Origin of the sequence: Moorena bouillonii PNG, from assembly GCF_001942495.1 — a bacterium.
Classification (GTDB): Bacteria; Cyanobacteriota; Cyanobacteriia; order Cyanobacteriales; family Coleofasciculaceae; genus Moorena; species Moorena bouillonii.
In genome coordinates, this window is the sequence record NZ_MKZS01000001.1 from 6,788,380 (window position 1) to 6,842,923 (window position 54,544).

The following is a 54,544-nucleotide window of genomic DNA, read 5'->3' on the forward strand; positions in this document are numbered from 1 at the left end:
ATCCATCTGACAAACAGTTTGACAAAACAGTGACCGCCTTTTGTCAGTCAGTCAGCAGTTAATGCTTACGGGGTGTATCAAAATATAACATTTCCATTGGTAGGCAAAATCTTCAAACCAAGAGGAACATTAAAAGGGCAAGATAAGTACAAAACTAAAATAGAGTTAGCCTCAGAAATCCTAGAATAATTAGTAGAGGAAGGATTAAATATAGAACGAGTATTAGCGGATAGTCTCTATGGTGAAAGTAGCCAGTTTATTAGAACATTAGAGAAAAATAAATTGTCTTATGTAGTAGCAATTAGGAGTAATCATGGAGTCTGGATGCCAAGCTCACAGAGGGTTAGAGCGAATAAGTGGTGTAAATTTACCAGAACATTTAGTAATCAAAAATCAGAAACTAGATACATTAGAGAAATAGTCTATGGAAAAAAGAGAGCCATAACTTACTGGGAAATAACCACAGACCCAAAAACTATGCCAGAGAAGGGAACATCTTTTGTGATGACTAATTTGAAAGGTAATCTCAAGAAAATCTTGGGAGATTTGTATGGATTAAGAACATGGGTAGAGTATGCTTTTCGTCAGTGTAAACAAGAATTAGGATGGACAGATTCCCGTTTTACTAAGTTTAAGGATATCGAAAAATGGTGGGAAATACTTTTTTGTGTGTACACCATGATTAGTTTAAATTCTCCAGCTTTTTTATCTTTAAAGAAATCGACAGAAGTGGCCAATAAGGTGAGAGATGCTGATGATATCCAGGTGAGTAATCATCAACAATGGAATCATAAGGGTGGATGGAAGAATGTGTTAAACAATTTTCGTTTACTGATTCAACCCATTATGATGTTATGGATTATTTTTCCCTGGTTAGATATTTTGCCGAATAGTAACTTATTGCTGGGATTGAATCAGCTAATTAGTGAGATTAATCAATATCAATTCTTTTTTAATTCTGGATAATCTGACTTATTTGTTAATCATTGAATTCGGAGAGTGACAGAAGAGGGATATACTTGATCAGGCCATAGACTTAGCTTTTTTCAAAGGTTATACTGAACACAACCGTTGAATCCGTTGTGAAGCACTTGATTAACTTAACCTTTACCCCCAGCGATATTGAAGCCCTACACTATGAACGCTTCCATCACCCCCATCCACGAGTGCAACGGAAAATGGAAGCGGTATATCTCAAAAGTCAGGGCCTGGGCCATGGGCAAATCGCTCAATTGCTTCGGATCAGTGAACCGACTTTGGTGAAGTATTTGCGTGAATATCAAGCGGGTGGGATTGAGCAACTCAAACACTTGAAGTTCTACCGCCCCCAAAGTGAATTGAAGCAGCATCAGAAGACCCTCGAAGCGCACTTTTGGGAACATCCGCCCCTTACCCTGGCCCAAGCAGCCGCTCAAATTAAGGAATTGACTGGGATTGAACGCAGTCGCGAGCAAGTGCGTAAGTTTCTTTTGTCTATGGGTATGAGTTGTTGCCGAGTTGGAGTTGTGCCAGCCAAAGCTGACCCCCCTAGGACAAGAGGCATTTAAAAAAAAGAACTTGAGCCTCGTAATGAGGAAGCCAAAGCAGGGAAACGAGCCGTTTTCAAAGTGGATGCAGCCCACTTTGTTTTGGGAGCCGATCTGGGATGGGTCTGGTGCAAAGAGCGAAAGTTTGTCAAATCAGCGGTCTTTCGGCAACGGTTCAACGTGCTCGGTGCCCTCAACGCCATCACCCATGAATTAATTACCGTGACCAATGAGGCATACATCAATGCTCATAGCGAAAGTGAACTGCTCTGACAATTAGCTGCTCTCAACTTAACGGTCCCGATTACCTTAGTACTCGACAATGCCCGATATCAGAAATGTGCCCTTGTTTTTGAACGAGCCCAATCCCTGACTGCCTGACACATCTGTGTGAAAACTAGGCTGATCAGGTTCTACACGCTCCATGACCGGATGCGCGAAAACCAGATCTGGTCGTAGTAATCAGACTTGGCTTGATGGCTAGCAAAGCATGGTTGTGGATCTATTGGCAACAATGGTACTGGCGTTAAAAGTAGCCGACCTTTATTGACTACGCCCTTGAGCCAACGCAGACCAATTTTGAGATAGCTGAGGCCTCGAAACCAATGGGGATCTACCTGTCGCCTATCGCCAACAAGATTGAACAGCCATGCCTTGGGTTGTGGCGTAAAGCAGGGCCACAGCAGCCACGGGCATAAGCCGCTAAGCGTGCAACAGCTGAGCGAATGCGAGAGTCTTCGAGCTTCATTGGCTCCTGATTTGCTATCTAAAAATAGTTCCTCTACCCTAAACCGCAAACCGTATTGCCACAAAGAAAGTAAGGTGGGAGGCTCATCGGTAATAACGGCCCAGGGCTCGAAGACCCCTTTGACGTTGGCTAATACAAGATTACAACGATGTACCCCATCAAGCCATAGACCAACATTACGATAAAAGACAGCAACTCCATATGGTGGCCACAGATAGCTGACTTCAACGGGATAGCGATGGGGGCCATGAAGCAGTACATCACAGGGCAATCGTAGGCAGTAGTGCCAATTGCTAGCTTGTAACCAACTGATCAGATCGTGGTTTGCTTTGCCCCGATGGGCTTTCAACATCACATCAGGATGTTGACTTCATAGCCACTGGCTTCGACGTAACTTGGGTCGATATGTATCGAAGGCTACGGCCGCGCTGTTGTGTTCCAGTACCCGCCTAAGAAATGGTACGGCGCGACCACAACAGACCACCGATAGATGAATCATACAGAGCGCGATTCCATAAGACTGTGGTATCGAGGGCAAGATATAGACGGTGGGACTGCCAATCAAATAAGGCGAGTAAAAAAGCGCGGAAAATAAGCGCGAGTTCACACAAATGGCGAGTATTGCTCAAAAAGCGCTGCCAAGGCGCGTTCAAAACTTTGGGCAAGTTTGGCACGACTCGGCACATAAGGCTCCCAGGCCGGTTGGCAAAACTGGCCACTACAGATTAAGGCACTGGCCAAAAGGCCACGCTACGCGAACACCATCCAAGCTAGAGCTTTGATATGACGCAGATCGCGGAGCGCGGCTGTATTGACGCAAAAAGCTCATTAGTTGATCATGAAATTGGGTAGAGTAAGACATGCTCAAATTGCTAGTTGTGTAATGGCTCTAGCGTCAGCATAACACTCTGCCCTTTTTCTCATAAACCATGTAATTGCGTGCTTTGAGCCACTTGTGTCAGGCAGCCAGGCCCAATCCCTCTTGATTTAATTACTCTATCTTCGACCCTATTCACCCAATCTAAATCTAATCGAGGGATTGTGGTTCTTTGTGAAGAAGCAATGTTTATACTCAATTTACTACCCTGATTTTGGAGCCTTCAAAGCCGCCATATCTGTGTGTTTGGAGCAATGTCATACAACTGATCACGAAACTCTTAATTCTCTGTTGACTTTACGATTCCAGTCCTTTGAAAAAGTAAAAGCTATGACCTGACGAAGTATAGCATTTTTCAACCTATGCAACACAGTTCCTGTGCGCGATTCATCTCACACTCATGGGGTAGCATTGAGATGTGAGGCTAAAGAGCGGATGACGCTAAATATCAACTAAGTATTCTAGCCTACAAATAAGGTGTCTCTAAACTTATAGCCAGTGGTGGCGATATGCCCTAGGCATCTGCCCTGTAAGCAATCACTCTCTTGGTGTGCGTTCCCTACCGCTTTGAATAAGCGCGGGGTTCCACCCCATCTTTAATTTGGCTGCCTGATTGGGTGACAACCCAGCGGGATAGAGAAGTACTAGATACAGAAGTACTAAATGCACCCTGACTAATTCCCTCAGCCACTGACAGAGGACATTCTCTGTCAGTGGCTGGTTTTTTTTGTGTTGATATCAGTTTTTAAAGAAGATTTGTGATATAAATATTTATAATATTTAACATAAAGTAACAAGAGACTACCTAGAGGCAGGAAAAATTAACTATGGGACTCTTTGGCAATTTGTTCAACTCTCAGACCAAGTACGTTGATGAGGACCGCCAGGATATGGCACAGTCTATAGAAGCTAACCAGTCCAAAGAGTATTTCTTGGACACAGATCAAGCCAAAACAATGGGAAACATTGACTACATGCGCAGCAGTGTTAAGGTCAAGAAATCCTATCCCAAGACCAAAACTGCTATTTTAAGCGGTGAAGTGGTAGAGCAGATCTCTGCTACGGATAAAGCAACCCTTTCCCAAAATCAGACACCTATGGCCACCTCTGAGCCTGGTTCCCAGTCTGGAGCTAAATTAGAACAAAACGGTCAGGTAAGCTCTCAACGCCGTCGTCCTGACTCAAGCATGGATCAGTTCCGCAAAATGGCTCAGGATCTAGGAAAGGGTTAATTTACTGCTGTGTAGATTGACTCCAATTCTACAAGGCATGATCAAATCTTAACTGCACCAGTGGCAAATTTGATTTTGAGATAATCCTCTTCCATCTTGGCTCCTGAAGGTTTTAGGGCTGCTAAAGCTTGGGGGAGGACTAAATTGCGCCGATGGTTACCAATGCGAACATTCAATTCATCTCCTGTTTGAGTAAGCTGTATTTTGTCTTTGGGTATACCAGGTAGATAGAGTTCTAGGCTGTACTCATTTTTATGCTGTATTACTCTAATGGTGTTTTCTTGGTAATACACTTGAGTGGGATCTTCTGAACCATAGAGGGTTTCTTTGAGACGCTCCAACGCCTCAATACCGCACATTTCTTGGGAATAGAGGGGAACTTCTTTAATGGGTAAAGGGCGGAAATTGTCGTGAATTTCTTGGCGGTACTGTTGCTGATTTTCTTTCCAGCGTTGGAAAAATGGGTCAGTTACTTGGTCAGGAATAATCCGATTCGCAACAACTAGATCAGTGGCAACGTTGTATAGGCTTAAGTAAGCATGAGCTCGTAAGGACTCCTTAATCACCATTCTCTCAGGATTAGTGACCAGACGCACTGATGTTTGTTGGTTGTCAGTGAGTACCTTCTCTAGGGCTTCAATTTGTTCATAAAACTCATAGGGAGCATCCATGACCTCTTTATCTGGTAAAGAAAAGCCAGCAATGGGTTTGAATAAAGGTTCAACCAAAGGTCTCAGAGCAACTGACATACTTTGTAGTGGCTTATAAAAACGGCGCATATACCAGCCACTGACTTCTGGTAAGCTCAGTAACCGTAGCGCAGTACCAGTAGGAGCTGAATCAATAACCAGAACATCGTACTCGTCTTCATCGTAGTGACGTTTCATGCGGACGAGACCGAAAATTTCATCCATACCAGGAAGAACGGCTAATTCTTCTGCCTGTACCCCATCTAAGCCCCTAGCTTGCAGCACTTGGGTAATGTAACGCTTAACCGCTCCCCAGTTTCCTTCCAATTCCATCAGAGCGTCAAGTTCTGCTCCCCAAAGGTTGGGACGGACTAATCGGGGTTCGTGACTGAGTTCAATATCGAAACTATCTGCTAGGGAGTGAGCTGGGTCAGTACTCAGAACTAGAGTTTTGTAGCCTAACTCGGCACAACGCAAGCCAGTAGCAGCGGCTACAGAGGTTTTTCCTACTCCTCCTTTACCGGTCATCAAAATTACGCGCATGGTATGCTCCAGCTGTTCTGAGAAAAGTTTACATTTATTTACTTTACATTACTCTACAAAAGCTGCTTAATTACGTCCAGGCGTGAACAGTCCCAATAATCTATATGAGAAACAATTAACCCCTCAGCATTCAGCTTTAACTCGCTCCAGCCAGGAATAGTCATGCGCGGTTTCCAGGGTAATGGGGTAGTCCAGCTGAGAATCCAGCGGGTTTTAATTGTATCTCCTGACTGGGAAATGTGTTGCAAATCTAGATTGGGCTCGAGGAACCAGCGATTGATAAAGGCAATCATTTGTTTGTAACGCTCAAGCCCGCGAAACTGGTTGAGGGGGTCTTTAAAATAGACGTCTGAGGCGTAGATGCTATAAGTTTGGTCAGCTGGGAACCTTTGATAGTCTTGTTGGATAATTTGGGCTATAGGACTGAGAATCTCTTGGTAGTAAGGGTCTTGAGTGTTATTATACCGATTTGTATTCATACGTTGTATTCATACAGGTAATAATAACCTATTATATTTCGTTATTTAGTTGTTAGTCCTACTGGCTTGTTCAAACAAGGGTTTTTTGGCAATTGGATCTAACCCGACCGAAGTCAGCAGTTTGTGCCAAGCTTCTGCCAAGTTCTCGTCATTGGGGTGCTGCCTTCGCAACTCTACCAGAGTCGTTAATGTTTCGTACCAAAGCCGATGATTTGCGTAGATCGCAACACGCTGTTGGGGGGTTGCTTGCTTTAGACCCTGCACAAGGTTTGGATCTTCTTTAACTCGCTTGATCCCACCATCAATATAGATATTTTTTGACGAGTCGCCGGGATCAATCAATCTTACCTGCCAGTCATAGTTCTGATTAACTTCTAAGGGAGGTAGGTTAACAAAGGTAGGAAGCGTTATACTCCTAATTCCAGCATTTACCCTATGGGGTAAGGGATACTTGACTGAGTAAAGCTCCTTTCCATAGGCATCTTTCAGCACAAACTTTAAATATAGCCCTGATGCTGATTCCATACAGGGCATATACCAAGAGAAAGTGGGGTATTTAGCAAGCGTTGTTCCGATCCCAGAACTGGGAACCAACGCTACAGGATTTTTGAGGTTTGATTTCTGGCATTTGGAATCCTTAGTTCCTCCAGGACCCCTAGTTCCTCCAGGACGTCCGAGATCCGAGGGTTCGCCTGTAGGAGGTGGATCAAATTCAGATAAATATATACTTTCCCAGTGGTTCGGTATCTTCTCAATCAGTTCCCTCCCTAGGGAAGAACTCGCCTGAGCTTGTACCTGGGCTGGAAGATTGACTGCCAGACTGAAAGCCAAAGCAACCGTTAAGACCGTAAATTTTGATGAACGTGTTAACCAAGCCATGATAAAACTATTCCCTGGTAGAGCCAAGTTTCTCTTAAGTAAGCAGGATAAGTAACAAGTATGGCAGAACAACAGCCCTTCGAGGCACCCGTAACCCCTCTAAGAGGATCAGGTTTTCAGACCTTACCTGCATCATTTTAACAATAACTTCAGGTATTTGAGACATCGCCACTATAAGCTTATAATCTTGTCGAAATCTTTATCTGTTCTTCATCTGATTTACTCATGATTCTGAATTCAGCTTCATTTTTTAAAGAACGACAAAAATTCGACAAAACTATCCGACCAATTGGAGCATCTTCCTTGCAAGGGATAGCATTTTGGAAAGAAAAAATAATTGCTATCGACTCGATTAAGGGCTATCTCTTAGAAATTGAACCCTTCACAGATAACACAACAATTTTGAATCCAGAACGGGACTCGGATTTGGTCGGTGTGACTGGTTTAGCCCTGGCAGGAGAAACCCTATGGTTAACACTACAATCTAGTGTATATTTTTGCCAGATAAATGATAATTTAACCCTACAACACTTTGTTGATTTGCCTTACACCGCTAACGGAATCGCTGTTAAAGATTCAACTGTTTATGTTACCTGTCAAAAAGTTGGATATATTATTATTTATAGCAGCAATACAGGTCATGAAATTACCCGGTTGCGTTCTCCCGGAGTTGGCATTGAACATATAACAATCCGTGATGAAGAACTGTGGGTATCGGATGACCAAGAACAGACAGTTTACTGTCTTGATCGAGCAACTGGCGAAATTCAGTTCAGTGTACTCACCCCCTTTGAAAATCCTACTGGTTTAGCGTTTTGTACTGACCCCCAGACGGGAGACGATACCCTCTATGTTGCTTATGCAACTGAGGAGGCTTACATCCGGGATAACCCTAACGCTGATCCTAATTATGAATTGCAGTATCGCGATCGCACTTTTATTCATCCGTTACACTTTACCTACAATCCGGAAGGTCGCTATGCACTCTCCAATGGCTATTTAATCGAAATGTCCTACGTGGAGGAACTTGATCCCCTCAAGGATATCGAGTTGAATGATTTGGAATGGCGAATTGCCTTGCCATCGGAAACTGACCGACAAAAGGTCTCAAAAGTCGAACCCGTGGGTATACCCTTTACTATAGACGTTCAAGATGGTCAGCAAGTTGCCGTCTTTAAGTTTGACAACCTCAAGCCAGGGGAACGCCATATCTTTGGTTGGAAGGCACTCCTAGAAGTTTGGAGTATCAAGTACCGCCTGACACCACGGGATATGGAGGGGTTGCCTGAGTTACCGCCAGAATTTCAGAACCGTTATTTGGTGGATGATGACAAGTTAGCCATGGATACAGAAATCATCCGCCGTTCGGCTAAAGAAGCAATTGGTAGCGAAACGAATCTGTTGCGGCAAGTCTACAGTATTCGCAATTATGTCTACGACAAACTTTCCGACCACGTGACCCCTAAAATAGATACTCCAGACATTGTGCTACGACGGGGTGTGGGGTCTTGCGGGGAGTATTTGGGAGTATTGCTAGCTTTGGGACGCCTTAATGGTATCGCGTGCCGCACTGTTGGTCGTTACAAATGCCCTCCCCATCCTGACCAAATCGGTATTCCTTTGGTACCAGATTTTAATCATGTTTGGATGGAATTTTATATCCCAGGAATTGGCTGGCTACCGATGGAATCGAGTGCTGATGATACGGTTGAAGGGGGTCCTTATTCCACTCGGTTTTTGATGGGTCTTGCCTGGTACCATATAGAGATCGGTAAAGGAATTAAGTTTGAAATCCTGAAGAGTCAAGGGGTGCCTGTGAAAAAGGAAGATATTTCCATTGGTGAGTTAGCCATTAATCATGTGCGGTTTAAGATTGTGGCAGAATTGCCCAGTGGTAGTGCTTCAATCGAACAATAAGCACTACTGCTAGCAAGGGTAGCCGGAAAGAAGTGGCTTGGAGGGGATCTAAGAGCAAATCGAGGACGTAACTCCTAGACTTGGGCTACCCCTGTGATGTCAGAAGCCTACACCATACCTGCTGGGATTGGTGTGGGGTAGTTCACTATAGGTTAGGGGGAAATTGAGTCATGGATGTTATTCCAGCTATAGACTTACTTGAAGAAAAATGTGTGCGGTTAGTCCAGGGAGACTACCAACGTGCGCAAATATTTAACGATAACCCAGTCGAGGTAGCGAAACAATGGGTTGAACAAGGTGCATCAAGGCTGCATGTCGTTGATTTGGATGGTGCAAAACTGGGTAAGCCAGTTAATACTAAGGCCATCGAAGCAATTGTGCAGGCGGTACCTGTGCCAGTGCAAGTCGGTGGTGGATTACGCTCCCGCTCCGGAGTCACTCAACTGTTGACTCTAGGCGTCGATAGAGTCATTATAGGAACGGCAGCGGTGGAAGACCCTTCCCTAGTGGAACAGCTTTGCACTGAATTCCCAGGGAAGATTGTAGTTGGTATTGATGCTCGTCAGGGATGGGTGGCCACTCACGGTTGGTTAGAAACCTCAGAAATTGCAGCAATTGACCTAGCTGAACAAATGACTCAGCTGGGCGTAACTACGATTATTTACACCGACATTCACCGGGATGGAACTCTGTCTGGACCAAACCTAGACGCTCTAAGGGAACTAGCAAGTCATATATCGATCCCCGTGATTGCCTCTGGGGGTGTCAGTTCAATCACTGATCTGTTGAGTCTACTTACTCTCGAATCTCTAGGCGTTAGCGGTGTAATTGTTGGTCGTGCGCTTTACACCGGAGATATGTCTCTCAAAGAAGCTATTCAAGCAGTCGGTCCTGGAAGGTTACAAGATATCCCTCTAGATATGGGCTTTTCTAGCTTTGCTTGATCACTCGTCAATGGAAAAAGGGAAAATTGATCTGATTCGAGCCAAATACCCCATGATCAGTTTTTCATTGTCAGGGGCAATATTTTAAGAGAATAATTTGTATAACTGCTTCCTGATTACACTGTAAAAGTTTAGTAAAGGGGGAAAGGGCAAGGAATTATAACCATTGACCTTTTCCTTTTTATATTTATAACTTAAATTCAAGACCATACTACTCAACTCAATTCCATTCTTCAAGTGTTATTTAGCTACACAGGAGGATAAGGGAATGGGGAGATAGGTAGATAGTGCTACCTATGAATGTCACTTGGTACCAGCAAACACTATTGCCCTAACTTAACCATTCCTTCATTTTATCCGGATATTTGATAAGTTTTGCGTAAAATTTTCCAGTTCTAGTGTCAAAAACTAGTTTGTTAACACAAACTAACTACAGAGCTGATGGTTAGTGGCAACTACCGAAGGTATGATAGGGGAGCGATTAGCCATAGCTTCAGTTACTCTTGAACATAACTTAAACCAATAAATCAAAAGGCACATATAGAGATGGGCAATAAATCAGAGCTTTTCCCACAGGGGAATGGTAAATATATCCACTCACAGCCCGTCATCTACCACACTAGAAACTCAAAATACTATCAGGATGGGCGTAAGCTAGAGGAGATTTGGACGATCATACGGCGTCGCTTTTTAGTGGCTGCTGGTGTAGCAATTACGATAACAGCTAGTATTTTTTTATGGACCTCTAATCAGAAACCTCTGTACGAAGGCAAGTTCCGACTCAGTCTGGAGCCTCTGACAGCACAGGATGATGATGAAAATCAATCGACACCAGCTTTTGAAACCTTGGCTTATAAAACCCAAATGCTGGTACTGCGTAGTGAGAAACTCATCACTCCCGTGATTGAGGAAATAAACAAGCGCTATGGCAAAACTAGCTACAAGTCTTTAGTCAAGAATAATCACCTGAGGATCAAACATATTGAAGGAACTAGTGTCTTAGAAGTTCGTTACCGGGATAGTGATCCTCAAAAAGTTCACTTTGTTTTAAAGCAGCTTGCCGATAATTATATCAATTACTCCCGCCAACAAGAAGCAAGTTACCATCACAAAGACCTTGAGCTAGCAAATAGAGAGTTGCCTCAAGTACGCCAAGAGGTAGACAGACTGGAGGAAGAACTGCTGAAGTTGGAGCTAGGGTACAAGTTAATCGACTATGATCATCAAAAACAGCAGCTTTCAACTCAGATTAGCCAGATTAAGCAACAGCAATTAGATACTGACATCCAGCTTAAGGAAGCTCAGTCCTTCTACCAGATCATTTCTCAAAAGCTAGGATTGTCATCAAATCAGGTCAAGGACTCTCGCGCCTCGGAGTTAGCTCTGGCTCAAGTGACTTTGGCTGAAAACCCTTACTACCAAAAGATGCTCAACCACCTAGAAGAGGTTGAGGCTGAGATTGCTATCGAGTCAAGCCGCTATACTCCAAACAGTCCCACCATCAAGACCCTACAGCAGCAAAAGTATAATTTCTTATCCCTGTTACGCTCTGAAGCTGAACAGGTACTGGGGATCAAACTTACAGATACAGATGTTCCTAAGGTATCACCCAATTCAATTCACCAGCAGCTCACTCAACAACTGGTAGATCAAAGCATCCAAATATCAGTTTTGCAAGCACGACAAGAAGCTCTTGCTGAGGAAGAAGAAAGTCTTGAGCAAGACATGAAACAGATGTTGGTGATAGATCCAAAGTACACCAGTTTACGGCAGAAACTTACAGAGACAACCCAACGATTAGACACTCTGTTGGCGCTTAAGGAAAGCTTCCAGCCTTATTCTTGGGAACTTATTCTCAAACCCAAACAGCCTCAATATCCGATTCCGCAACATCAGGAACTTCAGATTATTTTGGGAGCGATCGCAGGTATATTACTGGGTGCAGGAACAGGGTGGTTGATGGAGCGCTTAGACCATGTATTCCACTCTCCCGACGAACTTAAACATCACACCCAATTGCCTCTTATTGGTGTTATTCCTTACCATCAAGCACTTAAGCCCACCAAGTCATCAACAAGCCGCAAAGGTATACCTTTTGTTCCAAGCTTCCCTAAGGTACAGAAAAATAACTCAACGCCAAAACTGCAACAAGCTTCTCCCTTTTTAGAGGCGTTCCGGTTCCTCCATCGCAATATCGGCTTACTGGGCTGCGATAAGCCAATCCAATCTATTGTGATTAGTTCAGCTAGACCAGAAGACGGGAAATCTACCGTTGCTGTCCACCTAGCTATAGTGGCTGCTGCTATGGGTCGGCGAGTGCTACTGGTGGATACAAATCTGCGCCGTCCCCGGGTACATAAAATTTTTGGTTTGAACAATCAATTTGGTTTGAGTAATGTCCTTAGTAAGCGGATCAAAGCTAACCGAGCCATCCAGCAAGTGCCCATGTGGGATCATCTTCATGTGCTAACTGCTGGTTCCCCAGCACAGGATCCGATTCGGTTACTATGTGCACCAAAGATGGGAACTTTGATGGAGCATTTTAATGCTGTTTTTGATTTAGTTATTTATGATACGCCTCCCGTGATCGGACTTGCCGATAGCCGCCTCCTAGCAGCTAACACGGATGGTATGGTCTTGGTAGGCAGATTAAACAAGACTGACCGCTCAGTTCTAATGCAAGCCTTGGATGAACTCAAAACCTCTAGGACTAATCTTTTAGGTATTGTTGCTAATGATGTTGAAAACTACGCAACTAGCTCCTATTATCATCATCAGGACTACTATACAACCGATTCAGCAACCATGAAGGTGAAAAAGCTTCTAGATCAGAACATGAGATGATATGAAGTCCGGTTAATAACTTCTAATATGGTTGATTGCTTTTTTTTAATGGTTAATGGTTAATCGTCAATTAACCATTAACCATTATAGTTAGTGAGCAGTAGCTGGGGATGAAAATACGTATGTTAACAAAACTAGCATCACCCTTGACACCATCAAGGTTAGTGTTAAAACGACTAGGGAAACCTGGACAGTTAAGCCTAACCGTTTACCCTTACGATACAAACGTTTATCCGGTACAGGGTGAGCAGTTTTAGAAAAGAGTGTTAATGGTTGATTAGGCTGATAAGGATTCCAAAATACATGGGCACATAAATTATGCTCGGCATAGGGTTTCATAGTTCAAAATTAGAGGTAGTGTGTTGAGAGTGAACCAGCGTTTACTCCCTGTGGTGTAAACGTTAGTAGTCAAACTGAGATAGTTCCTGTCTCAGTCTTGATAGTGATGTTTAACCCTGTCCAAATTGCTTTGGAGTGGCTTGTGGTGTTCAACCAGGGATTAGGTATTTGTTTTAGTTTGTTTTAGAGTAAGGGGACAGACAGAGGAAGGATAGAGGGGAATGATTTTGTTTGGTTATTTTGTCTTTCTTCCAAGTCCACCTTGTATTCCTTGTCTTCCTTTTTCTGTATTAGATACAGAGCAAGGTTTTAGCCCTGAGATAGGTAGGGTGCTGATGGCTTAATTTGGTAATTCCTGCTACAATGGAACAATGGACTTTAACAACAATTTAGGGCATCTAACTAAAATCTTGAACCCAGTTGTTTGAGAACACTTGAGGGGTTTAACCCCCTAATTTATTGAGTTTTGTTTTTTTGGGTTAGATTGATTCGGTGAAGAATGGGATGCGATCGCTTTTTAAAGTAATGATGAAAACCAAGAGTTAGTGTCATACCCAGTAGCGTTCAGGGCTGGGATCACCTAAATTGCTAGGGTTTGCCAAATTATTCATTACCCATTAAATAGGTAGGCATGATTAAACTGACTAATGGAAGGGAATGATGTCAAGTTTTGTAAAATATCTAGAAATTCAATCTATTCCCTTAAGCCAGCATGTTTAGATAGATTTGTTTACATATATTTACATAGCTGCCAGCTTGATTTGGGCTTACCTATTTAACTGTTACTAGTTATCGCAAGACATTCGGTATCCAAAACCACAACCTCCTCTGTCTCGAAAACAGAACAGGAATCGATTACGTTAACAATTGCCGGAAAAATGGCTTGTTTGAGTCGAGCTTGAGCTTCTGCTGCTACTGGTTGATACTGCATAATCCAGCGATTGTCAGCTATATATTCTGGATTAAATGCTTCCTTATCTAACAACCAAAAATCAATGTTGTACTGCCTAATAAACTGTTTAACTTCAGCTAAGTTTGGACTGTACTGGGCTTGAATTAAGTCAATCGCTCTGTTGCGAAATTGGTTGTAATAGTTAGTATGATAGGGAATACCGTATTCTCTACTCACTAAGACTGACCTTCCAGAAAAGGTTGGCAAGAAATCGGCTTCCTTTGATAGTGAAGCAATCAGGATATCGTTTGGTTGTTTAGCAAAGAATTCATAGAGGGCATGTTCCCTCCCAACCTCATAGTTGGTTTTGGGAAAATTATGGAAACCAAGAGGAGACAAGATTAGAGCCATTCCTACGAGTGTAACGATCGCTCTTCCCAACACTGGTTTCCCTGGAATTGGAGGAAAGGCTAGCCTCTGGCAAGCTTGAATAATAGCATCGAGTAATAGAGTTATAGCGATCGCAGCAGCTAAGACTAGCACAATTCGCAGACTATGCTTACTGTAACGGCTGGGTAGATGCAGTCGGAACAGGACAGCATGAGCCATAACGAACATGCCAAGGGATACTAGAGCCAGTTGAGTCAGGAGTACCGTTTCCCCTTTGACTTTCTTCACTAACGGTAGCCATGAGGGAAATCTTAGCAAGATCGGCAATAGTAAACCAGCACAGACAGCTATAGGTAAACGCTTTCTTCGGGGAAATATACCACTGCGAGCATCTTCCAACCAGAAATGCCATGGGTTGTGATCGAAAAAAGCAACTCGCCCTCCTGGTTGGAATTCTGGCATGGTTTTGGCTTGCTGTGCGCTGATAATTGGACCATAGTCAGAAGTGGTCAAAGCATAGGGCAACAGGACAATGAATGCCATACCTAACCCAGCTGCACAAAACCAATAGTCATTCTTCTGGGAGGATAGTCTGATTTTACCCTCTCGCCAACGCAACAGTTTCAGCACCAGGACGCCACAACAGAGGAAAACGCACTGAGGATAAAATAAACCCTGGAGGGTGATCACTACGAGACAGGGGATCAATGAGCGCCGTGATAGGTAGTACAAAAATGCTAGCAGCAGGGGATAAATGAACGCCCTAGGGGTTGCTGATACTAAATCATCCAGCATCCATAGGGTTTGATTTAGGAGCAAAGACGCGATAAACCCTGCAGCTGGGATGGGCAGCATTTGTAGACAAAGCCGGAAACAGTAACTAGTGGTAATCAACCCTAGCACCATCGGTAGTAGCTTATTCAATAAGAGGGGATGAATTCCTACAAATCCTATCAGCCGATAGAGGGTAGTATAGCCAGCGGGTGCTACAGATTGGAAGTAATTGGCAATCAGATCATCGGGAAATAAGCTGGGATCAAAAAACCGTTGCATCCAAAATACATGCTGTCTGGCATCATCTTGTACAATGTATTGATTACTAAAGGCTTCTTCGAGGGCGATCAGGCTGTAAACCATAGCAAATGCTAGGCTCAAGCTAAACCAAAATATTACTTGGTTTTTAGGGGGATTCGGGGCTGGGGGATTCATACTTTTTTGTGTTTGGGTAGAGACACTTAAAATAGAATAATGGGGTGACGGTTATCGGTAAGTTTCTAGATTAAGTATTATTAGCAGTGAAATATTATCCTTAACATTAATCATGAAACGGTCAATAAAAAGCGATCAATTACAATATCAAAATTAAACGAACACTAATAAATTTCCTTTGTACTTTTCGGTGTACTTTTTTGTGTGATGGAAACCAAAAGATTAAAGCTAGGGAAATTACCTCAACCTCCCTTGCGACTATTATGCATTACCCTACTGCTCTTAGGAATAGTCTTTCGCTTAGCCAATCTCGACAGCAAAGTCTACTGGGGGGATGAAACTTTCAGCTCCTCTAGAATTGCTGGCTATTCAGCGGAAGAAATTATCGGGGATATCTACACTGGTCAAGTGATTAGCGCTACAGAATTACAAAAATACCAGACCCCTAATTCTGACCGTAGCCTCGCCAATACCTTACGAATTATAGGGGAAGAAGCGCCACAACACCCGCCAGTTTACTATATTTTAGCCCGATTCTGGGAACAATGGCTTGGTAGTTCCCTAGCACTCAAGCGCACTTTACCTGCTCTAATTAGCTTGCTGGGATTACCCTGCCTGTACTGGTTGTGCTTAGAACTATTTGGAGCATCATTGACCCCATGGCTTGCCCTGTCCCTATTCGCTGTTTCACCGATCCATATTTTGTATGCCCAGGAAGTTCGGGAATATAGTCTGTGGAATGTGAGTATCTTGCTATCGAGTGCTTCCCTGTTACGAGCGATGCGAGTCAACACTAGGATGAGTTGGTGCATTTATGCCCTTTTTGTAGCGCTAGCCTTCTACTCTCATTTATTTTCAGCACCCATTATCCTAGGTCACGGCATTTATGTCCTGATCATCGCAGGTTGGCAAGGGCGTCAACGGGTAATTGCTTACATCTCAGCGGTCACAGCAGCACTGTTGATATTTTCACCTTGGTTAGCTGTTTTCTTGGAAAACGAACCCAGAGCTAGCAAGGAATGGGGATGGGTGATTAAAGAATTACCCCCCCTGGATCTGGGTCGATATTGGCTGAAGAATCTACTTTACGGCTTTTTTGATGTACCCCTAGGCAAGGAGTACCCGTTTGACCTAACCTTTAGCTACACCCAGCCGAGAACTTACCTAGTGGTACCAATTGTGGTGCTAGTGATTTATGGGCTATATTCTCTCTGTCGCTATACTCCAAAACAGGTTTGGCTATTTGTTTTGCTCCTGATGGGATTTACTAGTCTACCCTTAGTGCTACCAGATGTGATTTCAGGAGGCATGCGCTCAACGATTGCTCGATATCAACTGCCAACCTACATCGGGATTCAACTCACTATTTCCTATTTACTGTCCAGGAAACTCAGTAAGTTTTCGATTGGTATTTGGCAAAAACGTTTATGGCGATTGACTACAGTTATATTGCTCTGTTGTGGTGTGATATCTGGTGTGCTGATTGTCCAAGCTGAAACTTGGTGGACGAAGTACAGCGACTACTATAATGCAGACGTTGCTAATATTATTAATCAGTCTCCTGCTCCCCTTGTACTCAGCGATAGTACTCACAATCGAATTCTATCCCTGAGCCATAAGCTTGAGCCCAAGGTTCAATTACAACTCATCAAAAAAATCAAAAATATTTCAGAAATACCTGAAGAAAAATTACCAAAAATATCGGGTAAATTTAGTGATGTTTTTGTTTTGGAAAATATTCCATCACCATCCTTGCTACGCCCTAGTATTGAAAAACATCATAACTATAAATTTAACCTGATATACGAAGGAAATATTGGCTTTAAAAAACGAAAAGTTCTGTTGTGGAAAAAAAATGATTAGATGGATTAGTCATTAGTCATGAGTGATTGGTCATTGGTCAAGTTTCTTTTGCCTTTTCACTTTTGGTTTCACTGCACTAGCTTCCAGAGATGCTTGCGTTTATGAGCTGGTTTAACGTCATAAGGTGACTCCTCTTCAAATTTTTGTCGCAGTTTTGGAGAAGGTCTATATAAGAAGACGTCACTGAAACTGGAAAAAACTGTAGGAGAATCCTTAGTTTTGATTAACTGTAAGGTCACGTTGGGCTCAAGTAAATAACTCAGAGACACTAATCGCATGATATCACTACTAATCACCAAGGGACGATTGGCTTCATTAATAATATGAGCTTCCTCAGGCGTGTAATAGTTACTGTATTTATGCCACCACGTTTCTGCTTGAGAACTAATGGCACAAGAGAGCACACCTCCTGAAATAACTGTAATAGCAACTAATCGCCATAGTTGTTGTTGTTTTATTGTCTTACCATTCAGAGGATTAATTTTTTTAGCAAGGAGGTAAGCAACAGCAAGTTGTATACCCAAGTAACAAGGAATGAAATAGCGCGCCATGCTGGAACGCTGTCCTCCTAAAATTAAATCCTGACCAATGGGAAACATTCCGACAACTGTGATCATGATCAAGATAAATAACCAAACCCGTTGCTGACTATTACGACACAGAAAATAAATAGAATAGCCGACGATAATTAAAATTAGGATATCGAAATAAATCAGGAAATGGTCGTAGTTAAATTTTAGGTCTCGACCTGACCGCACATCAAATAAGGGATTGTTATAGCCAATCTGGATATCGAAAAACACAGAACTCAGATTAATAAGCCAGCGGGTGATCAGTTGACCGAGTGGAGTCTCTTTATCCGCCCAATCCCCCAATTCAATACCGTTTTCAATTACCAATCTTAACCAAGGAATAAAGGCGATAATCCCGAAAAGCGAAGCTAATCCATACCTAATGACTTGTTTACTCAAACGAAATTTTTCTGTAAAAATAACATAGATGCTATGTCCAATAAAAACTAATCCAGAAAGCAAATAGCTGTAGAGATTTAGAGAAACTGTTATGGCATAGATTACCCAACTCATCATTGTGCTAAGACGCATCGCCCTCAGCAAGGCTATGCTGGAAAGCAATGTGGTCACTGTCCACAAGCTATATTGTCGAGCTTCCTGGGCATACAACACATGGAATGGAGAGACACAGAGCAATGCGATCGCAATCCATCCCGTTAGGGGAGACTCGAACAACTCCAAACACAGCCAATAAATGCACGGCAAAGTCAAGAGACTAATCAAGGCTGGTAAACTTCTCATCACCGTTACGGAATAACCGAACAATTTTGCCCAAAAGTGAGCCATCACAAAATATAACGGTGAATGTTGTGGTTCATATAACGCTAACCCTTGGATCGTGTCACCTACATCTTTGTTATCATTAGGACGCTGATACTGCTGTAAATCTTTAACATTAATTTGACGACCATCAATTTCTTGGATAATTTCTGCTTTGGTATAGCCAGAAATTCGCAACGATGTATAGGCTTCATCAATCCAATAGACTTTTTTGTCAATATTGACTAATCGAAAACCTATCCCCAGGAGTAAGATAATAAGAATTAAATACTTAGACCATTGACCAAATGTGGGTCGATAAAATTTTAGATTATTTCCCATGACTTATCGGGGTAGGGGTTATTAATTGGTGGCCTTTGAGCAGAGGTTAAGGATTGGATAAGCGTTGGGAAAATTAAGTTAGCCGTTTCAGGGAACACCAAATAGTAAAGCTTACCCCTCAGGAGCAGTATGGCAAGACTAAATTCATGGCCAGCACTTTCAAACCGTAGCCGAATCGTGATTTAAGACTGAAACTCGGAATTTAGGGAAGGGACCAGTGAAGGCAATACCAAAGGCGGGATATGACGACTGGTAGTTCTGCCTTAGTTAGAAAGATTATCAGCCAACGACACCGGCTTAGCCATCCTATTGATCAGTCCCTTACATATCTTTACATAAATTCGTTCCGTTCAATCAACTCTACCAACTTACCTGTATTATGGAAGAGAAAATCCATAAAGGTAACCCTGGGGAAGCATGGGAGGATTTATTGGATGAATGACATGGATCAACGAAAGCTTTTATCACTGTTATGTCATGGCTCAATATTTTTTAGCTCTTTGGTGGTCTCTATTGCCATCCCGATAGTTATTTTTTTGATCACCGAAGACTCAGCTTTCTAGCAAAAGGAGCCCCACATCTCAATACGTAGTATGAGTGTGGTCAGAAGTTACCGCAAGAAGAGTGGAGCCTTTATAGTTGGCAGGCTATGCATAAAAGGGTTAAAACTCGTGGAATAAGGCTCCACTCTTCTAAGGTTTCATCTCCGGGAGGAATTTTGCACAGAGTCTTTTGGGAGAGGAAGACGAGCTATGAAGCTTCTGAGTAACTCGGAGTAGGTCATCCCCCTCCTGTCGGCTTCTTCTTGTAACTGCTTTTTCTCAAATTCGGTAACTCTAACTACAAGCTTTTGATTTTTCATATTAGGTTGACACCTGTCGCCACAACTGCTAACCTAATACTAGGTCGAAAAAAAGGAGGAGTCAATGCGGACAGCGTACCAATATCGGTTGAGATTGACTAAGATGCAAGAAGCAGAAATAGAGAGGTGGCTAGATATGTTGCGCCACCAGTACAACTATTTTCTTGCTGATAGATTCAATTGGTATGAACAGAATCGTTGTTCCATTAACTCATGTCCTTTGGTTTGTTATTTGCCTGAATTGCGAGACAATCCCGACTACTACTCTCAGAAAAGGACTCTACCTCAATTAAAAAAAGACAGGCAGTGGTATAAGGCCATCCATGCTAATGTTTTACAGGATTGCGTCAAACGAGTTGATCTTGCTTTTAAAAGGTTTTTAAAAGGTGATTCTAATGGAAAAAGAAGTGGCAGACCTAGATTCAAAAGTAAAAGCAGGTATAAATCTTTAGTTTTTTCCGCTTTCTCTAAAAACCCTATCCGGGGCAACAAATTTAACCTTCCCAAGTTTGGATGGGTCAAGATGATCTACCATAGGCCGATTCCAAAAGGGTTCAAAATTAAAACTGCAACAGTTACACGCAAGGCTGATGGATACTATGTAACATTATCGTTACAGGATGATTCGGTTCCTGAACTAATTCAGATAGAACAAGTGTCAAATCCCATTGGGATAGATATGGGTCTTAAGTCATTCCTAGTCAAATCTGATGGCACAGAAGTCCCGATTCCTAAATATTATATAAAAGCTCAAAAACGACTAAAGAAAATCCAGAAAGCTGTTAGTAGATCAAAAAAAGGCAGTAATAATAGGAAAAGGGCTGTCAAGAAACTGGGTAAGGCTCATAAAAAGGTAGCTGATACCCGAAAAAACTTTCATTTTAAAACAGCAAAAAACTTACTAGATGATCACGATCTAGTTGCTCATGAAAGACTAAATATCAAGGGACTGGCTAAATCTAACTTAGCTAAATCTATTCATGATGCTGGCTGGGGACAATTTCTGTCGATACTATCAAACAAAGCCGAGAATGCTGGTTTGGTTACAGTCGCAGTAAATCCCAGAAATACCAGCCAGAACTGTTCCAACTGTGGAAAAAAGGTACCCAAAAAACTAAAAGACCGCATCCACTCTTGTTCTCATTGCGGTTATACCGAGGATCGTGATGTAAATGCGGCAATTAATATATTAAAGTTGGCGGTAGGGCATTCCGTCGGGAGTAAAGCTTTCCGAGTATCCGAACCGGTAGGTGGAGTTGGAAAGAAGCCCACACTGAACTTGTAAAAGTCAGTGTGGGAGTATGTCACTGGTCAAAGAAAATGCCAAAGAAGCTCTGAATTTTCACATTTGCCTTTATATATATGGGGTGATTTGTTTGATACTGACTGTGGTGATTATTGGGATTCCGCTGCTAATTATATTAGGGCTTGTCAGTCTAATTATGTCCATAATTGCCTTAGTCAAGGTGCTGGAAAATCCTAATCAGCCCTATCGCTATCCGTATATTTTTCGGGTGCTTTGACATGCCATGGCATAATTGCTCCAACGTTTGGGAGATGACAGTATTGATAAGTTAGGGTAATTTATCGTCAAAGATTTTACTCAATATCTTGAATCATGAAGCGATCGCTTGTCCGTATTTCCCTATTCATATCATTACTAGGGTTTACTCCATCTCCTGGTATAGCAGCTCCCCCTAGAACTCCAGACCAAACCGAAACCTGTGAAATCTTAGTGATTGGAGGTGGATTGGCTGGTGCAGCGGCTGCCTATGAAGGCTTATTGGCAGGGCAAACAGTGTGCTTAACTGAGATTACCGACTGGGTAGGGGGACAAATTTCTGCCCAGGGAACCTCTGCTCTGGATGAACGACCAACTCAGCGATCGCGTTTATTCTATCCTAAGGGCTATCTAGAATTACGCGATCGCATCAAACGCTACTACCGTCAACTCAATCCTGGGGACTGCTGGGTAAGTGAATCCTGTTTTCTACCCCGTGATGCTCACCAAATCCTGTTTAATATTTTACGAAAGGCGGCCAAACGGGGAAAAGGGAGATTAAAATGGTTTCCCTCTACTGTAGTTAAGGAACTAGAGATTAGCGCTGATGGCAAAACCATTGACAGTGTGATTGCTATTCAACACAAAAGTACTGCTGATGCTCCTGCCCTGAACACCTTTGCCCTATCTCAAACTATTGAAGATTGGTATAGCTACGAGAATTCCTCCCGGTTTGAGAAAAGCATTTTGCGCATTGTTCCCCAACAGACCCAAGACAATAGTTCTAATTGGTATATTATCGACGCAACAGAAACTGGTGAAATTATTGCCCTAGCTGACGTTCCCTACCAGTTGGGGATTGACTCCCGCTCCTACCTAAACCCTTCCGCATCTAGTGCTACTGACGACCCCTATTGCACCCAAGGCTTTACCTACACCTTTGCCATGGAGCAAACCAAGGAGCCTCAAACCCAAGAAATGCCTTCGTTTTACCCGCAATACCAACCCTACTACAGCTATGAATTACAGCGCCTAGCGGACTTTGAAGGAGTATTCACCTATCGGCGAATTTGGAGTTCTAAGCGGGGTAAACGGATCCGATGGGGGGTTACTGCTCCCACTCCAGGGGACATTTCCATGCAAAACTGGACATGGGGTAATGATTATCGTCCTGGCACTTCAGAAGATAATCTAGTTTACACCCGTCGCCAATTACGAACTACTGGTCAACTGGCTCCCGGTGGCTGGATGGGAGGCTTGCGTACGGAAAGTCTACGGAAAGGAGAAGAAAACGCTCTCGGTTATTACTATTGGCTAGTGGCAGGGACTACCGACTCCCAGCTTGGGGATGGGGTAAAAGAGCCTCATCCCAATCACCGCTATCTAACTGGGTTAGATTCTCCGATGGGGACAATGCATGGGTTGTCTAAGTATCCCTATATACGGGAAGGGAGGCGGATTATTGGACGCCCTTCCTTTGGCTATCCTCAAGGCTTTACTATATCAGAAGTGGATATTTCCCGCCGTGACTACCAGGATGAGTATTATCGGCAGACCCTCTCACCAGACGAATATCGCCGCTTATGGGCAGTACTGGCTGGATTAGAAGCCCCCTCTGTGATTCAAGGTAAAATCCAGCCAGATCAAGTCAGTCAACGCAGTCGCTCTACTATCTATCCTGATTCTGTGGGTATTGGTCACTATGCCATCGACTTTCATCCCTGTATGACCTTAAGTCCAGCAGAAACCCCAGGAAACACCGAGCGTCAAGGGGAACGGCGGGGAGCAGGTCAAGCCTATCCGTTCCAAATTCCCCTGCGAGCAATAATTCCTCAGAAAATTGACAACCTCTTAGTAGGAGGTAAAAGTATTGCTACCAGTCACATTGCCGCTGCTGCTTATCGGGTGCATTCCTTTGAATGGTCATCCGGTGCTGCTGCTGGTACAACCGCTGCTTTTTCCTTAGAAACTGGGATAGCACCTTACCAGCTTCTAGAAGAACCCCTCCTGCAACAAACCCAACTCCAAGCTCTACGCCAGCAGTTAGAAAAAAACGGTAATCCCACCGCTTTCCCAGACACGTCCATCTTTAATCAGAATTGGGAGGATTGGCGTTAAATTAACACAGTTTACTAATAGTAACTATCGATAGTAATTATCTTTAGTATGCTACGTCTTACCATACATTTATAATGGCTCTTCCCTAGATATTATGCTAAATAACCACCCAAATCTATTATCGCTTACTGGGTAATAATTTGACTTGATAAACACATTTTTAACTGTCAAAGTAATCCCCAGTAAAGCTTTCAGCATAAGTGAACTAAAAATTAGCATCAACTTTTTACGAAGAGCCTTTAGTATCTGTTTCTAAATAGTCATAAGTCATGGTTGTGGCATAACTTATGACTATTTAGAAGAATTAGCGATAATAATACTAAAGATAGTTAGTTAGTAATTGATAATTGGTAATTAGATTACTATTCCCTATTCCCTATTCCCTATTCCTAGTAGGTATTCGTAGCCAACATTATTAAATTACCTTCAGGTTTAGATATTGATTCTAATCATAATTTTTAACTCTTATAGCATGCTGATTCAGCTGAGCTGTGGTAGTCATAAAATCAGGCAATTAGTTGGTAATTAAAGTTCGCTGACAATTGACGGGGATGCAGCAAATGCTAACCGTGGTATTAGAAAGATTCGATTCAGAAGCCCGATGGTAGTTTTGATAGCGGGTTGATTAACCAGACTTAATATTATTTCCCCACCAACTTCACCATTCCAATCCCACCAAAATACAGACCAAGTACAGCACCCCCCAGTAAACTTTGAGTGAGAGGATCTGTCGAAGGAGTCAGCACTGCTCCCAAGATAGCTGCTCCTAGGACAACCGTGCGCCAACCAGAAAGCATTTGCTTGGAAGAAACAATTCCCAAAAACCCCAGTAACATTTGAATAACTGGGATTTGAAATGCCAAGCCAGTACTAAACATCAACAGTAAGACAAATTCAAAATACTTATCAATTGACCACAACTGCTCTACTACATCTGCTCCGTAACTGATAAAGAAATTCAGAGCGGCAGGAATTAGAGCAATGTAGGCAAATACCAAGCCTAGAAAAAACAGAACCGTTGAGCCTAAAACCACAGGTCCGATGAAGCGTCGCTCCCGGCGAGTCAACCCTGGTAAAACAAATAGAAGGATTTGGTAAAGAATAAAAGGACTAGCCACCAGTAAGCCACTATAGCCAGCCACTTTCAAGGACACAAAAAAGTATTCCCCTGGAGCCAGTTGCAGAAACTTGACCCCCCTAGCTGGAATTTCCAGCAACTGAACAATCGGCTTAACTGCCACAAAGCAGCCAGCCATGGACAAGAATACAGCAATCAGCGAGTAAAAAATCCGCTTTCGCAACTCCTCTAAATGGTCGAACAGAGACATCTCGACATCATTAGGTACCTCGTCGAGATAGGTCTCAGGGTCTTTGAGAGTATCCAAACTTTCCTGGGGAGCAGTATCTAACTCAGAAGGCGTCATGGATTTTGATTGGCTTAGGGAACGTTCTCTATTGTATCTTCTTGTATCTTCCCAGGATTGTGTGGGGAGATTTCAAACAGGACGATAGACGCGATAGTTAATCTTGGGAAAGATATTGTCAATTTTCTCGACTTTCTCCAGCCAGCCTGCATCAATCTTGCCCAGCTTGATATCATCGTAAAGCTTATTAAAGCGCATCAAATGCGATCGCGTTCGTCTAACTGCATAAGGTACCATTGTCTCGGTGCGCATAATAAATGCCCAGTCTGACGATTGCGCTAGTAGTAACTCTCGCGCTGCTTGATTTAATGCCTTCCACTCCAACTCGTCGGTAGCTTCCAACGTTGACAGCTCAATCATCCGTTCTGTGGCTTTGTGCAGATGAGGGTAAATCCAGGTATTGGTTTCATTGAGCCAGTATTCATGAAACCCCTGATACCCCCAGCTAGATTGAGAAGGTTTACAGACTTGTTGGATCGGATGATTCCGCAAATAATCTGCCAAATGAGTCATTTCATAGGTGTTCTGGTCATACCACGACTTACGGAGCAAGACATCCAGAAACCAAGGACCCTCGTACCACCAGTGACCAAATAACTCTGCGTCATAGGGAGACACCACAATTGGAGAACGCTCTATCATTGCTGCTAGATGTTTAACCTGCTGCTGGCGATTAAACATGAAATTTCCAGCATGTTCCGCAGCTTTGTCTTTTGCCCAATACGGATCATACAGTTGTTTTTCCCCTAATCCTGTACCACGGTCTGTAATTTTGTGATACTTGATACCCGTATTCTTCCGCTGTCCATGGGGCATAATATATGGTTTAATGTAATCATAATCTGCTTCCCACCCTAAATCCTTGTAAAATTCCCGATATACTGGATCCCCTGGATACCCGACTTCCGAAGACCACACCTGCTGGGATGACTCATGGTCACGACCAAAGGCAGCAACTCCTGTCTCAGTATAAATGGGAGCATAGGTACCAAACCGTGGTCGGGGACGAGCGTAGAGAATACCATGACTATCCATCAGAAAATAGCGCAAACCAGCATCTGCTAGCATCTCCTCAATCCCTTCGTAGTAAGCGCATTCCGGTAACCATATGCCCTTGGGTGGACAGCCAAAGTTTTGCTCATAATGTTCACAAGCCACCCGAATTTGAGCCCAAACTGCTTGGGGATACATTTTCATCAAAGGAAAATAGCCATGGGTGGCACCGCAGGTGATAATTTCCAGGTTATTACTGTCTAAAAATTGTTTAAATGCCTTGACTAAATCCCTTTCATAGTGTAACCATGTTTGGCGAATAGTGCTGAACTCTTGAACATAATGTTGCGCTAGGTAACGGATATGACCATTATGCTGATTATGCTCAACCTCCTTCTTGGCTAGTTCTTCAAGCAGTGACAGATGGCGCTCATAACGTTCTTGTAGTAGTGGATCCCGTAGCATCGACACCAAAGGTGGTGTCATACTAATGGTTATTTTGAAGTCAATCCCATCCCGCTTTAATCCCTCAAAAACATGTAGTAGGGGAATATAGGTTTCAGTAATGGCTTCAAATAGCCACTCTTCTTCTAGAACATAATCACTTTCTGGATGCCTAACAAACGGTAAATGGGCGTGAAGGACAAGAGCAAGGTAGCCAATAGCCATGATCAAGTAGCAGCCGTGGGTAGATTATTAAAGGAGAATTGACGCAATCCGCGATAATGTTACATTATTTTAAGATTTTAGTCTCAAATAGACTGGGAAAGTGCCAGAAAAGGGCTGGTTAGTAACGAGACTATAAAATAATAAAATAGACATTAAATTGTAAGGAAGCACACATCACCAACAAAAAATAACAAATCTTAGTCTTATTCCAGCCTTATTGGTTAAGAGTGCTAACACCAAATTGCATGCAGGCAGCTACACAAACACACACTAACTCCCCAACCTTTCTACAACTGCTGCTGTTTGTCGATGAACGTCCCGGTTCCCGTAAACAGCTCCAGTCTATCCACCATTATCTGGAAACTCTTAAGACAGAGTATCCCTTTGAACTAAAGGTTGTGGATGTTGGGGAACAACCCTATCTAGCTGAACACTTTAAGCTAGTAGCAACCCCAGCACTGATTAAGATTAATCCGAAACCCAAACAAACCCTTGCAGGTAGTAATCTAGTTGCCCAGCTGAAGAGCTGGTGGCCCCGCTGGCAACGCTCTCTAGAAGAAAACCAAACCCAACTTACCCAAGGATTGCCTTTACAACCAACTGTTCGCTCATCTAACTCCTCGGCTGAGACATTACCAGAGACAGCTGGTTCCCTAGCTTGTGCCTTGGAACTGATTCGACTCTCTGACGAAGTGTTTCGCCTGAAGAAAGATAGAGAAGAATTGCTTGAGCAGCTGCAATTTAAAGACCAAGTCATATCCATGCTAGCTCACGACTTGCGTAGTCCTTTGACAGCAGTATCCATTGCCTTGGAAACCCTACAGCTAGAACAACCAGTAGCCAAGAATGGTAGAAAAGCTGGCCTGACGCCACAGCTAAAGGAACGGCTGTTTGAGCAAGCTCGTAATCAATTGCGCACTATCAACCGGATGGTAGTGGATCTGCTGCAAGCTAGGAAGGGAAGTAATGCTGAATTCAACATCCGACCTCATAAACTGAATTTGGGCAGACTTTGCCAAGACGTTCTAGTTCAGATGCACGAACAGTTTCAGCTCAAGGCTCAGGTTCTGCAAACCGACATCCCACAAGACTTGCCTCCTGTCTACGGCGATGAAGAATTGGTGCGTCAGGTGCTAATTAACCTGCTGGATAATGCCATTAAGTATACTCCCAAAGGAGGGAAAATTGCTGTGTCTAGCATCCACCGTACTACCCAGAAAGTTCAAGTCAGCGTTTGCGATGATGGTCCTGGTATACCACAAGAAAATCGCGATCGCATTTTTGAAGACCACTTCCGCCTTAAGCGAGACGAAGCTATAGAAGGCTATGGGTTGGGCTTAGCCCTATGTCAAAAGATTATCCGTGCCCACTATGGTCGCATTTGGGTTGACTCACCTATCAAGGGTGGCAGCTGTTTTCACTTCACCTTACCGATTTATCGATAGGAAATGGGGTTGAAGGTACAAGCTTTAAGGTTTAAAGCGCTTTATCAGTTGAATCGATCAGGTAATCGCGCTTTACTGCATCTAATAATTATGAGAAGCGAGCTAAGCTACTATCAGGGATTCAGTCTCAGAGTTCCAAAAGTTAAATGCGAGAAACCTTAGCTTACACTTTACCCACAACTCGCAGTGACACTTCATACTTCATACTTTCTCCCCTCTTGAGAGCGCAAAGCCGCAATAATCTGAGTATTGGCTTTGGGGAAGGGAAACTGATCTACTTCATCTAAGGTGACCCAGCGAATCTCATCACATTCAATAGGTTGCGGAACACCACTGAGATGGCGACAGTGGTGTACACTTAGCACCACACGGAAGTGGCTGTAGGCGTGATTGATTGTGATCAGGTGTTCCCCAACCTCAATCTCAATGCCCAATTCTTCCTGAATTTCTCGTTTAATACATTCCGGGACAGTTTCACCAAGCTCAATTTTGCCACCAGGAAACTCCCAAAGACCACCCAATAAGCCTTTTGCAGGTCGGCGGTCGATTAGAATTTGTCCCTGGTCGTTCCAGATTACAGCAACACCGATATTTTTTGTGGGTAGGGGAGAAGATGGTTCACGCATAGGTATTTCAGATTGAATACCTAGATTGTAAGCCTGACAGTAAGATTTCCAGGGACAATCAGGGCAATTGGGAGTTTTCCGAGTACAGATAGTTGCTCCCAAATCCATTATTGCTTGGTTAAACTCTCGAGGATGTTGATGATCTAGTAAAGCTTCTGATAGCTTCCATAATTGTTGAGTGGCTTTGGCAGGTGGTATCGGCAATGCTACCAATCGTGCTAGTACTCGTTTCACATTACCATCGAGAATAGCCACTGGCTGATTGAAGGCAGCGCTTAGAATACCACCTGCTGTTGTTTTACCAATTCCTGATAAGGCTAAAACCTGGCTCAGCTCTTGGGGAAAAACACCACCATGAGACTGCATAATTAGTTTAGCGCAGGCGTGCAAGTTGCGAGCACGGGAGTAATATCCCAGACCCTCCCAAGCTTTGAGGACTTCCTGTAATTCAGCAGATGCCAGATGTTCGAGGGTGGGAAATTGCTCCATCCAGCGGTGATAGTAGGGAATGACCGTTTTGACCTGGGTCTGCTGTAGCATAATTTCAGACACCCAGATGCTATAGGGTTCCCAACTTCGTCGCCAAGGTAAATCTCGACCAGCTCTGGCATACCAGTCCAAGAGTGATCTTCTTTGGTCCTCAATAATGGAAACCGACAGACTCAGATTATGATCTGCCGATATTCGATTGGGCATTTTCTCGCTTAAATCTATAGATTCAGCCCTTTTAGGCCAAGGTTTGACTAATCTTCCTCCAGAGATTGAGATTCAGCTATTTGCAAAGACTTGTCAAAAACCATACGTTGTTCAGCGTTCCTAAGGAAATAGCCGCTAACCATGGCTGAAGCCAAAAGGCGACCTAGATTCTCACGGCTAGTACTGATAGTTACGCCAAAGTCTTGGGAAGGCAAGTTTCCCAACATTCCCATAATATTGTTTTCCATCACCTGATAGACTTCCGAAGACGTTGGTCTAGACAGCTGGGTAATGGTTTCTGGACTCATTGATTGAACATACTGCCAAAGTAAATTATTGTCAGAATCTTTATCAAAGAATTCAGGAACATGATTGGGATTGGATGCGTTATTCACCGTTTTACCTCCTAGCGATGGCTAATTCCGGTTTTTCTACTAGAGTTGGCAGCCAATGATGGTGTTTATCTGTTTAGCTCTACTGCTTCGTATTTGTAATTACTTTAACAGGCAAGTGATCATGGCAAAGTAGGTGGAACCGAACCATCTAGGATCTGATTTTCTCACCTATTGGTCATTAGTCATTGGTGATTGTAGCTAATGACTAATGACTAATGACTAATGACTAAACCGACTCAGAAAAAATTAACTCGCTGGGATATATTCCCGCATATCCCCTTGACGCTTACGAAGTTTAGCGATCGCTTCTCGTTCGATTTGTCGCACTCGTTCACGGCTGATGTTGAGGTGTTGACCAATTTTGGCTAATGTCATTGGTTCTTCCTCTGCCAAGCCATAACGAAGTCTCAACACCTGCCTCTGCTGCGGTGTCAAATCATCCATGAATTTCTCTAAGTCTAGCTGCATTAACGATTGAGTCACAAAGTCTTCTGGTCCAGGACCGGTGTCTTCGAGCAACTCAACCAATTCTGTATCTTTGTTATCCCCCACTCGCAACTCCAAAGATAGGGGTTGACGTGCTTGCTCGAAGTACTCCCGCAATTGTGATGGTGTTAGGTTCAACTCAATTGCCAATTCTGAGATAGTAGCTGTTCGTCCCAGCTTTTGGGAAAGTTGGCGCTGGGCTTTTTTGATTTTGTTTAACTTCTCGGTAATATGGATAGGAAGGCGAATCGTGCGCCCTTTTTCTGCGATCGCACGAGTAATTGCCTGCCTTATCCACCAGTAGGCGTAGGTAGAAAAACGATAGCCTTTGGTAGGGTCAAATTTTTCTACACCCCGCTGCAAGCCGATGGTTCCCTCTTGAATCAAGTCCAGCAACTCAAGATTACGCTTAATGTATTTCTTTGCCACTGCCACCACCAATCGCAAATTGGCTTCCACCATCTTGCGTTTAGCGGATTCACCAACAGCGATGCTAGACTTTAACTGAGAATCCGTTAAGCAAGATGCTGTTGCCCACTCAGAAAACGTAGGTTCACGACCCAGCTGTTGGACAAGGGACTCTTTCACTTCCTTTAAGGTTGTTAACTGCTTAACCTTTTTCCCGTAAAAAATTTCCTGCTCATGGGTCAGTAATGGTACACGACCGATTTCCTTTAAATAGGTACGAACTAAATCTGTAGAGTCCTGAGCGGTTTTCATTGGATTCGATGGCGTTATCAGTGATATTTAAATTAAGAAAATTAAAGCAAACCATGCTGGTTTTCCAAACCAGATGATAAGCTTTGTGGGATTTGAGTTAAATTATTTTAATAAATTTAACATAACTTAACTAAATTCCCGAAGAGGGTGTAAGGTAAGATGACCCAAACAGTTTGGATTGCCAGACACGGAAACCGCCTTGACTTTGTTAACCCCGAATGGTTCAACATGGCAGAGCGACCCTATGATCCACCGCTTTCAGTAGATGGGGAACTGCAAGCAGCGCAACTGGGTCAACGCCTTGTAGGAAAAGGAATTAGGCATATATTCGCCTCACCGTTTTTACGAACTGTCCAAACGGCTAACCAAGTCGCAGAAATTCTGGATTTACCTATTAAGCTAGAGTTGGGTTTAAGTGAATGGCTCAATCCTGAGTGGATGGCAACTGAACCAGAAAGACTGCCTAATGAAGTATTGCACAAGCAGTTTCAGCGAATTGACACCAGTTATACTTCCTGTGTAATCCCTGAATATCCAGAAACAAGTGTTGCTTTACTCAAACGAACAGGTGAAACGGCACAACGTATCACCGCTCAATTTTCAGAAGATTTACTACTGGTTGGTCACGGACCATCAGTAGTTGGAACCACTCAGGGACTAGTGGGTGCCACACAAGACATTAAAGCATCCTTGTGCTGTTTAGTTAAACTAGTGCGCCAAGAAAAACAGTGGGTGATGGAACTTAATGGAGATACCTCTCACCTGAGTCAGACAGAAGATGTCATCCGGTTTAATTGAAGGGTATAAGCTTCCTTAGCATACTAAGGTTATTTTGTCAAAAGTCTACAGCCATAGTCTCCTTTGACTCATCATCTCACACTTCCTTTCGCCCAAGGGGCGACAGTGGCGCGAACGGGTAAGACCTAGGGCTAATCTGGCTGAGAAACGCGCTTTGACCCATAACCAATCACCAAAGACCAATCATACACTAACTGTTCGTAAATTTACAGGTTTCAATATAGACAAACTAGCTAAGACACCGTAGTTTCCACGAGGGCTAGAAATTAAGACTGTGCAACAATTTAGGCATCATAGGGTGGTGTAATATCTTACCATCACCTAAGGTTGGGCGGCGAGTGTTGCCCCTATTTTCTTGGTATGGGCATGAATCGACGCCTTGCAATGGTCAGTGGTCAATGGTCAGTTGCATGCATGTAATTAGCACTTAGCCCATAACTAAAAGCTAGTAGCTGCAAAACAACTGACAATGGACAACTGACCTCAAATCCCCCGAATTGATTGGTGGGGATGGGCTGAAAATTATGGTACAGCGTTGAGTTGATGGCTGAATCTATGTCCAGTCTAGGCTAGACAGTTCCGCTCTTAGCTAATTTTATTGGTTATGTTACCTGAGCATGCACCCATGGAATCGAGCACTGGACATCAAAGAGTGGACTATTACCTCTTGAAAGTCCAAGCGGAAATGATTAACCAGATTGCCCAGGTTACAAGGGGGACGTTAGTCCTCAATGAATTGCTACCTACCATAGCTAATCAATTACATCAAATCTTGCAAGTGAGTGGCTGTTTAATGTTTCCCACTCACGACCCTCCAGCTATGGCAACTCATCAAGTTAGCTTTCCCATTACCCAATCAGTGCACAGTACAGCCGAGCCATGTCTGATCGAGGTATTTCGCCACCTATTTGAGAGTTATCACTCCTGGCTAGCTCAGGGCAAACCGTTGATTATTCCTGAATCAGAGGGAAAACTCCCACCAGAACTGAGGCAATTAACCTATCCATGTGACCTGCGTGCCATCATGATGGTGCCACTGCTGCATGGGCAGTCTTGTCTGGGTAGTATCACCTTGTATCAGTGCGATCACGAACGAGAATGGAGAATCCAAGAAATTGCCTTTATCCGAGAGATCGCCGATCATTTTGCCATTGCCCTAACCCACCAAGAACTCCAGCAACTCTATCAAAAACAAAGCCAAGAACTTAAACAAAAAGAGTCTGCACTAAAAGTAAGCGAGGCTAGAAACCGAGCCCTCTTAGAAGCCATACCAGATGTAATCTTTCGTGTCAATCGGGATGGCTTTTATTTGGATTGGAAAGCGGCCAAAGAAAACCCTGTGCTGTTTCTCACCGATAACTGTATTGGGAAACATTTACATAACTGTTTACCCACTGAGGTAGCAGGATTAATTTGGGAGCATGTGGAAATAGCCCTAGAAAGTGATGTGATGCAAGTTATTGAGTCCCCAGTCAGACAAGATGGTAAACTCCGCTACTTTGAGGCTCGTATTGTTAAAAGTGGGTTAGATGAAGTTGCTGTTATTGTCCAGGATATCACTGAGCGTATTGAAGCACGACTCACCCTAGCACAAGTCAATGATGCTTTGGAAGTCAGAGTTCAACAACGTACCGCTGCTCTGAGGAAAGCGAACCAAGCACTCAAGGGGGAGATTATTGAGCGCCAGAAGGCAGAAGAGCAGTTGCGGCAGAGTGAAGAGCGGTTTCGTAATGTCGTAGAAATTAGTAGCAATTGGATGTGGGAGATGGATGAAAATGCTGTCTATACCTACGCTAGTCCCAAAATCTGGGATTTACTCGGTTATGAACCATCAGAAGTAGTGGGCAAAACTCCGTTTGACTTAATGTCACAGGAAGAGGCAAAACGTGTGATGGAAATTTTGGCTTCCTTTACCGTTTTAAAACACCCCTTTAGCAACTTGGAAAATACCAGAATTCACAAAAATAGTCAGTTAGTGGTTCTGGAAACCAGTGGTGTACCAATTTTTGATCGTCTTGGCAAGTTTTGTGGTTATCGAGGGGTTGATAGAGATATCACTAAACGGAAACAAACAGAATTAGAAATTATCAATGCACTGGCTAAAGAAAAACAACTTGGGGAGCTAAAATCTCGGTTTATTACCATGACATCTCACGAATTTCGTACCCCTCTAACAACGATTTTTTCATCAGCAGAGTTACTGGAACATTACGGTAATAAATGGTCAGAATGTAAAAAAAATAATCACCTACATCGCATTCAAAACATGGTTCAACATATGACCAGAATTTTGAATGATATCTTGCTTATTGGCAAGGTAGAAGCCGGTAAAATAGAGTTACAGCTAAAGCCGATAGACTTGGAAAGTTTTTGCACCGATTTAATTTATAAAATCCAGCTTAATGACCGAAATTATCACACAATAAAATTTACTTATAGCTTAGAAAATTTTGAAAAAAAATTAGGTAGTAATCATGGAAAAAATAATGCGGCTAGTTCGTTCTTATCCGCCCGACCGTATATGGATGAAAAATTGCTTAGGCAAATTTTGGATAATTTGCTGAGTAATGCACTGAAGTATTCTCCCAAAGGTAGCACGGTTGAGATTAAACTCACTTGCTCTGCCAATCAGGCTATCTTTAAAATCAGCGATCAAGGTATTGGTATTCCTGAAGAAGACCAAGGACTACTCTTTGAGACGTTCCATCGAGGTACGAATGTCGGGACAATTACCGGCACTGGCTTAGGACTGGCAATTGTCAAAAAGTGTCTCGATATCTACCAAGGTCAAATTGATCTAGAAAGTGAGGTAACTGTCGGTACAACGTTTACTGTAACCCTGCCAATATATTACTTGCTATCAAATTAATCATGAGAAAAATATTAGTGATTGAAGATGAAGAGTTTGTCCGGGAAAACATTATAGAACTCCTGGACGCTGAAGGGTTTGATGTCATTGGAGCAGAAAATGGTCGTGTTGGTGTTAATTTAGCTAAAGGAACTATCCCAGATTTAATTATCTGTGATGTCATGATGCCGGAAATGGACGGTTACAGTGTCTTAACATCCCTTCGTCAAGACTCAATGATGGCAACAGTTCCCTTTATTTTTTTAACGGCAAAGGCGGCTAAAAATGATTTTCGTCAGGGTATGGAACTAGGAGCAGACGACTATATTACCAAACCCTTTACCAGAGCAGAACTTCTAGGGTCAATTGCCAGTAGACTCAAAAAAAAAGCTGCTGTTCATAAGCATTACAATACTGAACTTCAGGAAGCTAAAAATAAACTCAATTACTTGATCCACCATGACAGCTTGACCAACCTACCTAATCGGCTGTCGTTGCGAGAACGGTTTAAGCAAGTAAAACAACACATCGACGATAATCAAAAACTGGTTACCTTTCTGTGTTTGGGTTTAGATCGGTTTAATCAAGTTAACAATAATCTCGGTCATTTTTGGGGGGATTACTTACTAAAATTTGTTGCTCAACGCCTCACTAATTTTGTGGATAGTCAGGGTACAGTTGCTCGTTTAAATGGCGATCAATTTGCTGTTATTATAGCCACAGCTCAACACAAAAAAGATGTCATCAATCTTGTCCAAAGCATTCTTGACAGCCTCTCTCAAACCATCGTTCTGGATGATCAAGAAGTTTTTATCACCGCCAGTATTGGTATTGCCATTTATCCCCGTGATGGTGAAGACGTTGAACAATTACTCAATCATGCCAACCAGGGGATGCTTGAGGCAAAGCGTCACGGTGGTGATCAATATCAGTTTTACACCAGTGCATTGAATGTCAATTCTTCAAATCATCTTACCTTGCAGAGTAGCTTACGCTATGCTTTGGAACGGGAAGAATTTCAGGTTTACTATCAACCCCAAATCAGTCTTGAGACAGGAAAAATTGTTGGTGCTGAAGCTCTATTACGTTGGCATCATCCAGAACTCGGTTTGGTTCCCCCAGCAAAATTTATTCCAATCGCCGAAGAAACGGGTCTGATTCTATCCATTGGAGAATGGGTATTACAGCAGGCTTGTCAGCAAGCTAAACTCTGGCAAAATGATGGATTTACCTCTTTTCGTATAGCAGTAAATTTATCAGGTCGTCAATTTAATAAACCGGAATTTTACCATAATTTAGTAAAGATTTTGCAGTCAACTGAGTTAACCTATCGAACTCTAGAATTAGAACTAACTGAAAGTATACTAGTAAAAAACACTGAGACGGCTATTCGTCAGTTAAATGAGTTTAAAAACCTAGGCTTAGAAATTGCAATTGATGATTTTGGTACCGGATATTCTTCATTAAGCTATTTACAACAATTCCCCTTTGATGTTCTCAAAATTGATCAGTGCTTTGTCCGTAATATTGTGCATAAGCCTAACCAGGCTGCTATTACTAAGGCAATTATACAAATGGCAAAAAGTTTAAATCTACAACTGATTGCTGAAGGAGTAGAAACTCAAGAAGAATTGGCTTTTATTTATTATCATAAATGTGATCGAGTTCAGGGTCATTTGATTAGTAGGGCTTTACCAGCGCCGGAATTTAAACGTTTACTCAATAACGGTATTGGCTTCCCACTACCTCAAGTCAATTAGATTAGTTTCACAAAGCGCAAAAAAATGGTAAGAACAAAAATTCTGTTAATTGAAGATGAACCTTCAGTACGAGAAAATATACTGGAGTTACTGGAGGCTGAGGACTTTGAGGCGATTGCTGGTAGTAATGGTCGGATTGGTATTGAGTTAGCCCAGCATGAATCGCCGGATTTGATTATTTGCGATGTCATGATGCCAGAAGTTGATGGTTATGAGGTATTGCAGACGTTGCGCAAACATCCTCATACGGCAACCATTCCTTTTATGTTTCTCACAGCTAGAGCTGAAAAAACTGATCAGCGCCAAGGAATGGAATTAGGAGCAGATGATTATCTGACCAAGCCATTTACTAGAGTAGAACTACTAGGAGCAATTACTACTCGATTGGAAAAGCAAGCTGCCCTTGAGTTGCAAAAAGATAAAAAACTGGATGATTTGCGCAGCCATATTACACTGTCTTTGCCCTATGAAATGGATAAACCCCTAAATCGGATTCTGGATATTTCTAAACTAATCATGGAGAAATGGGAAAGTTTGGAACGATATCAAATTAAGACTATGGCAGAAGATATCCATCATTCGGGTGAAAGGTTATTAAGGTTAATTCAGAACTTTTTACTTTATGCAGAGCTTGAAATAATCGCTACAGATTCCAATAAAATCGAAAATTTGCGAAAGACTACCAGTAAATTGCCTAATCCGGTTCTGGCTAATTTGATTCAGAATCTTGCTCAAAAGACAGGACGGGTTGCGGATTTGCAATTAGATTGGCGAGAGGCTACTATTGCTATGTCGCAAAACCGACTTAATAAAATGTTGGAAGAGTTAATTAATAATGCCTTTAAATTCTCACAAGAGGGAACACCTGTTTGGGTAAATAGCTATTCAGAAAATAATACGTTTATCTTGTCAGTCCACGACAAGGGACAAGGGATATCTGAAGCTGAAATGGCAGAATTGGAAGCGGACTTACAGTTTAAAGGTAACCTCTACGAACAACAAAGCTCAGGGTTGGGGCTAGTGATTGCTAAACGTCTAGTTGAGTTACATGGTGGTAAATTAACAATACATAGTACACTAGGAGAACAAACTACAGTGCAAGTAATGCTACCCCTAATCTCCAAAGGGCTACTCCCTTGACCAAGAACCATTTAGGATCTACCATTTACCATGGACTTTCTTTCCTTAAGTTAGTACCTATCCTAGCAGAAACAATATTATATTATATTATGGAATGACTTGGGTAGGTTATATGCTTAAACCAAGAATTGGAGGTATTTTGTAACTTGGGTTGTAATCAACTTAACCGTTATGGCAGGACATAGTAAATGGGCAAATATTAAGCGTCAGAAAGCGAGGGTTGATGCAGTTAAAGGTAAGACCTTTGCTAAAATCTCTCGGGAGATTATAGTAGCTGCTCGCAATGGTATCCCGGATCCGGAGGGTAATTTTCAGCTTCGGCAAGCGGTGGAAAAGGCTAAGGCAGCAGGGATTCCTAATGACAACATTGAAAGAGCGATCGCAAAAGGAGCCGGTACCCTAGGCAATGAGAGTGACAATCTTGAAGAGATTCGTTATGAGGGGTATGGTCCAGGAGGCGTTGCGATCTTGATAGAAGCTTTTACTGATAATCGGAATCGGACAGCAGCTGACCTGCGCTCAGGATTTACTAAAAATGGTGGTAATCTGGGTGAAACAGGCTGTGTTAGCTGGATGTTTGAGCAAAAGGGTGTCGTTACGCTTACCGGTGATATCACAGAAGACCATTTGTTAGAAGCATCCCTTGAAGGGGGAGCTCAAACTTATGAGTTGAACGAGGATTCCGAAGGTGTAACGGCTGAGGTATTTACAGAAGTTAGCAACCTGGAAAACCTGAGTCAAATTTTGAAAAATCAGGGCTTTGAGGTGAGTGAGGTGCAGTTGCGCTGGATTCCTAGTAATACGGTGGAAGTGACTGACCCAGATCTGGCGCGGACGCTTTTAAAATTAATGGATGCTCTGGAAGACTTGGAGGATGTACAAAATGTTACCGCCAATTTCGAGATGTCCGATCAGCTGATGTCCCTGAGCATGATCTAGCAGATAGAATATTATAAACCACTATAGGTAATTTTAAATGTTTCTATCTGCCAAGACAAAGCAAAAGCGAACAGATCACCAAAAGGTCTTAATGGCTAGATGCCCAGGCATCGCTCCCCCCCGATTGCGCAAGAGGAGAGTTTTAGCTAAGTCCGGTGCTTTGTCCCAGGATGGATACAAGCCAAACCATCTTATCTTCAAGCAGTTCTTAAATAACCAGCCTCTCAAACTCACATTTAAGAATGGGCAAACTGCTTGTGCTATTCAAGTGGATCATTCTGTGGACTTGTCTGGTGCCCTGAACCAAATCGGCCTTGACGGCTCCCGTCCGGTTCTAGTGGTAGTCGGTGGGGCAAGTAAGATGAGTGATCAGAGTATGGCTCGTCTGCGCCTGTTGTTTGTCAATGTACTAGCTCCCATTGCTGAAACCCTGGGAGCATGTGTGGTGGATGGCGGTACCGATACTGGCGTGATGCAGATGATGGGGCAAGCTCGTGCTGAGATTGCTGGCACCTTTCCCTTAGTAGGTATTGCCCCAGTGGGCAAGATTGCGCTTCCTGATGCACCCCCCTCATCTTCTGGTCAAACATCACTGGAGCCAAATCATACTCATTTTATGCTGATTCCTGGGTCTACCTGGGGTGATGAATCCCCCTGGTTGGCTCGTATAGCTACTACCCTGGCAGACGGAAAGCCATCAGTCACAGTAATGGCTAACGGTGGGGCGATTACCTTGCTAGACTTATTTGAAAACAAGAAAGCTGGACGACCATTGATAGTTCTTGGGGGCAGTGGTCGGTTGGCAGATGAAATTACTATGGCAGTACGGTATCCAGAACAAGAAGCACGAGAATCTGTTACCGAACTATTACAACCAAATCACTTGCAACAAAATCATTTGACCTGTTACGACCTCTCACAACCATTCAGTGAATTGACTAAAATCATCATGGAGGGACAGACCAGACAGTCAAGGTACACAGTCAAGAGTACATAAGCTAAAACGCATTTTAAATCCGTTTTAGCAATGGCTTTAAAATGCATGGCTATTGGCAAAAGGGGACTGAGATCTATCTTTTTTATGTGATTTCACGCGCTTATACAGTTTAAATGCACAACAGCTTAGACTGCCATGACGTCAGAAGTTGAGCCTACATACTCCCCTGGGCCAAGCCCAACCCTCAAACGTGCTTGGGAACGTCAGCGTACCTATAGCAAAAATGCCACAGCGGCTCAGAAACGTTTCTTCCTGCTGCGGATAGGAATTCTGGTATTGAGTGTGTTGGCTACCTTGCTAGCTGTGGTCCACTCAGAGTTGGTAGACGTCCTTGGTGAGTCACACCAGACGGTCAAAGTAATTCACTACGTTCTTCTACTAGTGCCAATTGCTCTCAGTGTACTACTAGCAGGTGCAGTTAAGTTCGACAAAGGTGGCAATTGGATTCTGTTACGGGGTAGTGCCGAGGCAATTAAAAGGGAAATTTACTGTTACCGTGCGCAAGTTGGGGAATACAGTGATAACACCTCGCGGGATGCTAAGCTGGCACGTAAGGTCAAGGTGATTAGTCAAAGGCTAAAGGGAACCACAGTTCACCACACTAGTTTTAGCCCCTACGAGGGGGAAGTTTCCCGTAGAAAACGCTCATCCTTAAGCAAAGACAAGAAAAGCAAGGACAAGAAACATCAGGAAGCTCAACAGCATCATCAAGACGATAAGTTTTCTGACCTCACCCCCGAAAACTACCTAGTCTGGCGAGTGGAAGACCAGTTTAAGTGGTACCGAAAGCGAACTAGGAAACTTGATATACAATTGCATGGCTACCAGTGGGGGGTATATATCTTGGGCGGTGTGGGTTCATTTCTGGTAGCGCTGGGTCAAGACACCTCGGTGGCGGTCACTACAGCCTTAGCTGCGGCATTTTCTAGTTTCCTGGAATTGAAACGGGTTGAGACAACGCTGATTGCCTACAACCAAGCAGCTGATGATTTGTACGATATAAGCACTTGGTGGCATGGTCTCTCAGACCAGGAAAAATTGGATAAATTTGACTTATTGGTGATCAGTACAGAGAAAACCATCCAAAGCGAAAATGTAGGCTGGGTGCAAGAGATGAATGATGCACTAGCAGAACTCTATGGTGAAACCCAGGAGTCTGAGGCTCAGGAAAAAAACACCTCTCCGTCTAAGAAAGTCGATACTAAATGAGATCATTTATAATATCATTTACGTGCTTGACAGACTGGCTTTCTTGTGGTGTAAATTCATCCGATGGGCAGAGCACCAGAGGTGACACCTCAATCCTAACTATTCTTCAGCTGCTCCCCATTGGTTATATCCGTTACCTATCCGTTACCCATCTGTTGCCCCTATTTCCTTGTCTTGATGCAAAGCGCGAGTGGGGGAAACCACGGCAGTCGCTCATGGGGGAGACCCCCAAGACCGCGCTGCCTCCCCAAGACCGTAATGGTGCTTTTTCCGTAGGCGAATTAAATTCGCCTACGGAAAAAGCACCTCTGCATCGCTCTCACAACTCTTCAAGCTTGCTCGATTTACGAAATCCAGGGTGTTACAAGTGTAGTGTTAAGTAGATCTCCTCACTTAGACCCCTGGACAAATGACTATATTTTTCGATGCCTTTATCTCCTACGGACGTGCTGACAGCAAAGCCTTTGCTACTAAACTTGAAGCTAGACTAACACAATTGGGCTTAACGGTCTGGTTTGACCAGAAGGACATTCCGCCTGCTGTAGATTGGCAGCATCAGATTGATAATGGCATTGAGAGAACTCATAACTTCATTTTTATCATTTCCCCCCATTCCGTTAATTCAAAATACTGCCTCAAAGAAATTGAACTGGCTATTAAATACAATAAACGCATTATTCCTTTAGTGCATGTTAAATACCCTCGTGACAAAATTCCTACGATTATCCGTAAACTGAACTGGATCTATTTCCAAGATAAAATCAACGATTTTGAAGCGTCCTTTAAACAATTAATGAATTCCATCCGTAAGCATGCTGATTATGTAGAACAGCATACTCGGTTTTTAGTTAAAGCTCTGGAGTGGGACAGAAATCAACAACAAACTAACCACCTGTTAATCCAGTCAGAACGGATTCAAGCTGAATCTTGGTTAAAGGTACGGTTTAAAAAAGAGCAAGCTCCTTGTGTGCCAACGGATTTACATTGTGAGTTTATTTGTGAAAGCACAAAAAATGCCAATAATTTAATGACCCAAGTGTTTATCTCTTATTCTGATAAAGATCAAGATATCAAGGATAAACTTAGCAAAACCCTGATGCGGGAAGGAATCACAATCTGGAAACCTGAAACGGATATTAAAACCGGTATAGACTTCCAAGCGGCAATCAACCAAGGAATTGAGGAAGCTGATAATCTCATTTACTTAATTTCACCCAATTCGAGTCAATCAAAATACTGTCAGCAAGAACTTGAACACGCCTTTGCTCACAATAAACGGATTATATCACTACTGATTGAAGACACGGATATTGACCAAATACCACCAAAAATTAGTTCATTACAATTCCTAGATTTTACTAAGTCTAACCATGAAGGAAACTACCGCTTAATGGCTGCTCAATTATTAAAAGAATTAAATCAAGATGCTCTCTATTACGAAGAGCATAAGCTTTTGTTAGTCAAAGCGATCAAATGGCTGAGCCAAAACCGTAATTCTAGCATTTTATTGCGGGGTCACAATTTAAACTATTACGAAAACTGGCTGAAAGTAAATCGGCAACGCCTGGAACATCCACCCCTAGGATTACATGAAGAATTTCTGGCGGCTAGCAGGAATCAACAGCATGAATCTTATCTAGACGTTTTTATTTCTTATTCCCGTACTGATTCAGATTTGGCTAGGAAGTTAAATGAGGCATTGCAGTTACAGGGTAAAACTACTTGGTTTGACCAAGAAAGTATTCCTCCGGGCAGTGATTTTCAAGAGGAAATCTATCGTGGAATTGAACATTCTGATAATTTCTTATTTATTATTTCCCCTGCTTCGGTAAATTCACGCTACTGTGCTGGGGAGGTAGACTATGCTCAGACATTAAATAAACGGTTTGTGACTGTGCTTTCTTCACAGGTACCAGCAAAAATGCTACATCCTGGATTAGCTAGCATCCAGTGGATTGATTTCAACCGGCATGGAGGAGATTTTTATCCCAATTTCAGTGAATTGGTCAGAACCCTTGATACTGACCGAGAGCATGTGCGCAGTCACACTAAATGGTTGCAGCGAGCTAGGGAATGGGAGCAGTCTAACCAAGATACAGATTTGCTGTTGCGTGGCAGCGAATTTTCTATTGCCCAACAATGGTTGCTTGATGCCGAGACCAATGATAAACAGCCGACTGCGACACCTTTACACAAGGACTATATTGCTAAAAGTCGGGATGCCATATCGATTTTGAGAAAACGGGAAAAGCGTCGATTAGTTATCTTACGGTTGTCCCTTACTTTGATGAGTGCAGCATTTGCAGCAGCTGTTGGCTTTGGCTTGGTTGCTTTCATGCAATGGAAACGGCCAGAAACGGTTAGGGAAGGTCACATTAATGCTCTGAGTCGATATTCACTGGCTCTGAGAGAATCAAATCAGGAATTTGATGCCCTGATCGAAGCAATCAGGGCTGCACGGCAACTGCAAAAACAGATACGTAGTGTAAAACCTGAAACTGAGGGTCTGGTTAGGACAGCATTGCACGGAGCAATGTCTTGGGTTAGAGAATACAACCGTTTGGTAGGCCATAACAGTTGGGTTACTAGTGTTAGTTTTAGCCCTGACGGTAATCTGATTGCTTCTGCTAGTAAAGACCATACTGTCAAACTGTGGAGCCGCAAGGGTAAGGCACTCAAAACCTTGAAGGGACATAACGGTACCGTTTGGAATGTTAGTTTCAGCCCAGATGGCAAGACTATTGCTACAGCTAGTCAGGATAAGACGGTCAAACTGTGGAGCTTAGACGGGAAAAACCTCCAAACCTTTAAAGGACATCAGCGTGGAGTGCGGAGCGTGAGTTTTAGTCCGGACGGCAGGATGCTGGCTACGGCTAGTAACGATAATACTGTCAAGCTGTGGAGCCTCAATGGCAACCAACTCCAAACCTTTGAGGGGATTGCGGCTGGATATCGCAGTATCAGCTTTAGTCCGGATGGCAAAATTCTGGCTTCTGCTGGAAGTAACAATACTATCAAACTCTGGCAGCTGGATGGGACAAGTATTGCAACGTTTAAGGGGCATAAGGCTGAGGTTTATAGCGTCAGTTTCTCACCCCAAGGCAAGATGATTGCTTCTGCTAGTAGGGATAAGACTATCAAACTCTGGAGCCTTGATGGTCGGGAACTGAAGACTTTTCCAAAGAAATTCGCTGGAGTCAGAAGCGTCAGGTTCAGCCCGGATGGCAAAACCCTCGCCTCTGCTAGTCGGGATAAAACCGTCAAACTCTGGAGCCTTGATGGCTCGGAACTCCAAACCTTCCGAGGGCATCAGGCTGGGGCTTATGACCTTAGCTTTAGCCCAGATGGCAAGACCCTGGCTAGTGCTAGTGAAGATAAAACCATTAAACTCTGGCGCTTATATGCGAAAACACCTCGCACTTTCAAGGGTCATAGGAGTAATGTCTGGAGTGTGAGTTTTAGCCCAGATGGCAAAACCTTGGCTAGTGCTAGTGAAGATAAAACTGCTAAGCTATGGCATTTAGATTATACCTGTGGCAAGGAAGGATTAGGGGAAATAAGGTCTAGTAAAACTATCAATGTGCTGGATTTTTGTTTGACTCCAAAAGTTCTAGACAGCCACAGAGATGCAGTGTTTAGTGTTAGTTTCAGCCCCGATGGCAAAACTATTGCTACAGGTAGCCGGGATAGTAAGGTTAGACTTTGGAGTAAGGATGGTAAAAAAATCCAAACACTCCAGGGGCATCAGGCTGGAGTCTTTAGCGTTAGTTTCAGCCCTGACAGTCAGACGATTGTATCTGGCAGTTGGGATAAAGCTGTCAAGCTTTGGACTTTTAAAGGAAGAGAACGCCAAAGGTTTAAAAAGCTTAGGGCTGCGGTTAGAAGTGTTAATTTTAGTCCCGATGGTATGATGATTGCTGCTGGTAGTGATGATAATACTATCAAGCTTTGGAGTCGGGGAAACTTATGTAATGGTGAATTAAAATCAGCAAACTTAAAATCAGTAAACTTAAAAGCAGCAAACTTAAAACCAGCAGTTGGCTCAGACCATAACACAAATTTTTTGCCTTTTTGCTTAACTCCTACTATCCTCAAAGGTCATGATGATGTAATTTGGAGTGTCAGTTTTAGTCCCGACAGTCAGATGCTTGTCTCTGGTAGTGAGGACGAAACAGTTAAACTTTGGAGTAGAGACGGTAAAGAAATCCGAACTCTCAAAGGGCATAAGGGTAAGGTGTTTAGCGTCAGTTTCAGCCCAGATGGCAAGATGATTGCTTCGGCTAGTGGTGACAAAACGGTTAAACTCTGGAATTTGAAGGGGCAAGAACTTGAAACTCTGATTGGACATAATGATGGCGTTTTTAGCCTCAGTTTCAGTCCCGATGGCAAAATCCTGGCTTCATCTGACTCCAGTGGCAATGTGATTATGTGGGATATGGATCTAAGTTTAGATTTCAATGACCTTCTGGGTCGGGCTTGTGATTGGGTAGGGGATTATCTCAAGCACAATTCTGCAATCGATGAAAGCGATCGCACTCTTTGTGATGGTATTAAACCCAAATCAAAATAGACTGGATTAAGGAAAGGCAAGAGGCAAGAGGCAAGAGGCAAGAGGCAAGAGGAACCCACCCCTAACCCCTCCCAGGAGGGGAAGGCAAGAGGCAAGAGGCAAGAGTTAATAAAGTAAGAGATAAATTGGGTATAGAAAGGGAGAGACACTTGTGGAAAAAGCATACACAAAAGATTTTAATTCCTGGACACAACAAACAGCACAGTTGTTGCGAGAAGGTCGTTGGCAAGAGATTGACTTAGAAAATCTGATTGAGGAGGTTGAAGACTTGGGCAAGAGTGAAAGGCGGGGAATTACTAGCCAATTGATTCGCCTGCTGTTGCATTTGCTCAAGTGGCAATACCAGCATCAGCGTCGCTCCGATAGCTGGCTGGATTCGATTACTGACGCTCGTACTCAGATTGAGTTAGCTATTGAAGATAGTCCCAGTCTCAGGAGCTATCCCGCTGAGCAGCTGGAACAAAGCTATCAGCGGGCTCGCCGTAAGGCAGCCCAGCAAACAGGAATGTCTGTTTCGGTTTTCCCAGAGGCTTGCCCCTATTCTCTTGAATTGATTTTAGATCAGGATTGGTTACCATAATCCTAAAATTAAAGCCTATTTTAGCATAATATAGTGAATATTAAATTAATTGATATTGGTGTGATTAAACCCATAACTTGGACTGAAAAACTCAAGGCACTAGAGGCACGGGTTGATAAATGGGAAACGGATAACCCCTCATACAATTAAGCTGTATTTTTAAAGTTAAGTTATCATGACCCTGATCAAAACTAAACGCTTTAGCCTAGCTGACTATCATCGCTTGATTGATAATGGTTTTCTAACAGAAGATGACCGGGTGGAGTTGATTCGGGGAGAGTTAATACAAATGGTGGCGAAGGGTACGTCCCACTCGGTTTGCAACACTAAGTTATGGCGAGAGTTGGACAGACTAGTAGGCCACCGTGGGGTGGTACGGGGACAGGAACCAATCATCCTATCGAACGACAGTGAACCGGAACCGGATGTTGCGATCGCATGGGGTCAGGCGGATGACTACTTGCCAAATCACCCTTATCCAAAGGATATATTGCTGGTTATTGAGGTGTCAGATTCAACCCTGGAGTATGACCAAACCGTAAAGCTATCCTTATATTCAGAAAACCAAATTCAGGATTACTGGATTGTTAACCTGGTGGCTGGTCAACTAGAGTGCTATACTCAGCCCTATCAAGATACTCAAAGAAATTTCGGCTATCGCGTCAAACGGGTGGTGTTGCCCAATGAAACGGTTACTATTCCTGCTCTTGGCGATCTTTCCCTAGAGTTAAGTCGTGTGTTTCCAGCTTGAGGAAAATTGGATCAGTTGATGGGTTGATCTAAAAGCGTCAAAATTAAAAAGAGTATATATTCCTATTTACTGAGACATTTACAACTATAGTTATGGCGCTGGAACTGCTGATTCAAACTACCTCAGCAACCCATCAAAGTTTTGATTACGACCTAGCCATTGTGGGGGGTGGCATTACTGGTTCTACCCTGGCCTGTGCGTTGAAACATTCTGGGTTGAGCGTATTACTCATAGAAGCCAAACCGAAGTCAGTGGCAGCTGCCAGGGTACAAGCTTATGCCTTGTCTATCCTCTCAGGGCGTATTTTCGCAGGTATTGGGGTTTGGGATAAAATCCTGCCACAGATTAGCACATTTCGGCAGATCAGGCTTTCCGATGCTAACCATTCCGGTGTGGTGCATTTTTCCCCTTCAGATTTAGGTACCAACGCCCTAGGGTATGTGGGAGAACACCGTCCGGTGCTAACGTCGTTGCAAGAATTTTTGACAGATTGCCCCAATGTTGACTGGCTGTGTCCAGCAGAAGTAGTGGATGTAGACTATCAGGAGTCTGGGGTGGAGATTACTGTCAAGGAGGGTGATACTCAGCATCGAATTAGGACAAGGCTCGTGGTGGCGGCGGATGGAGCGCGATCGCAAATTCGGACTAGGGCTAGGATTACGACTCGTGGCTGGAAATACTGGCAATCTTGTGTGACTGCCCGGATTAAAACCGAAAAGCCCCACAATAATACGGCTTTTGAACGCTTCTGGCCTAGTGGTCCGATGGGGGTGCTGCCCTTGTCAGAGAATCGCTGCCAGGTGGTGTGGACAGCACCCCATGCTGAAGCCAAAGCGTTACAAGCACTAGACGAAGATCAGTTTCTCGCTAAGCTGGAATACTACACTGGTGGTCTGTTGGGTCGCTTGGAGTTGGAATGCGATCGCTATTTGTTTCCAGTGCAATTGATGCAGAGCGATCGCTATATTCAGTCACGATTGGCACTAATTGGTGATGCTGCCCATTGTTGCCATCCTGTCGGTGGTCAAGGACTAAACCTCGGCATTCGCGATGCTGCTGCCCTTGCCCAAGTCTTGAGTGAAGCACACCAAGCAGGGGAAGATATTGGAGCTATAGAGGTTCTTAAGCGCTATGAAAACTGGCGCAAGCAAGAGAATCTGGTCATCTTAGGGTTTACCGATACCCTGGATCGGATCTTTTCCAACAACTGGTTACCAATAGTCGGGATACGCCGTCTCGGGTTATGGATGCTGCGCCGGATTCGTCCAGTGAAGATTTATGCCTTGAAGTTGATGACTGGTTTGAGAGGAAATATTCCTCAAGTTGCTCAACAATAGAGCAGTGGCTCTCGCACTCAATTGCTGCTAGAGAGCGCTGCGATCAGAATTCTGGTTAAGGGTTCTAAATCGGTTGGTACCCGGTAGAGAGTCAATATTTGGGTGATTAATTTGTCTTGACGGTGCAGAATACCAAACTGCCAGATTGTTCCAGTTGAAACCGCTCCAAATAGCTGTGGCTGTTGCTCAACCGATGGGCATTTCTCCCACTGATCGAGGGCAATCAGTTCCACTGCCATCTGAGTGAAACCATTGGTAAGATCCTCTTGCTTTGCCTCAACCACTAACAGATTAGTCGTTGTCCTGAGCAAATAGTCCAACGCGCCTTGAAGCTGATTGCTTACCTTGAGTGAATACTCAATTCGCAACTGCGCCCTTGTGTAGTGAATCAAATCTGCCATCACAGGTGCAATTAACATCTCCCGCCGGGATTGTTCGTTGCTCAGATCCAGGTAAGGTAAAATTTCTTCGAGGCGTGATTGGCGCTCCTGCAATCGATCTAACTCACCCCGATATTGCCGTAAATCCAATAAGCTACGTTCTAGTGAATAGCCATATTCTGCCAAGATTTCATCCGTCGGAGTTTTCAGTTTGGCTATTTCACTGAAGCTATAAGAACGGTTGGGGTCGAGCAGAGGCATAGGATGGAAACCAGAAATCAGCGATTAAGGGGAAATATTCCTCAAGTGGATCAAGACTAGACCATTGCTTAGGTAAATTTATTGATGATCGGGGGATGGGGTGATTAGGGAATCGAACTATCTAGAGTAAGTGGTTGCTGGATTGACTGACTTGAGCCACTTATTGGTTATTTGATCAACTTCTATTACTTGACGAGCGTTCTAGAAGGAATTAAAGTTATTATAATCTACAGCCTATATCATAAAATTAATTAATTAATAATAGAACTTACGCATGGGTGCATCTCATATTTTAAAATGTTGCGTAGGGTGCTTCAGGGTGGGATGCTATTGGCGAAATATTTCTTAAGACGCTGAAAGCCTTGATATTCCGTGTAATGGTCGCAAAACCTTTTATAGTTTTGTAACCTAATCAACGGCAGAATAAGTGTTTTGGATGTTAACTTCTATTTCGCCAGCAGCTTCACCCCGTAACGCACCACTGGGCCAAACAGCAAAAATGAGATGCACACCTTACCCATTGACAAAGTGAACGAGATGTCTAGATAATTATTCTCTTCTAAAATTTTGTAGCAATGAAGGATTTATTGACAGCTTTATTCAGTGGATTAGTAAAACAACCACCCTTATTTACTCAATTTATTTCTCTTGCTTTAGGGGCAATGTTCCTTGTAATAGGTGCCGGGATAGAATTCAATATCAGAAACGGAGAGATTAAAACTGACAATAGCCAGAAACCAATTCTGATCGTAGTAGGTCTAGTTCTTATAAGTTTTTATATCTTTATGGTTTTGTTCAAGGAAATAAAGAATCAAAAATTAGCTGAAAAAGATAGGAAAATTACTAAAATGCAAAGTGATTTAAATAAATGTCAAGAAAGATTAAAACTCAATAATCTTAAACAATCTATATCAGTATTCAAAGACAGAAATGAAGTAAACAGTTTTTCTGAGCCTGTTTTAGAAGGAGTGGAAGGAATGAACGAAAGTCTTAAACAACATGAATCTACATCTACAGATGTAGATCGTGAAACTGCAAAAGAATGGGTCACTCAAAGGATTAATCAATGGACTGAAGAAATAAAGTCAAAAGACTATTCATCCGATGGTATTTCTCGCAAAAATATCAATAAGTTTAAAAAAAATGTAGCTAAACTTTTAGAGCTTTTATGCCAAAACATAATTGATGGTACAGATAACGCACCTCTTGGAGTTGACCCCCAATTTTATCAAACATTAGGTGATAAGGTTATTGCCCATAAAAAGGCACTTGAATTTATTAAAAAGCAAATGTCTGATGAGCTTGATCAGGACGTAAAAACCCTGGGTAGAGAGACGATTCAGTACGTCAAGGACAGAATGACTGTGCTGGTAGAATGCACAAATTACAAGCCTTATTAGTGGTCTGTTTACATTCAGGACTTATTGATCCGTTGCCAAGTTTTTGGAATTGGACCAGATTTACCCGGAATCGGTCGTTCTCCCTTTAGTTTTTCATTGCAATGATCAAGAACGGTACAACAAGCATTATATACATCAACTAAACTGTTGTCGTTTCCTACTTTTGGTCGTAGATTCCTCGCATGTTCTTCGAGATCTTTTGCGAGTTTATAATTTGGGGACATAATTTTATGATTTGGGGACATAAGTTCACCTCTAGAGCTAATGGGAATGGCTTACCAAAGTGGAAAAACCTATTCAGTAAACACACCTTAATTTTTGAGACTATTACTTTGACTCCAATAATTGCTCATCAATCAAAGTAAGTTTAGTATTTGTTCATTAAATCTGCCAAAGGGCAATTTTAATTCAGGCTACTCTACTAAAGCATGTGCACAAAATTAATTACACATTTTACAAAACTCAAAGCCTTACGATGTAAGGGTTACAGAGATTGGTAGTAGGAAATTAATTTTGTTTAGGTGCTGAAGGGGTGACGAAACAAGCTGAAATGGTTGGTATGTAAAGGTAGTACCATTTTATGGTAAAAAAAAGGTAGGTGTTCTATTTGCAACAAAACCTACCTATTGACAATGTTACCCACATTATACCAAAACCACCTAAAAAGTCAATTTACTCTAGCCGAATATATTTTCTTAAAAATTTTCGTCAATCTCTTACAGTCAATTAAAAAAGTTAGTTTGGAAAAGTTAGCCAATGCTCTTCCTTTACCTATTAAATTTGAAAGCAAAAGAAAAAGAATACAAAGATTTTTATCGCTGCCAAATCTAACCCTTGAAAAAGTTTGGTTCCCAATAGTTGAAGAAGTTTTGAAAACATACTTTACCTCGGAAGAACTAATTTATATAGCAATCGACAGAACAAGTTGGAGTCGTATTAATTTATTCATGGTTAGCCTAATTTGGGATAAAAGAGGGTTTCCAATATATTTTACTTTGTTGCCAAAGTTAGGTAATAGTAATTTAACAGAACAACAAAGGATATTATCAAAGGTTATACCGATTTTTAAAAATTATAAAATCTGCCTGTTGGGAGATAGAGAATTTTGCTCTGTAAAATTAGGAAAGTACTTACAGGACTTGGGCGTGTATTTTTGTTTACGCTTAAAAAAGAACGAATTTATTGAATATAAAAAAAATAATTGGCTTCAACTTAATGATTTAGGTTTAGTACCAGGAGTTTCTTTATTTATCCAAGGAGTTAAAGTTACCAAAACCCGTGGATTTTCAAGTTTTAATGTTGCTTGTAAGTGGCAACGTAAAGTCAAGGGAATAGAACCCAAAGAAGGATGGTTTATACTCACAAACTTCGACAGAATCGAGTCAGCTATTTCCGCCTATAAAAAAAGATTTAATATAGAGGAGATGTTTAGAGATTTTAAAAAAGGTGGCTATAATTTAGAGGTGACTAAAGTTGATGGTGAACGGTTTATTTCTCTAGTTTTATTAATAGCGATAGCTTACACTTCCGCAACAATTCAGGGTCAGCAAATTAAACGTAAAGGAATACAAAACTATGTTGGTCGTGTCAAAGAATCTGGTCGAATAGAGCGGAGACATAGCAGTTTTTACATTGGTTTATATGGCCAAAATTGGGGAATTTTCAAGGATATTTGTCTAGAATTAGCAACCGAATTAATGAAACTAAATCCTAATAAACGAAAGTATTATCAACGAGGTCTAAGGGCTAGGTCGCTTATAGAGTCTGCGTTTTAACTTATTTCGTCGCCCCCCCAGGAAATTAACCGATTATCTGAAACATTAGTGTCTTCTAAGTTATAGCCACCTGTTTTCAAATCTCTAAACATTTGCTCAATATTAAACCGTTTTTTATAAGCAGCAATTGCCAAGTCTAACGACTTTAAATTTGTGAGAATAAACCAGGGGTCTTTTGGGGCAAATCCTGACCCCTTTTTTTTCCATTTTGCGGCCAAATTAAAACGGGGTAATCCCTTAGTTTTCGTTACTTTGATTTCTTTAAAAAATCACGAAGTTCCTGGGACTAATTCTCAAGAATCTAACTCTGTCCAAATTTGTTTTTCAATTTCAATAAATTCAGTTTTTTTAAGACGTAGACAAAAGTCTGTATCCTTTTGTGACAACCAGTTTGCCAGCCTCAGAGATGAAACCTTAGACAGTTGAGCCTTTATAGCGGCAGGCTATGCAGAAAAGGGTTAAAACTCGTGGAATAAGGCTCAACTGTCTTACGGTAACTTCAAAACAGAACAAAATTCTCTATCTCCCAATAGGCCGATTCTATAATCTTTAAAAATCGGCATTATTTTTGAGATATGAGTTGTTTGTTCCTTAAAATTACTACTGCCTAATTTTGGCATCAAAGTCAAGGAAATTGGAAAAGCTCTTTTGTCCCAAATCAGGCGAGTTACTAAAAGGTTTATTTTACCCCAATTTGTCCGATCAATTGCTATATAAACGAGGTCATTTTTTTCGGCGTTCGCCGACGCTACGCGAACAAAATATGTTTCTAGCAAATTAGAGAGAATAGGAAACCAAATAGTTTCAAAATTTTTGGCAAAGATAAAAAGCGCTGTCGTCTTTTTCTTCTACTTTCAAACTTTAGTCCAAGAGGTAAAGCATTGGCTAATTTTTCCAGGCTAACTCTTTTAATTGATTGTAGTAGAATAACTACAATATTTGCTAAAATATAATTACGATCCTTTAGTTTAAATTTTAGATGGTTTTGATCTAATAAGGGTAACATTTTCAACAGATAGGTCTTATTGACAATGAAAGACCTATCTTTTTCTACCACAGATCGTTACACTCTTGACGTATCAATCGTTTCAATCGCTATCGTCGCCCCCCCAGGGTTTCATGAGCAGTAGAATCTGGGTTGTAAAGTCATCGATTTCCGAAAAAGGCATGCATGCAAGAGGCAAAAGGCAAGAGGGGCAAGAGAATCGTAGGGTGGGCAGTGGCTACCAAAGAAATTGGCCAGCGAAGGTGAATCTATGATCAGCCACTGCCCACCAGACAATAACTACTTTTTTTTAGTCTATCTGTAAAGCATTGGTAGATGCGATGAAGCGTTTCGGCAAAGCCGACGCTACGCGAACGCGAAGCGTGGCCAAAGGCCTCAGCTTCCGCGCTTATGCGAACGCTTCCATCTTCTAGGCTAATTGTAATATCTGTGGAATTGGTAACTCTTTATTAACTTGCCTATAGGCGTACACCAAATCCTCTAAAACTTCCTTAGCATTCTCAAGAGCTTCCTCATAGGTTTCACCATGTGTCCGAGCCTATTGACCCCATTCCGGTAAACTAGCAACATAAGAGTTATCTTCTTCTGACCATTGAATTAAAATACTATATTTCATGATTCATCCCCCTGTTCTAACTGCGACCCTTGTTTAAGTACTGCTATCACATCTTTTTCTTGATAAGGTTTGGCAGCGATGCAGCGCGGTCTTGGGGAGGCAGCGCGGTCTTGGGGGTTCCCCCGGAGACGAAACCTGATTACGTTGAGCCTTTATGGTTGGTAGGCTCTGCAGAAAAGGGTTAAAACTTATTGATTAAGGCGAGCCTGTCTTACGGTAACTTCGGCGTAGCCGACGCTTCGCGAACAAACCATGAGCGACTGCCGTGGTTTCCCCCATGAGCGACTGCATCAAGAGATCGTTACTATCTTTACCAGACAGGACTACAGCATTTGTTATCAGTGGATGCACCCAGTAATAATGACTACCTTTTCCTCGCTTAGGCAAGAGGGTAAATTCTGCTTTGGTGCAACATTTGTTTTAATTCTCTTACTTTTTTCGGCATCTTACAATCATATAGGGATCCTAAATGAATTGTGAAAATTTTTGTTCCCTGTTCCCTGTTCCCTGTTCTCTGTTCCCTACTCCCTACTCCCTATTCCCTATTCCCTATTCCCTTTTCCCTTTTCCCATCACTTCTGTATACTTTAGTAGCAAACAAATTTTCTAATTGTTTCATGAACATAGGGATTTTATACACAGGGGGCACCATTGGTTCTGTGCAGGGACCCGATGGGCTGTATCCACTAGATACTGTTGGTTTCCAAAAGGCGTTTGATGAGAATATTTTGCCGATAATTCAAAGTCAATATCCCGATTGTACCATTGGCTATATTGATATCGGGTTTGGTCCGAATAACAGCACTCTCGACAGTACCAACTTGCAGCCGAAAGACTGGTGTACAATAGCGATCGCAATCCTGGAAGCCTACGATAGCTATGAGTCTTTTATTGTCAGCCCTTTCAACGTGTACAGATGTACTATTGAGTGACATGGGCTTTTAAGAGTCGAGCTGTTGAGAGATGACGATGTTTGCGATCAATAATGAGGGCTCCTCGTTTCTTTAATGGTCCGCGAGGTGTTTTGACAAAACGTTTGAGTTTAACAAAACTAGCAAACTGCTGGTTTGAAGTTACCGTAAGATAGTGGAGCCTTCTTAAAAAAGATTTTACCCTTTTGTCCATAACCTGCTGACTATAAAGCAGGGTAATCGCATTTTAATCGAGCTCTAAAATTGTTGTAACCTGGGTTAATTTT

At 42.6% G+C, this 54,544-nt stretch carries 40 protein-coding genes and 6 pseudogenes; 28 read left to right on the forward strand and 18 right to left on the reverse strand.

Features of this window, described 5'->3' with window-relative positions; genetic code table 11:
- Positions 1-54: 54 nt before the first annotated feature.
- Together BJP37_RS27595 and BJP37_RS42905 are read left to right on the forward strand one after the other, a co-directional pair.
- Positions 55-966: pseudogene (locus tag BJP37_RS27595) on the forward strand (transposase); the annotation flags it as partial.
- A gap of 125 nt (positions 967-1,091) precedes the next feature.
- Positions 1,092-1,901 (forward strand): annotated as a pseudogene (locus tag BJP37_RS42905) (IS630 family transposase); the annotation flags it as partial.
- Positions 1,902-1,939: 38 nt separating this feature from the next.
- On the opposite strand, the gene BJP37_RS42910 reads toward BJP37_RS42905, so the two are convergent.
- Entirely contained in the window at positions 1,940-2,626 is a 687-nt protein-coding gene (locus BJP37_RS42910; RefSeq protein WP_229415465.1) for a hypothetical protein, read from the reverse strand.
- A 97-nt stretch (positions 2,627-2,723) separates the two neighbouring features.
- Positions 2,724-2,939 carry a hypothetical protein gene (locus BJP37_RS41610; protein ID WP_198954202.1) on the reverse strand — a complete coding sequence of 72 codons (216 nt, stop codon included), beginning with the start codon at positions 2,937-2,939 and terminating at the stop codon, positions 2,724-2,726.
- A 338-nt stretch (positions 2,940-3,277) separates the two neighbouring features.
- Between BJP37_RS41610 and BJP37_RS44730 the strand changes: the two are divergent.
- Positions 3,278-3,490: pseudogene (locus BJP37_RS44730) on the forward strand (IS630 family transposase); the annotation flags it as partial.
- Between the two features lie 488 nt (positions 3,491-3,978).
- Complete coding sequence (locus BJP37_RS27615) at positions 3,979-4,383, forward strand: hypothetical protein (protein ID WP_075903657.1); 405 nt, start codon at positions 3,979-3,981, stop codon at positions 4,381-4,383.
- A 41-nt stretch (positions 4,384-4,424) separates the two neighbouring features.
- Here BJP37_RS27615 and BJP37_RS27620 read toward each other — a convergent pair whose 3' ends face one another.
- The 3 genes from BJP37_RS27620 to BJP37_RS27630 are packed head-to-tail and all read right to left on the reverse strand — an operon-like array spanning position 4,425 to position 6,973.
- On the reverse strand, positions 4,425-5,615 hold the full coding sequence (locus tag BJP37_RS27620) for a TRC40/GET3/ArsA family transport-energizing ATPase (RefSeq protein ID WP_075903659.1): 1,191 nt from the start codon (positions 5,613-5,615) through the stop codon (positions 4,425-4,427).
- A gap of 53 nt (positions 5,616-5,668) precedes the next feature.
- Entirely contained in the window at positions 5,669-6,094 is a 426-nt protein-coding gene (locus BJP37_RS27625) for a C6orf136 family protein (RefSeq protein ID WP_075903661.1), read from the reverse strand.
- Positions 6,095-6,139: 45 nt separating this feature from the next.
- Positions 6,140-6,973: a DUF928 domain-containing protein gene (locus BJP37_RS27630; protein ID WP_075903663.1), complete on the reverse strand. Its 834-nt coding sequence runs from the start codon at positions 6,971-6,973 to the stop codon at positions 6,140-6,142.
- 225 nt (positions 6,974-7,198) lie between these two features.
- Here BJP37_RS27630 and BJP37_RS27635 point away from each other — a divergent pair, with 225 nt between their 5' ends.
- The 3 genes from BJP37_RS27635 to BJP37_RS27645 all read left to right on the forward strand — a co-directional run bounded on the left by BJP37_RS27635 (position 7,199) and on the right by BJP37_RS27645 (position 12,678).
- Positions 7,199-8,890 carry a transglutaminase-like domain-containing protein gene (locus BJP37_RS27635; protein ID WP_075903665.1) on the forward strand — a complete coding sequence of 564 codons (1,692 nt, stop codon included), beginning with the start codon at positions 7,199-7,201 and terminating at the stop codon, positions 8,888-8,890.
- A gap of 170 nt (positions 8,891-9,060) precedes the next feature.
- On the forward strand, positions 9,061-9,834 hold the full coding sequence (gene hisA / locus BJP37_RS27640) for a 1-(5-phosphoribosyl)-5-[(5-phosphoribosylamino)methylideneamino]imidazole-4-carboxamide isomerase (RefSeq protein WP_070395241.1): 774 nt from the start codon (positions 9,061-9,063) through the stop codon (positions 9,832-9,834).
- Between the two features lie 546 nt (positions 9,835-10,380).
- The gene (locus BJP37_RS27645; RefSeq protein ID WP_081431354.1) at positions 10,381-12,678 is read left to right on the forward strand and encodes a GumC family protein; all 2,298 of its coding nucleotides are present in this window, start codon (positions 10,381-10,383) and stop codon (positions 12,676-12,678) included.
- A 90-nt stretch (positions 12,679-12,768) separates the two neighbouring features.
- On the opposite strand, the gene BJP37_RS37590 is transcribed toward BJP37_RS27645, so the two are convergent.
- On the reverse strand, positions 12,769-13,017 hold the full coding sequence (locus BJP37_RS37590; RefSeq protein ID WP_143727829.1) for a hypothetical protein: 249 nt from the start codon (positions 13,015-13,017) through the stop codon (positions 12,769-12,771).
- 775 nt (positions 13,018-13,792) lie between these two features.
- Positions 13,793-15,508 (reverse strand): hypothetical protein, encoded by a 1,716-nt coding sequence (locus BJP37_RS27650; protein WP_075903669.1) that lies wholly within the window; start codon positions 15,506-15,508, stop codon positions 13,793-13,795.
- Positions 15,509-15,715: 207 nt separating this feature from the next.
- Between BJP37_RS27650 and BJP37_RS27655 the strand changes: the two genes are divergently transcribed.
- Complete coding sequence (locus BJP37_RS27655; protein ID WP_075903671.1) at positions 15,716-17,371, forward strand: glycosyltransferase family 39 protein; 1,656 nt, start codon at positions 15,716-15,718, stop codon at positions 17,369-17,371.
- A 68-nt stretch (positions 17,372-17,439) separates the two neighbouring features.
- On the opposite strand, the gene BJP37_RS27660 is transcribed toward BJP37_RS27655, so the two are convergent.
- A complete protein-coding gene (locus BJP37_RS27660) occupies positions 17,440-19,044 on the reverse strand; it encodes a glycosyltransferase family 39 protein (protein ID WP_075903673.1) in 1,605 nt (534 codons plus the stop codon).
- Between the two features lie 434 nt (positions 19,045-19,478).
- Between BJP37_RS27660 and BJP37_RS45185 the strand changes: the two are divergent.
- Positions 19,479-19,598, forward strand: a pseudogene (locus BJP37_RS45185) (DUF4870 domain-containing protein); the annotation flags it as partial.
- A gap of 146 nt (positions 19,599-19,744) precedes the next feature.
- Here BJP37_RS45185 and BJP37_RS45190 read toward each other — a convergent pair.
- Positions 19,745-19,906, reverse strand: a complete 162-nt coding sequence (locus tag BJP37_RS45190; RefSeq protein WP_438941514.1) for a plasmid mobilization protein — start codon at positions 19,904-19,906, stop codon at positions 19,745-19,747.
- 64 nt (positions 19,907-19,970) lie between these two features.
- Between BJP37_RS45190 and BJP37_RS27665 the strand changes: the two genes are divergently transcribed.
- The 3 genes and pseudogenes from BJP37_RS27665 (at position 19,971) to BJP37_RS27675 (ending at position 23,525) form a co-directional block, all read left to right on the forward strand.
- The gene (locus tag BJP37_RS27665; RefSeq protein WP_075903675.1) at positions 19,971-21,191 is read left to right on the forward strand and encodes an RNA-guided endonuclease InsQ/TnpB family protein; all 1,221 of its coding nucleotides are present in this window, start codon (positions 19,971-19,973) and stop codon (positions 21,189-21,191) included.
- Positions 21,192-21,213: 22 nt separating this feature from the next.
- A pseudogene (locus BJP37_RS27670) lies at positions 21,214-21,429 on the forward strand (DUF4870 domain-containing protein); the annotation flags it as partial.
- Between the two features lie 95 nt (positions 21,430-21,524).
- Positions 21,525-23,525 carry an FAD-dependent oxidoreductase gene (locus BJP37_RS27675; protein ID WP_075903677.1) on the forward strand — a complete coding sequence of 667 codons (2,001 nt, stop codon included), beginning with the start codon at positions 21,525-21,527 and terminating at the stop codon, positions 23,523-23,525.
- A 641-nt stretch (positions 23,526-24,166) separates the two neighbouring features.
- Here BJP37_RS27675 and tatC read toward each other — a convergent pair.
- Positions 24,167-24,949, reverse strand: a complete 783-nt coding sequence (tatC, locus tag BJP37_RS27680) for a twin-arginine translocase subunit TatC (protein WP_070395249.1) — start codon at positions 24,947-24,949, stop codon at positions 24,167-24,169.
- Between the two features lie 72 nt (positions 24,950-25,021).
- Positions 25,022-26,611 carry a glycoside hydrolase family 57 protein gene (locus BJP37_RS27685; protein WP_075903679.1) on the reverse strand — a complete coding sequence of 530 codons (1,590 nt, stop codon included), beginning with the start codon at positions 26,609-26,611 and terminating at the stop codon, positions 25,022-25,024.
- A gap of 227 nt (positions 26,612-26,838) precedes the next feature.
- Between BJP37_RS27685 and BJP37_RS27690 the strand changes: the two genes are divergently transcribed.
- Positions 26,839-28,056, forward strand: coding sequence for a histidine kinase (locus BJP37_RS27690; RefSeq protein WP_075903681.1), 1,218 nt, complete (start codon positions 26,839-26,841; stop codon positions 28,054-28,056).
- Between the two features lie 194 nt (positions 28,057-28,250).
- On the opposite strand, the gene mutY is transcribed toward BJP37_RS27690, so the two are convergent.
- The 3 genes from mutY to BJP37_RS27705 all read right to left on the reverse strand — a co-directional run bounded on the left by mutY (position 28,251) and on the right by BJP37_RS27705 (position 30,979).
- Entirely contained in the window at positions 28,251-29,378 is a 1,128-nt protein-coding gene (gene mutY, locus BJP37_RS27695) for an A/G-specific adenine glycosylase (protein ID WP_075903683.1), read from the reverse strand.
- Positions 29,379-29,425: 47 nt separating this feature from the next.
- The gene (locus BJP37_RS27700) at positions 29,426-29,773 is read right to left on the reverse strand and encodes a DUF760 domain-containing protein (protein WP_075903685.1); all 348 of its coding nucleotides are present in this window, start codon (positions 29,771-29,773) and stop codon (positions 29,426-29,428) included.
- Between the two features lie 246 nt (positions 29,774-30,019).
- Positions 30,020-30,979, reverse strand: coding sequence for an RNA polymerase sigma factor, RpoD/SigA family (locus BJP37_RS27705; protein WP_075903687.1), 960 nt, complete (start codon positions 30,977-30,979; stop codon positions 30,020-30,022).
- A 159-nt stretch (positions 30,980-31,138) separates the two neighbouring features.
- Here BJP37_RS27705 and BJP37_RS27710 point away from each other — a divergent pair, with 159 nt between their 5' ends.
- The 12 genes from BJP37_RS27710 (at position 31,139) to BJP37_RS27760 (ending at position 47,908) form a co-directional block, all read left to right on the forward strand.
- Positions 31,139-31,777 carry a histidine phosphatase family protein gene (locus tag BJP37_RS27710; RefSeq protein WP_070395255.1) on the forward strand — a complete coding sequence of 213 codons (639 nt, stop codon included), beginning with the start codon at positions 31,139-31,141 and terminating at the stop codon, positions 31,775-31,777.
- A 625-nt stretch (positions 31,778-32,402) separates the two neighbouring features.
- Positions 32,403-34,646 carry a sensor histidine kinase gene (locus BJP37_RS27715; protein WP_229415467.1) on the forward strand — a complete coding sequence of 748 codons (2,244 nt, stop codon included), beginning with the start codon at positions 32,403-32,405 and terminating at the stop codon, positions 34,644-34,646.
- 2 nt (positions 34,647-34,648) lie between these two features.
- On the forward strand, positions 34,649-36,385 hold the full coding sequence (locus tag BJP37_RS27720) for an EAL domain-containing response regulator (RefSeq protein ID WP_075903691.1): 1,737 nt from the start codon (positions 34,649-34,651) through the stop codon (positions 36,383-36,385).
- A gap of 24 nt (positions 36,386-36,409) precedes the next feature.
- Positions 36,410-37,525, forward strand: a complete 1,116-nt coding sequence (locus BJP37_RS27725; protein ID WP_075903693.1) for a hybrid sensor histidine kinase/response regulator — start codon at positions 36,410-36,412, stop codon at positions 37,523-37,525.
- Between the two features lie 171 nt (positions 37,526-37,696).
- The gene (locus tag BJP37_RS27730) at positions 37,697-38,464 is read left to right on the forward strand and encodes a YebC/PmpR family DNA-binding transcriptional regulator (RefSeq protein WP_075903695.1); all 768 of its coding nucleotides are present in this window, start codon (positions 37,697-37,699) and stop codon (positions 38,462-38,464) included.
- Between the two features lie 91 nt (positions 38,465-38,555).
- Complete coding sequence (locus BJP37_RS27735; RefSeq protein ID WP_158069804.1) at positions 38,556-39,461, forward strand: TRP family putative cation channel; 906 nt, start codon at positions 38,556-38,558, stop codon at positions 39,459-39,461.
- Positions 39,462-39,596: 135 nt separating this feature from the next.
- The gene (locus BJP37_RS27740) at positions 39,597-40,670 is read left to right on the forward strand and encodes a DUF4231 domain-containing protein (protein ID WP_075903697.1); all 1,074 of its coding nucleotides are present in this window, start codon (positions 39,597-39,599) and stop codon (positions 40,668-40,670) included.
- Positions 40,671-40,696: 26 nt separating this feature from the next.
- Complete coding sequence (locus tag BJP37_RS37600; RefSeq protein WP_143727831.1) at positions 40,697-41,053, forward strand: hypothetical protein; 357 nt, start codon at positions 40,697-40,699, stop codon at positions 41,051-41,053.
- 26 nt (positions 41,054-41,079) lie between these two features.
- On the forward strand, positions 41,080-45,240 hold the full coding sequence (locus BJP37_RS27745) for a toll/interleukin-1 receptor domain-containing protein (RefSeq protein ID WP_075903699.1): 4,161 nt from the start codon (positions 41,080-41,082) through the stop codon (positions 45,238-45,240).
- Positions 45,241-45,391: 151 nt separating this feature from the next.
- Positions 45,392-45,820 carry a DUF29 domain-containing protein gene (locus BJP37_RS27750; protein ID WP_075903701.1) on the forward strand — a complete coding sequence of 143 codons (429 nt, stop codon included), beginning with the start codon at positions 45,392-45,394 and terminating at the stop codon, positions 45,818-45,820.
- Between the two features lie 175 nt (positions 45,821-45,995).
- Complete coding sequence (locus tag BJP37_RS27755) at positions 45,996-46,571, forward strand: Uma2 family endonuclease (RefSeq protein ID WP_075903703.1); 576 nt, start codon at positions 45,996-45,998, stop codon at positions 46,569-46,571.
- 92 nt (positions 46,572-46,663) lie between these two features.
- The gene (locus tag BJP37_RS27760; RefSeq protein ID WP_075903705.1) at positions 46,664-47,908 is read left to right on the forward strand and encodes an FAD-dependent hydroxylase; all 1,245 of its coding nucleotides are present in this window, start codon (positions 46,664-46,666) and stop codon (positions 47,906-47,908) included.
- A gap of 17 nt (positions 47,909-47,925) precedes the next feature.
- On the opposite strand, the gene BJP37_RS27765 is transcribed toward BJP37_RS27760, so the two are convergent.
- Positions 47,926-48,549 (reverse strand): hypothetical protein, encoded by a 624-nt coding sequence (locus tag BJP37_RS27765; RefSeq protein ID WP_075903707.1) that lies wholly within the window; start codon positions 48,547-48,549, stop codon positions 47,926-47,928.
- A gap of 575 nt (positions 48,550-49,124) precedes the next feature.
- Here BJP37_RS27765 and BJP37_RS27770 point away from each other — a divergent pair.
- Positions 49,125-49,949 (forward strand): hypothetical protein, encoded by an 825-nt coding sequence (locus BJP37_RS27770; RefSeq protein WP_075903709.1) that lies wholly within the window; start codon positions 49,125-49,127, stop codon positions 49,947-49,949.
- Between the two features lie 14 nt (positions 49,950-49,963).
- Here BJP37_RS27770 and BJP37_RS27775 read toward each other — a convergent pair whose 3' ends face one another.
- Positions 49,964-50,173, reverse strand: coding sequence for a hypothetical protein (locus BJP37_RS27775; protein ID WP_143727832.1), 210 nt, complete (start codon positions 50,171-50,173; stop codon positions 49,964-49,966).
- 408 nt (positions 50,174-50,581) lie between these two features.
- On the opposite strand from BJP37_RS27775, the gene BJP37_RS27780 reads away from it, so the two are divergent.
- Positions 50,582-51,724 (forward strand): IS4 family transposase, encoded by a 1,143-nt coding sequence (locus tag BJP37_RS27780; RefSeq protein ID WP_075899793.1) that lies wholly within the window; start codon positions 50,582-50,584, stop codon positions 51,722-51,724.
- A 769-nt stretch (positions 51,725-52,493) separates the two neighbouring features.
- On the opposite strand, the gene BJP37_RS41615 is transcribed toward BJP37_RS27780, so the two are convergent.
- Positions 52,494-52,781 (reverse strand): hypothetical protein, encoded by a 288-nt coding sequence (locus BJP37_RS41615; protein WP_198954203.1) that lies wholly within the window; start codon positions 52,779-52,781, stop codon positions 52,494-52,496.
- Between the two features lie 358 nt (positions 52,782-53,139).
- A pseudogene (locus BJP37_RS42925) lies at positions 53,140-53,346 on the reverse strand (type II toxin-antitoxin system HicB family antitoxin).
- Between the two features lie 476 nt (positions 53,347-53,822).
- Between BJP37_RS42925 and BJP37_RS27800 the strand changes: the two are divergent.
- On the forward strand, positions 53,823-54,278 hold the full coding sequence (locus tag BJP37_RS27800; protein ID WP_158069805.1) for an asparaginase domain-containing protein: 456 nt from the start codon (positions 53,823-53,825) through the stop codon (positions 54,276-54,278).
- The last annotated feature ends 266 nt before the right edge of the window (positions 54,279-54,544 follow it).

Bases quoted from the DNA above. Each gene is read 5' to 3' on its own strand.
- BJP37_RS27625 (WP_075903661.1), bottom strand. From the start codon at position 6,094: ATGAATACAAATCGGTATAATAACACTCAAGACCCTTACTACCAAGAG.
- BJP37_RS27755 (WP_075903703.1), top strand. From the start codon at position 45,996: ATGACCCTGATCAAAACTAAACGCTTTAGCCTAGCTGACTATCATCGC.
- BJP37_RS45190 (WP_438941514.1), bottom strand. From the start codon at position 19,906: ATGAAAAATCAAAAGCTTGTAGTTAGAGTTACCGAATTTGAGAAAAAG.
- BJP37_RS27765 (WP_075903707.1), bottom strand. From the start codon at position 48,549: ATGCCTCTGCTCGACCCCAACCGTTCTTATAGCTTCAGTGAAATAGCC.
- BJP37_RS27735 (WP_158069804.1), top strand. From the start codon at position 38,556: ATGGCTAGATGCCCAGGCATCGCTCCCCCCCGATTGCGCAAGAGGAGA.
- BJP37_RS27710 (WP_070395255.1), top strand. From the start codon at position 31,139: ATGACCCAAACAGTTTGGATTGCCAGACACGGAAACCGCCTTGACTTT.
- BJP37_RS27760 (WP_075903705.1), top strand. From the start codon at position 46,664: ATGGCGCTGGAACTGCTGATTCAAACTACCTCAGCAACCCATCAAAGT.
- mutY (WP_075903683.1), bottom strand. From the start codon at position 29,378: ATGCCCAATCGAATATCGGCAGATCATAATCTGAGTCTGTCGGTTTCC.
- BJP37_RS27660 (WP_075903673.1), bottom strand. From the start codon at position 19,044: ATGGGAAATAATCTAAAATTTTATCGACCCACATTTGGTCAATGGTCT.
- BJP37_RS37590 (WP_143727829.1), bottom strand. From the start codon at position 13,017: ATGAAACCCTATGCCGAGCATAATTTATGTGCCCATGTATTTTGGAAT.
- BJP37_RS27675 (WP_075903677.1), top strand. From the start codon at position 21,525: ATGAAGCGATCGCTTGTCCGTATTTCCCTATTCATATCATTACTAGGG.
- tatC (WP_070395249.1), bottom strand. From the start codon at position 24,949: ATGACGCCTTCTGAGTTAGATACTGCTCCCCAGGAAAGTTTGGATACT.
- BJP37_RS27655 (WP_075903671.1), top strand. From the start codon at position 15,716: ATGGAAACCAAAAGATTAAAGCTAGGGAAATTACCTCAACCTCCCTTG.
- BJP37_RS27705 (WP_075903687.1), bottom strand. From the start codon at position 30,979: ATGAAAACCGCTCAGGACTCTACAGATTTAGTTCGTACCTATTTAAAG.
- BJP37_RS42910 (WP_229415465.1), bottom strand. From the start codon at position 2,626: ATGTTGAAAGCCCATCGGGGCAAAGCAAACCACGATCTGATCAGTTGG.
- BJP37_RS27715 (WP_229415467.1), top strand. From the start codon at position 32,403: ATGGAATCGAGCACTGGACATCAAAGAGTGGACTATTACCTCTTGAAA.
- BJP37_RS27745 (WP_075903699.1), top strand. From the start codon at position 41,080: ATGACTATATTTTTCGATGCCTTTATCTCCTACGGACGTGCTGACAGC.
- BJP37_RS27685 (WP_075903679.1), bottom strand. From the start codon at position 26,611: ATGGCTATTGGCTACCTTGCTCTTGTCCTTCACGCCCATTTACCGTTT.
- BJP37_RS27780 (WP_075899793.1), top strand. From the start codon at position 50,582: ATGTTACCCACATTATACCAAAACCACCTAAAAAGTCAATTTACTCTA.
- BJP37_RS27775 (WP_143727832.1), bottom strand. From the start codon at position 50,173: ATGTCCCCAAATTATAAACTCGCAAAAGATCTCGAAGAACATGCGAGG.
- BJP37_RS27770 (WP_075903709.1), top strand. From the start codon at position 49,125: ATGAAGGATTTATTGACAGCTTTATTCAGTGGATTAGTAAAACAACCA.
- BJP37_RS27615 (WP_075903657.1), top strand. From the start codon at position 3,979: ATGGGACTCTTTGGCAATTTGTTCAACTCTCAGACCAAGTACGTTGAT.
- BJP37_RS27665 (WP_075903675.1), top strand. From the start codon at position 19,971: ATGCGGACAGCGTACCAATATCGGTTGAGATTGACTAAGATGCAAGAA.
- BJP37_RS27725 (WP_075903693.1), top strand. From the start codon at position 36,410: ATGGTAAGAACAAAAATTCTGTTAATTGAAGATGAACCTTCAGTACGA.
- BJP37_RS27650 (WP_075903669.1), bottom strand. From the start codon at position 15,508: ATGAATCCCCCAGCCCCGAATCCCCCTAAAAACCAAGTAATATTTTGG.
- BJP37_RS27720 (WP_075903691.1), top strand. From the start codon at position 34,649: ATGAGAAAAATATTAGTGATTGAAGATGAAGAGTTTGTCCGGGAAAAC.
- BJP37_RS27730 (WP_075903695.1), top strand. From the start codon at position 37,697: ATGGCAGGACATAGTAAATGGGCAAATATTAAGCGTCAGAAAGCGAGG.
- BJP37_RS27740 (WP_075903697.1), top strand. From the start codon at position 39,597: ATGACGTCAGAAGTTGAGCCTACATACTCCCCTGGGCCAAGCCCAACC.
- BJP37_RS27630 (WP_075903663.1), bottom strand. From the start codon at position 6,973: ATGGCTTGGTTAACACGTTCATCAAAATTTACGGTCTTAACGGTTGCT.
- hisA (WP_070395241.1), top strand. From the start codon at position 9,061: ATGGATGTTATTCCAGCTATAGACTTACTTGAAGAAAAATGTGTGCGG.
- BJP37_RS27620 (WP_075903659.1), bottom strand. From the start codon at position 5,615: ATGCGCGTAATTTTGATGACCGGTAAAGGAGGAGTAGGAAAAACCTCT.
- BJP37_RS27645 (WP_081431354.1), top strand. From the start codon at position 10,381: ATGGGCAATAAATCAGAGCTTTTCCCACAGGGGAATGGTAAATATATC.
- BJP37_RS27635 (WP_075903665.1), top strand. From the start codon at position 7,199: ATGATTCTGAATTCAGCTTCATTTTTTAAAGAACGACAAAAATTCGAC.